General features: G+C 55.7%; 55 protein-coding genes and 1 tRNA gene (1 of these 56 cut by a window edge). 24 read left to right on the top strand and 32 right to left on the bottom strand.

Going from position 1 to position 57,499, the window contains the following annotated elements; genetic code table 11:
* The 5 genes from ACR3EJ_RS17880 to speB all read left to right on the top strand — a co-directional run.
* Positions 1-115: the end of a DUF1513 domain-containing protein gene (locus ACR3EJ_RS17880; RefSeq protein ID WP_170543147.1), read on the top strand. 971 nt of this gene lie to the left of the window's left edge; the window shows 115 of its 1,086 coding nt (coding positions 972-1,086); its start codon lies beyond the left edge, outside the window; it ends in the stop codon at positions 113-115.
* 102 nt (positions 116-217) lie between these two features.
* Entirely contained in the window at positions 218-2,107 is a 1,890-nt protein-coding gene (speA, locus tag ACR3EJ_RS17885; protein ID WP_170543145.1) for a biosynthetic arginine decarboxylase, read from the top strand.
* A gap of 22 nt (positions 2,108-2,129) precedes the next feature.
* Positions 2,130-3,353: a saccharopine dehydrogenase family protein gene (locus ACR3EJ_RS17890; protein WP_170543143.1), complete on the top strand. Its 1,224-nt coding sequence runs from the start codon at positions 2,130-2,132 to the stop codon at positions 3,351-3,353.
* 106 nt (positions 3,354-3,459) lie between these two features.
* The gene (gene nspC, locus ACR3EJ_RS17895; RefSeq protein WP_170543141.1) at positions 3,460-4,629 is read left to right on the top strand and encodes a carboxynorspermidine decarboxylase; all 1,170 of its coding nucleotides are present in this window, start codon (positions 3,460-3,462) and stop codon (positions 4,627-4,629) included.
* Positions 4,626-5,468 carry an agmatinase gene (gene speB, locus ACR3EJ_RS17900; RefSeq protein ID WP_170543139.1) on the top strand — a complete coding sequence of 281 codons (843 nt, stop codon included), beginning with the start codon at positions 4,626-4,628 and terminating at the stop codon, positions 5,466-5,468. Before nspC ends, speB begins: the two co-directional genes overlap by 4 nt.
* On the opposite strand, the gene ACR3EJ_RS17905 is transcribed toward speB, so the two are convergent.
* From ACR3EJ_RS17905 to gntH, 12 genes are all read right to left on the bottom strand, one after another.
* Entirely contained in the window at positions 5,465-6,055 is a 591-nt protein-coding gene (locus ACR3EJ_RS17905) for an HD domain-containing protein (protein WP_170543137.1), read from the bottom strand. The two genes, speB and ACR3EJ_RS17905, sit on opposite strands and share 4 nt — an antisense overlap.
* Positions 6,056-6,140: 85 nt before the next feature.
* On the bottom strand, positions 6,141-7,274 hold the full coding sequence (lptF, locus tag ACR3EJ_RS17910; RefSeq protein ID WP_170543135.1) for an LPS export ABC transporter permease LptF: 1,134 nt from the start codon (positions 7,272-7,274) through the stop codon (positions 6,141-6,143).
* 72 nt (positions 7,275-7,346) lie between these two features.
* Entirely contained in the window at positions 7,347-8,762 is a 1,416-nt protein-coding gene (gene qhpG, locus ACR3EJ_RS17915; protein ID WP_170543133.1) for a flavin-dependent monooxygenase QhpG, read from the bottom strand.
* 4 nt (positions 8,763-8,766) lie between these two features.
* Positions 8,767-10,077, bottom strand: a complete 1,311-nt coding sequence (locus ACR3EJ_RS17920) for a radical SAM/SPASM domain-containing protein (protein ID WP_170543131.1) — start codon at positions 10,075-10,077, stop codon at positions 8,767-8,769.
* The gene (locus ACR3EJ_RS17925) at positions 10,074-11,834 is read right to left on the bottom strand and encodes a ferritin-like domain-containing protein (RefSeq protein WP_170543129.1); all 1,761 of its coding nucleotides are present in this window, start codon (positions 11,832-11,834) and stop codon (positions 10,074-10,076) included. Before ACR3EJ_RS17925 ends, ACR3EJ_RS17920 begins: the two co-directional genes overlap by 4 nt.
* A complete protein-coding gene (locus ACR3EJ_RS17930) occupies positions 11,827-13,500 on the bottom strand; it encodes a hypothetical protein (protein ID WP_170543127.1) in 1,674 nt (557 codons plus the stop codon). The genes ACR3EJ_RS17925 and ACR3EJ_RS17930 overlap by 8 nt, the downstream gene beginning before the upstream one ends.
* A 39-nt stretch (positions 13,501-13,539) precedes the next feature.
* Positions 13,540-15,105 (bottom strand): FAD-binding oxidoreductase, encoded by a 1,566-nt coding sequence (locus ACR3EJ_RS17935; RefSeq protein ID WP_170543125.1) that lies wholly within the window; start codon positions 15,103-15,105, stop codon positions 13,540-13,542.
* A 123-nt stretch (positions 15,106-15,228) separates the two neighbouring features.
* Positions 15,229-18,534 carry an adenylate/guanylate cyclase domain-containing protein gene (locus ACR3EJ_RS17940; RefSeq protein ID WP_480423209.1) on the bottom strand — a complete coding sequence of 1,102 codons (3,306 nt, stop codon included), beginning with the start codon at positions 18,532-18,534 and terminating at the stop codon, positions 15,229-15,231.
* A gap of 940 nt (positions 18,535-19,474) precedes the next feature.
* The gene (locus tag ACR3EJ_RS17945) at positions 19,475-20,734 is read right to left on the bottom strand and encodes a HupE/UreJ family protein (RefSeq protein WP_170543122.1); all 1,260 of its coding nucleotides are present in this window, start codon (positions 20,732-20,734) and stop codon (positions 19,475-19,477) included.
* Positions 20,735-20,738: 4 nt separating this feature from the next.
* A complete protein-coding gene (locus ACR3EJ_RS17950) occupies positions 20,739-22,508 on the bottom strand; it encodes a hypothetical protein (RefSeq protein WP_170543121.1) in 1,770 nt (589 codons plus the stop codon).
* Complete coding sequence (locus tag ACR3EJ_RS17955; RefSeq protein WP_260024736.1) at positions 22,459-23,268, bottom strand: OprO/OprP family phosphate-selective porin; 810 nt, start codon at positions 23,266-23,268, stop codon at positions 22,459-22,461. Before ACR3EJ_RS17955 ends, ACR3EJ_RS17950 begins: the two co-directional genes overlap by 50 nt.
* Before the next feature lie 64 nt (positions 23,269-23,332).
* Positions 23,333-24,667, bottom strand: a complete 1,335-nt coding sequence (gene gntH, locus ACR3EJ_RS17960) for a guanitoxin biosynthesis MBL fold metallo-hydrolase GntH (protein ID WP_170543119.1) — start codon at positions 24,665-24,667, stop codon at positions 23,333-23,335.
* 164 nt (positions 24,668-24,831) lie between these two features.
* Here gntH and ACR3EJ_RS17965 point away from each other — a divergent pair, with 164 nt between their 5' ends.
* Positions 24,832-26,166 carry a tetratricopeptide repeat protein gene (locus ACR3EJ_RS17965; RefSeq protein ID WP_170543117.1) on the top strand — a complete coding sequence of 445 codons (1,335 nt, stop codon included), beginning with the start codon at positions 24,832-24,834 and terminating at the stop codon, positions 26,164-26,166.
* A gap of 951 nt (positions 26,167-27,117) precedes the next feature.
* Here ACR3EJ_RS17965 and ACR3EJ_RS17970 read toward each other — a convergent pair.
* Positions 27,118-27,354, bottom strand: coding sequence for a hypothetical protein (locus tag ACR3EJ_RS17970; RefSeq protein WP_170543115.1), 237 nt, complete (start codon positions 27,352-27,354; stop codon positions 27,118-27,120).
* On the opposite strand from ACR3EJ_RS17970, the gene ACR3EJ_RS17975 reads away from it, so the two are divergent.
* Together ACR3EJ_RS17975 and ACR3EJ_RS17980 are read left to right on the top strand one after the other, a co-directional pair.
* Positions 27,346-27,978: a hypothetical protein gene (locus ACR3EJ_RS17975; protein ID WP_170543112.1), complete on the top strand. Its 633-nt coding sequence runs from the start codon at positions 27,346-27,348 to the stop codon at positions 27,976-27,978. The two genes, ACR3EJ_RS17970 and ACR3EJ_RS17975, sit on opposite strands and share 9 nt — an antisense overlap.
* 39 nt (positions 27,979-28,017) lie before the next feature.
* Positions 28,018-28,161, top strand: coding sequence for a hypothetical protein (locus ACR3EJ_RS17980; RefSeq protein ID WP_170543110.1), 144 nt, complete (start codon positions 28,018-28,020; stop codon positions 28,159-28,161).
* 220 nt (positions 28,162-28,381) lie between these two features.
* On the opposite strand, the gene ACR3EJ_RS17985 is transcribed toward ACR3EJ_RS17980, so the two are convergent.
* Positions 28,382-28,457, bottom strand: a tRNA-Trp gene (locus ACR3EJ_RS17985).
* 132 nt (positions 28,458-28,589) lie between these two features.
* On the opposite strand from ACR3EJ_RS17985, the gene ACR3EJ_RS17990 reads away from it, so the two are divergent.
* A complete protein-coding gene (locus ACR3EJ_RS17990) occupies positions 28,590-29,294 on the top strand; it encodes a DUF374 domain-containing protein (RefSeq protein ID WP_170543108.1) in 705 nt (234 codons plus the stop codon).
* Positions 29,295-29,360: 66 nt separating this feature from the next.
* On the opposite strand, the gene ACR3EJ_RS17995 is transcribed toward ACR3EJ_RS17990, so the two are convergent.
* Positions 29,361-29,567 carry a hypothetical protein gene (locus ACR3EJ_RS17995; RefSeq protein WP_170543107.1) on the bottom strand — a complete coding sequence of 69 codons (207 nt, stop codon included), beginning with the start codon at positions 29,565-29,567 and terminating at the stop codon, positions 29,361-29,363.
* A 370-nt stretch (positions 29,568-29,937) separates the two neighbouring features.
* Between ACR3EJ_RS17995 and ACR3EJ_RS18000 the strand changes: the two genes are divergently transcribed.
* Positions 29,938-30,279, top strand: coding sequence for a RidA family protein (locus ACR3EJ_RS18000; protein ID WP_170543105.1), 342 nt, complete (start codon positions 29,938-29,940; stop codon positions 30,277-30,279).
* A gap of 148 nt (positions 30,280-30,427) precedes the next feature.
* Here the strand turns inward: ACR3EJ_RS18000 and ACR3EJ_RS18005 are convergent, their stop codons facing one another.
* From ACR3EJ_RS18005 to parC, 4 genes are all read right to left on the bottom strand, one after another.
* A complete protein-coding gene (locus ACR3EJ_RS18005) occupies positions 30,428-31,348 on the bottom strand; it encodes a hypothetical protein (protein WP_170543103.1) in 921 nt (306 codons plus the stop codon).
* Between the two features lie 8 nt (positions 31,349-31,356).
* Complete coding sequence (tuf, locus tag ACR3EJ_RS18010) at positions 31,357-32,532, bottom strand: elongation factor Tu (RefSeq protein WP_010441214.1); 1,176 nt, start codon at positions 32,530-32,532, stop codon at positions 31,357-31,359.
* Positions 32,533-32,646: 114 nt separating this feature from the next.
* Positions 32,647-33,240 carry a hypothetical protein gene (locus tag ACR3EJ_RS18015; protein WP_170543101.1) on the bottom strand — a complete coding sequence of 198 codons (594 nt, stop codon included), beginning with the start codon at positions 33,238-33,240 and terminating at the stop codon, positions 32,647-32,649.
* Positions 33,241-33,338: 98 nt separating this feature from the next.
* Positions 33,339-35,687, bottom strand: a complete 2,349-nt coding sequence (gene parC, locus ACR3EJ_RS18020) for a DNA topoisomerase IV subunit A (protein ID WP_170543099.1) — start codon at positions 35,685-35,687, stop codon at positions 33,339-33,341.
* A 201-nt stretch (positions 35,688-35,888) separates the two neighbouring features.
* Between parC and ACR3EJ_RS18025 the strand changes: the two genes are divergently transcribed.
* The 6 genes from ACR3EJ_RS18025 to ACR3EJ_RS18050 all read left to right on the top strand — a co-directional run bounded on the left by ACR3EJ_RS18025 (position 35,889) and on the right by ACR3EJ_RS18050 (position 40,132).
* The gene (locus ACR3EJ_RS18025) at positions 35,889-36,506 is read left to right on the top strand and encodes an SH3 domain-containing protein (RefSeq protein WP_260024729.1); all 618 of its coding nucleotides are present in this window, start codon (positions 35,889-35,891) and stop codon (positions 36,504-36,506) included.
* A gap of 69 nt (positions 36,507-36,575) precedes the next feature.
* Positions 36,576-37,403, top strand: coding sequence for an SDR family NAD(P)-dependent oxidoreductase (locus ACR3EJ_RS18030; RefSeq protein WP_170543097.1), 828 nt, complete (start codon positions 36,576-36,578; stop codon positions 37,401-37,403).
* Between the two features lie 80 nt (positions 37,404-37,483).
* On the top strand, positions 37,484-37,684 hold the full coding sequence (locus ACR3EJ_RS18035; RefSeq protein ID WP_010437734.1) for a twin transmembrane helix small protein: 201 nt from the start codon (positions 37,484-37,486) through the stop codon (positions 37,682-37,684).
* A 3-nt stretch (positions 37,685-37,687) separates the two neighbouring features.
* Complete coding sequence (locus ACR3EJ_RS18040) at positions 37,688-38,260, top strand: cob(I)yrinic acid a,c-diamide adenosyltransferase (RefSeq protein WP_170543095.1); 573 nt, start codon at positions 37,688-37,690, stop codon at positions 38,258-38,260.
* Between the two features lie 184 nt (positions 38,261-38,444).
* Entirely contained in the window at positions 38,445-39,203 is a 759-nt protein-coding gene (locus ACR3EJ_RS18045) for an electron transfer flavoprotein subunit beta/FixA family protein (RefSeq protein ID WP_170543093.1), read from the top strand.
* Complete coding sequence (locus ACR3EJ_RS18050; protein WP_170543091.1) at positions 39,203-40,132, top strand: electron transfer flavoprotein subunit alpha/FixB family protein; 930 nt, start codon at positions 39,203-39,205, stop codon at positions 40,130-40,132. Before ACR3EJ_RS18045 ends, ACR3EJ_RS18050 begins: the two co-directional genes overlap by 1 nt.
* A 59-nt stretch (positions 40,133-40,191) precedes the next feature.
* Here the strand turns inward: ACR3EJ_RS18050 and ACR3EJ_RS18055 are convergent, their stop codons facing one another.
* Positions 40,192-41,010 (bottom strand): DUF6473 family protein, encoded by an 819-nt coding sequence (locus ACR3EJ_RS18055; RefSeq protein WP_480423216.1) that lies wholly within the window; start codon positions 41,008-41,010, stop codon positions 40,192-40,194.
* 163 nt (positions 41,011-41,173) lie between these two features.
* On the opposite strand from ACR3EJ_RS18055, the gene ACR3EJ_RS18060 reads away from it, so the two are divergent.
* Positions 41,174-42,049, top strand: a complete 876-nt coding sequence (locus ACR3EJ_RS18060) for a 3-hydroxybutyryl-CoA dehydrogenase (RefSeq protein ID WP_010437724.1) — start codon at positions 41,174-41,176, stop codon at positions 42,047-42,049.
* Positions 42,050-42,128: 79 nt separating this feature from the next.
* Here the strand turns inward: ACR3EJ_RS18060 and ACR3EJ_RS18065 are convergent, their stop codons facing one another.
* Genes ACR3EJ_RS18065 through ACR3EJ_RS18095 form a run of 7 tightly spaced genes read right to left on the bottom strand, consistent with a single transcriptional unit; the run spans position 42,129 to position 47,537 of the window.
* On the bottom strand, positions 42,129-43,019 hold the full coding sequence (locus ACR3EJ_RS18065; protein WP_170543089.1) for a lysophospholipid acyltransferase family protein: 891 nt from the start codon (positions 43,017-43,019) through the stop codon (positions 42,129-42,131).
* A 42-nt stretch (positions 43,020-43,061) separates the two neighbouring features.
* Positions 43,062-43,331 carry an HPr family phosphocarrier protein gene (locus ACR3EJ_RS18070; protein ID WP_010437721.1) on the bottom strand — a complete coding sequence of 90 codons (270 nt, stop codon included), beginning with the start codon at positions 43,329-43,331 and terminating at the stop codon, positions 43,062-43,064.
* A 16-nt stretch (positions 43,332-43,347) separates the two neighbouring features.
* Positions 43,348-43,740: a PTS sugar transporter subunit IIA gene (locus ACR3EJ_RS18075; protein ID WP_010437720.1), complete on the bottom strand. Its 393-nt coding sequence runs from the start codon at positions 43,738-43,740 to the stop codon at positions 43,348-43,350.
* Positions 43,737-44,618, bottom strand: coding sequence for an RNase adapter RapZ (rapZ, locus tag ACR3EJ_RS18080; protein ID WP_170543087.1), 882 nt, complete (start codon positions 44,616-44,618; stop codon positions 43,737-43,739). Before rapZ ends, ACR3EJ_RS18075 begins: the two co-directional genes overlap by 4 nt.
* Positions 44,615-45,085 (bottom strand): HPr kinase/phosphorylase, encoded by a 471-nt coding sequence (locus ACR3EJ_RS18085; RefSeq protein WP_170543085.1) that lies wholly within the window; start codon positions 45,083-45,085, stop codon positions 44,615-44,617. Before ACR3EJ_RS18085 ends, rapZ begins: the two co-directional genes overlap by 4 nt.
* A 3-nt stretch (positions 45,086-45,088) precedes the next feature.
* Positions 45,089-46,798: a sensor histidine kinase gene (locus ACR3EJ_RS18090; protein WP_170543083.1), complete on the bottom strand. Its 1,710-nt coding sequence runs from the start codon at positions 46,796-46,798 to the stop codon at positions 45,089-45,091.
* A gap of 34 nt (positions 46,799-46,832) precedes the next feature.
* Positions 46,833-47,537, bottom strand: coding sequence for a response regulator transcription factor (locus tag ACR3EJ_RS18095; RefSeq protein ID WP_170543081.1), 705 nt, complete (start codon positions 47,535-47,537; stop codon positions 46,833-46,835).
* Positions 47,538-47,881: 344 nt separating this feature from the next.
* Between ACR3EJ_RS18095 and ACR3EJ_RS18100 the strand changes: the two genes are divergently transcribed.
* The 3 genes from ACR3EJ_RS18100 to ACR3EJ_RS18110 all read left to right on the top strand — a co-directional run bounded on the left by ACR3EJ_RS18100 (position 47,882) and on the right by ACR3EJ_RS18110 (position 50,669).
* On the top strand, positions 47,882-49,480 hold the full coding sequence (locus ACR3EJ_RS18100) for a phosphoenolpyruvate carboxykinase (RefSeq protein ID WP_170543079.1): 1,599 nt from the start codon (positions 47,882-47,884) through the stop codon (positions 49,478-49,480).
* Positions 49,481-49,803: 323 nt separating this feature from the next.
* On the top strand, positions 49,804-50,094 hold the full coding sequence (locus ACR3EJ_RS18105; RefSeq protein ID WP_010437712.1) for a hypothetical protein: 291 nt from the start codon (positions 49,804-49,806) through the stop codon (positions 50,092-50,094).
* Between the two features lie 32 nt (positions 50,095-50,126).
* The gene (locus ACR3EJ_RS18110; protein ID WP_480423220.1) at positions 50,127-50,669 is read left to right on the top strand and encodes a hypothetical protein; all 543 of its coding nucleotides are present in this window, start codon (positions 50,127-50,129) and stop codon (positions 50,667-50,669) included.
* Here the strand turns inward: ACR3EJ_RS18110 and ACR3EJ_RS18115 are convergent.
* Complete coding sequence (locus ACR3EJ_RS18115) at positions 50,666-51,430, bottom strand: sulfite exporter TauE/SafE family protein (RefSeq protein WP_170543077.1); 765 nt, start codon at positions 51,428-51,430, stop codon at positions 50,666-50,668. The two genes, ACR3EJ_RS18110 and ACR3EJ_RS18115, sit on opposite strands and share 4 nt — an antisense overlap.
* 144 nt (positions 51,431-51,574) lie before the next feature.
* Between ACR3EJ_RS18115 and ACR3EJ_RS18120 the strand changes: the two genes are divergently transcribed.
* The 3 genes from ACR3EJ_RS18120 to ACR3EJ_RS18130 all read left to right on the top strand — a co-directional run bounded on the left by ACR3EJ_RS18120 (position 51,575) and on the right by ACR3EJ_RS18130 (position 54,430).
* Positions 51,575-53,266 (top strand): acyl-CoA dehydrogenase family protein, encoded by a 1,692-nt coding sequence (locus tag ACR3EJ_RS18120; RefSeq protein WP_170543075.1) that lies wholly within the window; start codon positions 51,575-51,577, stop codon positions 53,264-53,266.
* 216 nt (positions 53,267-53,482) lie between these two features.
* Entirely contained in the window at positions 53,483-54,028 is a 546-nt protein-coding gene (locus ACR3EJ_RS18125; protein ID WP_170543073.1) for a hypothetical protein, read from the top strand.
* Between the two features lie 12 nt (positions 54,029-54,040).
* Positions 54,041-54,430: an META domain-containing protein gene (locus ACR3EJ_RS18130; RefSeq protein WP_170543071.1), complete on the top strand. Its 390-nt coding sequence runs from the start codon at positions 54,041-54,043 to the stop codon at positions 54,428-54,430.
* Here the strand turns inward: ACR3EJ_RS18130 and recO are convergent.
* A complete protein-coding gene (gene recO, locus ACR3EJ_RS18135) occupies positions 54,414-55,139 on the bottom strand; it encodes a DNA repair protein RecO (RefSeq protein WP_170543069.1) in 726 nt (241 codons plus the stop codon). The genes ACR3EJ_RS18130 and recO overlap by 17 nt on opposite strands.
* 163 nt (positions 55,140-55,302) lie before the next feature.
* Here recO and ACR3EJ_RS18140 point away from each other — a divergent pair, with 163 nt between their 5' ends.
* Positions 55,303-55,692 (top strand): VOC family protein, encoded by a 390-nt coding sequence (locus ACR3EJ_RS18140; protein WP_010437704.1) that lies wholly within the window; start codon positions 55,303-55,305, stop codon positions 55,690-55,692.
* A gap of 31 nt (positions 55,693-55,723) precedes the next feature.
* On the opposite strand, the gene ACR3EJ_RS18145 is transcribed toward ACR3EJ_RS18140, so the two are convergent.
* From ACR3EJ_RS18145 to era, 3 genes are all read right to left on the bottom strand, one after another.
* Positions 55,724-56,047 (bottom strand): SemiSWEET transporter, encoded by a 324-nt coding sequence (locus ACR3EJ_RS18145; RefSeq protein ID WP_170475855.1) that lies wholly within the window; start codon positions 56,045-56,047, stop codon positions 55,724-55,726.
* A gap of 111 nt (positions 56,048-56,158) precedes the next feature.
* The gene (locus tag ACR3EJ_RS18150) at positions 56,159-56,488 is read right to left on the bottom strand and encodes a DUF1491 family protein (protein WP_010437702.1); all 330 of its coding nucleotides are present in this window, start codon (positions 56,486-56,488) and stop codon (positions 56,159-56,161) included.
* Positions 56,485-57,393, bottom strand: a complete 909-nt coding sequence (gene era, locus ACR3EJ_RS18155) for a GTPase Era (protein ID WP_170543067.1) — start codon at positions 57,391-57,393, stop codon at positions 56,485-56,487. The genes ACR3EJ_RS18150 and era overlap by 4 nt, the downstream gene beginning before the upstream one ends.
* Positions 57,394-57,499: the final 106 nt, after the last annotated feature.

Consider the following 57,499-nt stretch of genomic DNA (forward strand, 5'->3'; position numbering starts at 1 on the left):
ATTCACCACCGGTACCGGTGCCTTTGGGTCTCTGAATGCCGCGCACGCCAAAATCTCGTCTCGGCAGGATTGCCAATGGGATAACCATTTGATCCCAATCCAAACAACCGATTAATACGCAGCGAGATTCCGATTCGCAGTTTATGCTTGGACGAATCGAACCGCTACCGTATTGGCAGGCGCGAAACCTGCACCCTGATTCCAAGGATAAACCTGATTGAAACAACCGCCCATCGCACCGCATTCCATCTACGGGGTTGAGAAATGGGGCAAAGGCCTCATTGAGGTGACGGATCAGGGCGAGATCGGTCTACGTAATCCGATGGTTCCTGATGCCACTGCGATTAGCCTACCGGGTATCCTAAGTGACTTGGATGATCGGGGCATCAAGGCGCCGATGGTGCTACGTGTGGCGTCTTATCTGGAACATGAGATCGCGCATTTGAATGAAAGTTTCCGCGACGCAATCAAGCGCGTGGACTACAAAGGCCAATATCGAGGCGTTTTCCCGATCAAGGTGAACCAGCAGGCTCAGGTCGTCGATCGTATCGTCGAGTTCGGCAAGAAATACAACTATGGGCTTGAGGCCGGTTCCAAACCCGAACTGGTCGTCGCGCTAGCCCACCGCTTGGCCTCTGAAGCGTTAATTGTCTGCAATGGCGTCAAGGACGCCGAGTTCATCCAGCTTGCGATCCTCAGCCGCAAGATCGGTTTCAATACGGTCATAGTTCTGGAAAGCCCAAAAGAGGCGGACACGGTTATCCAGGTCTATAACGAGCTTGGCATCGAGCCCTTGATCGGCGTACGGGTCAAGCTGACCAATCAGATCAGCGGTAAATGGGAAGAAAGTTCGGGCGACCGATCCGCCTTTGGGATGAACACTGACCAATTGGTTGCCACAGTGGATAAACTGCGCGACGCCGGCCTGCTGCATTGCCTGAAGCTGCAGCACTCACATCTGGGCTCACAGGTACAGGACGTCAACGACGTGCGCCGCGCTGTAGGCGAGGCGTGTCGCTACTATACCGAACTCATGCGCGAAGGCGTACCGCTCACTCATTTGGACCTGGGCGGCGGTATGGGTGTGGACTATACCGGCGAAAAGAAAGCCGCAGAGAATTCAATCAATTACACGGTTGAAGAATACTGCGCAAACGTGGTCGAAACTGTGGCCTATGCCATGGACGAAGCTGAAATCGATCATCCTACGCTTATCACTGAAAGCGGGCGGGCAGTCGTGGCCACATCTTCGATGCTGGTCTTTAATGTTCTGGAGAGTACGCTTTACGACGCCCCGACCGGTCCCGAAGTCGAAGCTGATGATCATCATATGGTCTCGGATCTCGCTGCAGTTCATGGCTATCTAAGCAGCGATCGGCTGCAGGAATGCTGGAACGACGCCACCTTCTACCGCAACGAGCTGCGCGCGCTCTTCCGGCGAGGCTATGTCGACCTGCGCCAGATGGCCCGTGCTGAACGGATCTACCTGTCGCTTATGGCACGCCTCAAGTCTCTGGCTGCAAATGATGATCTGGAGTCGGATGTGGACGACCAATTAGAGAAAGTGGCCGATATCTACCACTGCAACTTTTCACTGTTCCAATCCCTTCCTGACGTTTGGGCCATCGATCAGCTTCACCCCATCGTCCCGCTACAAGGCCTGAACCAAACGCCTGATCGCCGCGCCGTTCTGTCAGACATCACCTGCGACAGCGACGGCAAGATCGACCGGTTCATTCTGGCCGACGGTGTCTCACCCAGTTTGCCGGTGCATTCCCTGCCCGAAGATGATGAGTACTTCATGGGTGTCTTCTTCGTTGGCGCTTATCAGGAAACCTTGGGCGATCTGCACAACTTATTCGGCGATACCAACGTCGTCACCATCGATCTGCGTGCTGACGGAGGCTTTGATCTGCTGCACGAACAAGAGGGCGACACGATCAGCCAGGTCCTGTCTTACGTGGAATTCGACCCACAGGATTGCGTCGCCGCCTTCCGCAAAATGGTGGACGAGGCGATCTCGACCGGTACTCTGAAAGCCAAGGACCGCAAAACCCTGATGAGCGCCTATCGCGACTCGATCAACGGCTACACCTATTACGAATAACCCCTTGAGAGGAGACGACCCCATGGGTTCTTTGAGTGGAAAAACACTGGTTGTCGGCGCGGGCGGCGTATCTCACGCCGCAGTGCACAAGATGGCGATGAATTCGGACATTTTTACCGAAATCACCCTGGCCAGCCGCACAAAATCGAAATGCGACGCCATCGCCAAGGCGGTGAAAGAACGTGTGGGCGTGGACATCAAAACCGCCGAGCTGGACGCCTACAAGGTCGAAGACACGGTCAAGCTGATCAAGAGAACCGGTGCCGAAATCCTTGTAAACCTCGCCCTGCCCTATCAGGATCTGGTGCTTATGGACGCGTGCCTTGAGGCGGGCATCCATTATCTCGACACCGCAAATTATGAGCCCGAGGATGAGGCCAAGTTCGAATACCACTGGCAGTGGGCCTATCAGGATAAGTTCAAAGAGGCCGGTCTGACAGCGATCCTCGGCTCTGGCTTCGATCCGGGCGTGACCAGCGTATTCGCCACTTGGCTGAAGAAACATAAGCTGGACACCATTCGTCAGATCGATGTGCTGGACGCTAATGGCGGCTCGAACGATCAGGAATTCGCCACTAACTTCAACCCCGAAATCAACCTGCGCGAAGTGCTGGCCGAAGTACGTCACTGGGAGAACGGCGAATGGAAACATTCCCCCGCCATGACCCATAAGGTCGAGTTCGACTTTCCTGCCATCGGCCCCAAGAACATGTACCTGATGTATCACGAGGAACTGGAATCACTCTCGACCCACTTCCCCGAAATCGAACGCGCCCGCTTCTGGATGACCTTCGGCGATGCCTACATTACCCACGCCAAAGTGCTGGAGAATGTCGGCATGACCCGCATTGATCCGGTGATGCATGACGGCAAGGAAATCATCCCGATCCAGTTCCTGAAAACTCTGCTGCCTGATCCCGGTGACCTGGGTGCTGAAACCAAAGGCAAAGCCTGCATCGGGGACATCGCCACAGGCCAGGCCAAAGACGGCTCGGGTGAGAAAACCTATTACATCTACAACATCTGCGACCACGAGGAATGCTATGCCGAGGTCGGCAGCCAAGCCGTCAGCTACACCACCGGCGTACCCGCGATGATCGGTGCCGCACAAGTGCTGAAAGGCAACTGGGTGCAGCCCGGCGTCTGGAACATGGAACAGCTCGACCCGGACAACTTCATGGACATGCTGAACGAACACGGCCTGCCGTGGCAGGTCCACGAGCTCGACGGCCCGGTCGAGTTCTGATCCCTCAGGATCGGTCTGAGCGACCGTCCTGCTTCATCTGGCCAAAAATATCCCAGGGGTACGGGGGCAGAGCCCCCGGCCTGTCTACCCAACGGAGACGCCGGTTATGTCCGACATGATGACCACGCAGGCCGGCGACGCCGGAGCCTTCCGCAAATTCGATCTCAGCCGGGTTCCCACGCCGTGCTTTGTGGTCGACGAAATAGCCGTCGAGCGGAATCTGAGCATGCTCGCCGAGATCGGCAACCACTCAGGCGCGCATGTCCTGAGCGCGCTCAAAGCCTTCTCAATGTTCTCGCTCGCCCCATTGGTCCGCCAATACCTCGGCGGCACCTGCGCGAGCGGTATCTATGAGGCACGTTTGGGTCGTGAAGAATATGGCGGCGAGGTCGCGACCTTCTGCGCCGGGTACAAAGACGCAGACATAGATGAAATTCTCACTCTGTCCGACCATATCATCTTTAACTCTCCGGCTCAGAAGGATCGCTTCCTCTTCAAAGCCCAGGCAGCAGGCGTACAGGTTGGCCTGCGTATCAACCCCGAGCACTCCGAGGGTGAGATCCCCAAATACGACCCCTGTGCGCCTTGCTCACGTCTCGGCACGCCTGTCAGCCAACTGACCGCAGACGCCCTGACCGGCGTCGATGGGTTGCACATGCACACACTTTGCGAACAGGGGTTCGAGCCCCTGCAACGAACTTGGGACGCTGTGGAACCCAAATTCGCCCCCTTCATGGACCAGCTCAAGTGGCTGAACTTCGGCGGCGGCCATCATATCACCCGCGATGACTATGACCGCGACGGGCTGGTGGCCTTCATCAAAGCCATCCGCGCAAAACACAACGTCGACGTCTATCTCGAACCCGGGGAGGCGGTGGCGTTGGACGCGGGCATTCTGATCGGAGAAATCCTCGACCTACCAACAAATGGCATGAACCTCGCAATCACCGATATTTCGGCCACCTGCCACATGCCCGACGTGATCGAAGCGCCGTATCGCCCCGCCCTGATGGACGAGGCCGCGTCAGGCCATACCTACCGTCTGGGCGGTCCGTCCTGCCTCGCGGGTGACGTGATTGGCGATTACACTTGGGATCAGCCTCTGGAGATCGGCCAGCGCTTTGCTTTCCTCGATCAGGCGCATTACTCGATGGTCAAGACCAACACCTTCAACGGTGTTCCCCTGCCCACCATCGCCTTATGGAACAGCGAAACAGACGAACTGAAAATAATCAAACAGTTCGGCTTTGACGACTTTAAGGACCGCCTTTCATGAGCATTTTTCTTGATAGTGAACTGACCACATCCGAGCGCACCGAGGACGCCCGCTTCCGCGTGATCCCGGTGCCTCTGGAGCGCACGGTCTCTTACGGATCCGGCACCGCAAAAGGGCCTGAGGCGATCATTGAGGCCAGCAACGAGTTGGAGCGCATCACCGGCCACGCAGAACCTTGCGTAGACGGCATTTTCACCGAAAAACCCATCGATTGCGACGCCGCCCTACCTGACATAATGGAACGCCTCGCCCAACGCACCGAAGCTGCCATCCGTGCGGGCAAAGTGCCCGTGACCTTAGGTGGAGAACATTCGCTCAGTTTTGGCGCAGTGATGGGTGTCGCCCGTGCGCTCAACAAACCCATCGGCATCGTCCAGGTCGACGCCCATGCCGATCTGCGCAACGCGTATCAGGGGGAAAAGCACTCCCACGCCTCGGTCATGCACCTTTTGGCCGAAGAAGGCATCCGGCTGGCGCAATTCGGCGTTCGTGCCTTCTCGACCGAAGAAGCGCAGAGCCGTCTGAAGAACCGCGTTTTCCATGTGGACGCCGAAGAATTGGTGACTGGTAATATCCATTCGGTCGACCTGCCCGAGGATTTTCCCGAACTGATTTATGTCAGCTTTGACGTGGACGGGCTGGATCCATCACAAATGCCTGCGACCGGCACGCCCGTACCCGGAGGGCTGGGATACTATCAGGCGCTGCACCTGGTCGAGCACGCCCTGAAGGGCCGGAAATGTGTGGGCTTCGATGTGGTCGAGTTGGCCCCAGACGGCAATGCCGCCTGGGACTTTACCGCCGCTCAGATCGTCTATCGACTGATGGCCGCCTGTTAACCTTCAGACGTCTCGTTCAACTCCATATGCCCCTCGCCCTTGTTTAAGACGCGGCGTAGCATGGGTTCAAAGAACTCCAGCGGCTTTGTTGGATAATCAGGGTCAAACGCTTTCTGATCGTATTCGTGGCAGAAATATCGGCAGTCCTCCCAATACGGGCTGTCGCGATACTTGTCGCGCGCATTCCGGTCACCACCGAGATGGTGATTATAATAATATCCCTGGAACACACAGTGGTGCTTGAGGATCCAATGGGTTCTCTCGCTTACATATGGCTTCATCATCGCAGCTGATAACTCACCGTGATTATAAGGCGACAGGATATCACCCGTGTCATGGATCAAAGCTGCTACAACCAACTCTTCATCGGCACCATCCTCATAAGCGCGTGTCGCGGCTTGCAGGCTGTGTTGGTAACGATTCACCGGATAAGGCGTCCAGTCTTCGTCTAGCGATCGGATGGCATCGAGAATACGATCTGGCAGAGCCGCGTTATAGGCCTCTTCATACTCCATGACCGCATCCCAATCGGCCTTCGTTGCCTCTTCAAAACTGGTCCAGGTGGGTTTGTGGGTTTTGTCCAGCATGGCGCGCTCCTGTGGCTGCTTTCGCGCCTAGATTAGACAGACCGATCAACAACGCAAAAGAATTCGACGCGACAAACGCCAAGTATCATACAGAGGAAATGGCGCCGTTGCCGGATGATTTACGGAACAAGGGGCGTCCGGCAATAGTCAGGAACAAGCCTGACAATGTGACGCCCAGTATCGCCGGAAGGTAAAGCAAAATCCACAAACGTGGATCTCCGATCACAACAGGTGAAACAAACCCCCTTACGCCTTCCAACAATACGAGAATCGTGAAGGCTCCGAGTATCTGGGGCCACAAGCCAAAACGCGAAAAACTGCCGAGCATGAGCGCCGAATAGCCGACCAAGGCAACCGCAATACAAATGGCGATCCATGAGAATCGCTGATGCAGTTCATCAACCAGATGCCCGACGCTGTGGTCATCTTTCACGGCAACAGCTTCCCGATCCCAGATCAGCTCGATCGTAGGTATCGCCTCAAGGCTCCGGTGGCCCATTTCCGAGTTCAGTGTCAGCTCTGAAATGTCGTAGGATGCATCTTCGAACAACGTTGATGACAACGTGTTGCCAGCCTCATCAAATCGCAGCGCAACCCCGTCTAGCATAACCAGATGAATGCCTGAGGTCTGGTTGACCAGATAAGCTGTGGTGCTGGAATAGCTGACGGGATTTATCGCTTCTCGCCGGTCCGAAACAAAGACCTCGCGCAGCGTACCGTCCAGATCGATGCTGCCAATGTAAATTGTTACACCGTCTGCCGGGTGCAGGAATTCGCCTTCATTCAGCAGCTGAGCGGTCACATCACCAGAGACTTCATCCTGTCTTTTTTCCAGCTGATCAACCGATGCAGGCCGAAGAAACACACTGATGACCGCCATTATCAACCCAGCGCTCAGCCCGAACATCAAAACCGCGCGCGCCAGACGCCAAGGGCTCGATCCGGTCGCCAGCATCACCGTCATCTCACTTTCCCGGCTCAAGCGGTTGGTCGCGTAAACAGCGGCAGCAAACACCGCCATCGGCATAACCGTCCGGATCAGTGTCGGTAGGGTTAGCGCGGTGAATTCCAGAAACACCATTGCAGACTGGCCGCCGCTGATCACGCGGTCAAACAGACTGACCGAACGTGTGATCCAGAAGACACCGACAAGGACCAGTGTGAAAAAGCCAAACAGCACCAGCAATTGCCGCAGGAAATACCCATCAAAACGCGACATGCGACCTCTTGTTACTTGGCGGTTGGCGTTGCGGCGAAGCTTATGCCATTCGGATGGCAGAGGGAACCGTGATTAAGCCCGATCAGTTGCCGGGATCAGTATGCGATGGTGCCAAAGCCAGTCCAGAATGCGAGCCGCTCGTTCGGCATCGAGTATATCTGACCAACATGTAACGATCTTGCTCGCGTTTTGTGGCCAATGTAAGCGCTGCAACAGAAGGCCAAGCGAAGCACCCTCGAGATTTGCGACAGGCCGCTGCAGATTTGGGTGCTTCAAAACAAGTCCCGGCTCAATATGCGCGGCGACCTGAACCCCAGACGTAATCAGCCGTGTTTTCGACGACAGGGTCAGGGGCAAATCATTGCGCAACTTCTCTGGGTTAGGGTCGGTTCGAGGCGATTTGAGCCAGTCCAACGGATGTGCCCGCTCGGCCCAGAACGGCGAAGGACTGACCGCATGCTGCCTCGCATAGAAATCCGCCGACAGCGCGGCGTGGGTCTGTACACGCTCAAACTGGCGGTCTGCGTAGAAGGTCAAAGCCAGTTCGCTGTGTTCGGGCGTATCCAGCAGCGTGTTTATCACTGCTGCGGCCTGCACTGCCTGCCCCATGGCCAATTGCACCCCTTGCGATGACAAAGCGTCGACCGAGAAACTGGCTTCCCCGACCCGCAGAAGATCTCGCGCCGGAGGTGTGACCTCGGTTCGGCTGGTTGCGTCCACCCTCCGGACTGGCCCGATCCGGCGCTGTTCCAGACATGGGGATAACAAGGTCGATTGCGCCAGCAGGTTCAGGTAAAGATCGCGCCGGTCCGCAGGTGAAAGCCCTGTGCAGCTCTCGGGTTCAACAATAACCATTGCATTGACCACCCCACCCGGCAACAGCGCACCCCAGTACCAGTGCGACTTGCCTGCTTCGACCCGCGCTTGTGGGCCGAAGCCTGGGGGAACCTGCCAATAAGCATAGAGCGCCAATAGAGGCTGAGAGGCCGGGCGAAACCTGCGGCCCAGCCCGGCTTGTCGGCCTGCGGCATCCAGAAGGATCCGAGCCTGAACCTGCAATGCTTCCGTATCGGTGCGGACCGGTATTTCCCAGCCTGATCTATCGCGCATCGGGCGGTATGCCCGTGCGGGCTGGATGATCTCAACTCCCGCCGCCCGCGCGGCCCGCAGCAGTACCGCATCAAACTGGCCTCGATCCACTAATAGACCGGGGTAATCGCCGTCAGCACCGCGACGCTCGAACGTTCCGGCCCAATGCAGGATCGATCCGCTTGCGCGCAGAAACCCGGCTTGCGCCACGGTTTCTTCGACGCCCAGAAGGTTCAGGATCGGCCAGATTGATGGTGGCAGAGATTCTCCGACATGCTGGCGCGGAAAAGTTTGTCTTTCGATCAGGCAGACGCGGCGACCCAGTTGAGCTAACCTCAGCGCCGCCGCACTGCCTGCTGGGCCGCCACCGATTACGCAGATTTCAGTCTTGATGACCATCCTATCAGGCAGAGGCCGCCTGCGTAGGCACGCCAAAATAATCGGGCCTCGCTTCGGACAAGCGGACATAGGCCTGAAGGCAATAATGCAGCCAGCCGCGAATGTAGTCGCAGGCAGGGCGTCCGCGGTGGATGACCTCGTGATGACACCCACCGCCACATAGATACCGCGCCCAGCACGTATTGCAGGGTGACTGGGTGTGCACGTGACGGTCCGCCAACCAGTTTTCGCGTCGCAAGTCGGGGCCGTCATAAACATCGCCCATAGCTCCGGCTTCGTCCTCGACAAAGCGATGGCAGGCAAACAGGCCGCCATCGGCGGACACGCCGAAATATCCGCCCCCTGCCCCGCAAGCATAGGGGCGGTGCGTGCCGCGATGAATTTCCTGCATCGCCGCTGCCATATTCGAGAACGGATAGCGCCTCCCTTCGATTACCGCAGCCTCGAACACTTCACCGCAACGGATCATCTGAGTCAGCATCTCGTCCAGATCATTGCGATCCAGCTCATGTTGACCATTGGGCGAGGTCAGCATCGGCGAGAACCCGATGGAGTGGAAACCCATCCCCACGAACTGCTCCAGCGTCTCTGGCAGGTTCAAATTCTGCGGCGTGACCGTCACCCGGGCACCGACCTGCATCCGGTGCTGTGCGGCCAGAAGGGGTTCGACCCGTTTCAGGATCGTGTCAAAACTGCCCCGCCCTCCTCGATTTGGGCGCAGTTTGTCATGAGCCTTGCCCACGCCATCCAGACTGATGGTGATAGCAAATCCATGTGCCTCAAAGAACGCCGCGTCTTCTGGGCGTAGCAAGGTCCCATTGGTGGTGATCGAAAAACCGACACTCAACCCGTTGGCCTGCGCCTGTTCGACGGCATATTCCGTAGCACGCTGCACCAGATCGCGGTTGATCAGAGGTTCTCCACCCAAATAGGCGAGGTTGATCCGCACACCGGGTTCGGACTCGGCCACCAGCCGATCGACCGAGGCTTTGGCGACCTCCCACTCCATATTCCGCGCGGGGCCGCCAAATTCGCCACCCGCCGCATAGCAATAGGTGCAGGCCAGATTGCATTTCTGCGCCACGGCCAGCGACAGCGAACGCGCGGGCATGTCTAGTGGCGGTGTATCGTCGATGAACGGCGTGCCATCCAACCCCATGGACCTGATAAAATCACTTTGGTCAGGCTGGCTCATCACCACGAACCGGCCCGCCGTGCCCTCGGGGACGTCGAAGACGCGCGAGCCATCGACGACGAGCATGTGATCTCCATGCCCTGTTTCGAAGAAATGCACCTGCGCGGCGGGTGGGATCACGCCTTGCCCTCCGTCCAGAAGGGAATGCCGATGCCTTTGGCGGCCAGCGCTTCGCCTTCGACCCGGAACAGCTTCATGTCATCGCGCACCTGCTGGATAAAGGTCTGGGACTCTTCGAATTTGCCATCCGCTTCAAGCGTATAGGCATTGGCCAACCCATCCTTGACCTTAGCGTAGAGTTCCAACGCTGTTTTGGCCTGCTCTTCGGTCCCGACCTTAATCGGGCGCAAGTAAGCAGGAGTACCTTCGCCGGTATCGTACTTGGCCAGAACATCCTTCATCTGGCTAAAGCGCAGGAAATGCTCGTCCCCGTCGGTGTCGATCCGCACCGCCAGCGCATAGAGGCGGCGTTCGGGGAATAAGTCCTCCTGCTCCAGCGTTGCAACACATTGCGCATAAGCGCGGTCGATAAAGCCGCCGGGGCGCTCGATCTCGATGAAATCCGCAAGCGCCTCAGCCGTCAAAGGACGCAGCGCGCGCGGCTGCGTCTTGCCCTTGCCGGCTGGCAGGGTTTCAGACGGGGTCAGGATCGGTTCATACCCTTCTGGCTCAAGCTCCCACAGCAGTTGGTTCGCCCAGCGCATATGGGTCATCTCGCCAATCGCGACCTCCAGCACCGAACGCCGAGCAAAGATCAGGTCGTCCTTCAGCGTCGGCCATTTCTGGGTGTCCGCCGTTTCGGGATCCGCCAACGAGAAATAGGCATAGAGATATTGCAGGCTCAGCGTCATCTCCATCGCGGCCAAACGGGTCTTGAGGTCATTGATCATGTCCTCAGGCGTCTCGTAGGGACAAACACCCGGCATTTCGGGATCAACCTCATAAACCTCGCCCGTTTCGCGGCCTTCGACGACGATGGGCAGCTCGCTCCACATCTGATTTACCTGATAGTGGTCGATCTGATAGGGGCGGTTCTGTTCCACCGTATTCAGCGCCGCAACATTGCCGGATGGAGATTTGTCCGAGCGCAGCCAATCCAGATAGGTTTCGGCTTCGATCGGGTTCTTCGACTGGCCCGATGGCAGCCGGTCGTCATGTGCTACCTCGGCCATCACCACATCGGGGTGGTTTGAGGGCCAGTAGTGGCAGCCGCAATCGCGGAAGTCATGGGACCACGGATTGCACAGGCTCTGCGTCAATTCACCGGGGTCATAGGCTTCGCTGAAGACCCCCGCCTCGGTTCTATACTGGCGCCGAAATCCGTGCAGGACCACCTGCTCAGTATCCACGATGCCTTCGTGATTGCGCCGCTCCAGAGCAATACTGACCGGTTTGTCATCGCCATGTTCCAGACTGCGGATAAACCGCCAGATCATCAGCCCGTCATAGGGCGTGCCGTCTTCCTCCTTGAAAGTGATGCGCTTGCCGCTTTGTTCGACCCATGACAGGAACCAGCGCCCTTGGCTGAGCTTTGCGCCCACGTCGCCGCTGTAGGCCTCCAGCAAGGTCTGCACCCATTCTTCGGGGCTGTTGTCAGGCAGCATCGGGTCGTAGAAATAATCGACAAAGACCAGATGGAAGCCCTGTGAATTCTTCGGCGCCTCGGGCACGGGGTTCAGCGGCACGCGCGCGGCGTTGAACACCAGACCGGGGAAAAAGCGCCGATCAAGGTTGCGTACATCCATTTCCAGACCGGGAAAGCAATTGCCCACCGATCCATCCAGTCGCGTGTTGTCAGGGTTGCCCGGTACCTTATAGGCCGCGCGGGCGGTCAGGTTGCGGGGTTTGACTCGGATTTGGCCGGGTTGATCAGACATTCTGAGCCTCCGATTCCTGTGCAACCAGATATTCGATGAACGAGATCACCAGATGATACTGCCTGCGCGACAGCGACAGCGGGTAATAGTTGGAATCACGCATATAAGGCGGCATCCGCGCGTCATGCATCGAGTCGCGGATGATCCGGGGATCGCGGAACTCCGGGTTCGGGGCCTGATCGGGGTTCGGGTCAGCCTCAAGCTCGGTCAGGATGCCATAGGGCGGGCGCAGCAGCGTTTTAACGAAATCCGGGCGACGGCGCAGGAAATCCAGCAGATTCGCCTCGTCGATCAGTTGCTCATGCACAAACTTCGTCGCCACCGTATAGGGCAGCCGGTCATTGGGCACGGAGTTCGAGAAAACTGAGATCGGCTGCGGCCGGATCAGTTCGTCGATCTTGTCCGGCGGCCTTGCATCCTCCTCCGTCATGGATTTCGCATCAGTTGACGGCAGGCCGGGCGTCGCCAGCATCCCGGTTTTCGCCTGCAGTTTGGCATTATCCTTCAGACCTTGCGCCCGGATATCGTCGAGGTTGATCAGGCTGTTAGTCTCGAAGGCACGGCGGAAGATATCAACCACCTCGTCCTTGGCCTGTGTGTAGTTGTCTTCTGTGACCGAAATCAGCGACAGATCGCGATCGGCCAGATCGTCCTCAAGACTGTAGAAGGGCCGCGCATCAGGCGCAAAATCAGGCGGGCCGGTCATGATCGTCGCGCGCGCGGTCAGACGCTCGCCGCGTACGGCCAGCGTCGCCTCAATTACACCATCGCTGGTGTCATCGGCCACACCCCAGGACTGGTCATTGCCGACGCGGGCGCCATCATAGCTGTCATGCGGCTCGGGATCGTCCGAGGTGCCGGACATCATGATCCATTTCGACCAAGGGGTGTCGGGGTTCAGGATACGGTTCTGTTCGGGCACGATTTCGTGGATACGACCATATACTGATTTCGGTGGGTCGTTCTGGTATCCCGGCACGGCCAAGGTTGCCGGGCCGTAGGCGGCATCGGGCGGGCCATAGACTTCGCCCTTCGGAGGCATAAAGCGCAGGCGCAGGATACTGCGGTCTACGAACTCCCCTTCGACCGGTTCGTCATGACCCTGCACCGGATGCATCACGCGGATCGAGCCCAACGGGATCGGGTTGTGCTCGTAGACCATCGGCTGCTGTTCCGAGGTGTAGGGGCTAAAAGCCAGCAGGGGTTTCGGGGCGAAATCCTGCCCCGCAATCTCGACCCGAGCGCGAAATCCGCAGGCCGCATCCCCGGTCCGACGCTCGGCCTTAGTATTTCCGACGGTGACCGAATAACGCACATTCTGCAGCGACAGCCCCTGATCGTCGAGCAGATCCAGCGTCAACGGCGTCTCATATTCCTCGCCCGTCTCGGCGTCATGCATCCGCGCCCACAGTTCAAAGAACGGAGCAACCGGGCGCAGCGCGCCGCCTTCGTCGCGAAAGCGGATCATATCGGGGTCGGGAAGATAGGCCGAAACGCTGCCATCTTCGGCTTCGCGCAGGGTTATGTTCGAGCGGATGACCGTCTTGTTGTTGCCATGGGCGTCTATGTCCTGCTGCCACTCATAGCTTTCCAGCGGTGTTTCACCCGGTCCCAGGCGAGCAACGGCCATGGGTGGCAGAAAGAAAATCTCTCGGATCGTGTCCATGCTGGGCCCTCCCCCGTTTGGCCTTGGCTGCCCCCTCTTTCAGGGGTTCGAATAGTCTTGGTATGTGATCTTCGGATCATCAAAGATAGGTTTCGATGTGTCGCGGACGATGTCGGACGGCGCATCGTCGGGCACCGGAGAAATGCTCTGCTGATAGTGGAAGAAATTGCCCGGATCGAATTTCCGCTTCACGAACAGCAACGAGTTGAAATATTCGCCCCAATATTGCCAGCGATAGTTCTTTTGCGTCCGACGGGGGTAGTTCTGATAGACCCGGTCAATGAAATAACCTTCCTCGGTCATCAGCTTCATGAAGCCGTCGAGCCAAGGTACCACCACCTCTTTTTCCTCTTGCGACAGCCAGAACACATCAACATAGAAGTTCAGCGACACATCACGGTGAATAAAGGCATTGCCCTCTTTGCCCAGTGGCATCCGGTTGATCGCGCCGCCATAGGGTTCGATCGCAACCGCGCCATAGGCGTTGGGCGTGCTGTCGAGGTAATCCACGACGCGCTGCCATTCAGCCACACTGAGCTGACGCTTGACATACCCGGCCTGTTTGTCCTCGCGGGCCTGATCGGGCACAACGGGGATGTCGTACTTGTCGTCATAAAGCCACGAATTGATGTCCTGATAGGTGCCGTAGTTCTGATCGTCAGAGCCCATCTGCCCGCCGATTTCTTCGCTGAGCAACGGTTGGATAAATGCGTTGCCCTCTTCGGCCGTCCCATCATAAAGCGCCGACACCAGCAGCACTTTCTTATCGCCCTGAAAAGCAAGGAAAATATAAGCTCCGAACCGATCATCATCGCAGGTACTCATATAATTGGCCTGAAGGAACTCCAACGCCTTTGCGGCTTTGTCCAGCGGCCATGTGACATGGCAGCCCCAGACCATATACAGCGGGTGTAGCTGGTATCGGATCTCCAACAACACACCAAAGTTGTTACCTGTTCCGCCCCGGATGGCCCAGAACAGGTCGGGGTTCGTGTTTTTGTCCGCGATCACTATGCTGCCATCCCACAACATCACGGTTACGCCCAGGACATTGTCGCAGGCCATCCCGTAGCGGCGAGAAGTAAAGCCATAACCGCCACCCATCATGAAGCCTGCGACGCAGACATCCTGACAGGCCCCGCCCGGCACATGCAGGTGATAGGAATTCAACTCAGAGTTCAGCATCTTGAACGGCGTACCCGGACCGACATAAGCCATCGGCACCTCAGGATCGACGGTGACATACCGCATTTTGCTGGTGTCCAACACCATCTGGTTGTTGACCGAATACCCCGCCGTGCTGTGGCGACCAGACCGTGCCACAACCCACAAGTCGTGCTCACGCGCGAAAGCAAGACTGGCGCGCACATCCTGAATGGTCTCGCAATAGACGATAATCTCGGGGTAGTCCTGAAAGGCCGGATTCCAGACCTGCCGGTCATTGTTGTAGTCGGGGTCGGTGGGCAGAGTGACCGTTCCGATCAGTTTCTTTTCAAACGCGCGTATCTGCTCGGGCGTGATCGAGTGATATTGCTGCAGCGCCAGATCAGTGCGGCTTTGCGCCACAATATCCTTGGCCAGAAGCGTTTTGCTGATCTTCTTCATCGGGTCTCCTCACACCAAATGAATTGGTAGCGTGGAAACGCATATCCCCACGCCACAACTATGAATTTTCGGTATCATCCCATATCTGCCGCTGTCCAAGCTGGCAGCAATGGCCCCTGTCGGTCAAGTGGTCGTTTCCAATAACCCTCGTGCCTCTTCCAGATCCGCCAGATAAGCGTTCGATTCGAATTGAGACAAAGCGGTGTTAAGTGCATCGCCCGCAGGCTTTCCATGGTCGAGCCGCCAACGTGTCAGCGCAACCGCTGCACGCAGTTCGTACAAGTGTGCCCCTTGCCGTCGCGCCGTTTCGATCGACCGTAACAGCAAAGGCTCTGGGTCGCCCCCGGTGCCGGCAACAAAACTGGCTTCGATTCGCAGCTGTTCAGCTTCGGCCCATTTCTCTTCGGTTTCAGCCAGCATTTGCGCCGCGTGCGACAATGTCTGCTTAGCCGCTTTATGATCACCCGCGTTTATAAGAAGCTCGGCAATCAGAGAGGGGAAGAAACATTTGTAGTTCCCGGCCCCGACTGCCCACCAGTCCTCTGATGCTTGGCGTAGATCATCGATATGCGCAATATCCGAGGATTCGGTCGCGTTGGCCCAGCTTTCCCACAATCGTGCGATGGTGGCCATGAATGGCAGCGAATGCTCTTCAGCAACTTTGGACAACGCTTCGACATCCTGCTGCAACGCGGGTATGTCGCGTGCCAGCAGATGAACCTTACACATATAGACCAATATCTGCGCTACACTGTGGGCGTGCTTTAATTCCTTCGCCCAGCCCAAAGCCGTGCGTTGAATCTGCAAGGCTTCTTGGTGCCGCCCCATGAGGCAATAACACGTCCCCAGGAAGGCCGAAGTAATGGCGGCATGATCAGTCCCATAGACATAGGCCAACTGACTGTGTTGATCAAAATCATATAGCGACCAGGCCTGTTCGAGATGGGTTTTTGCCTTAGGCAGATTACCCAAATGCAACTGCACAGCACCCATTGCGCGATGGCCCACCATTCGGTGTTCAGTCCTGCCGCTTTCCGCCGCCAGATCAAGAATTTGCGACGATACATCTTGCGCCAACCGATATTCAGCCCGCACCAGATGGAAGGCATACAGCCCGTTAAGGACCGGAAACAGCCTGTCGGTCTCATCCGCTCGATGGCAGAGGTCTCGCAACCGCCCATACGCTTCGCCTGTGGCATCCCCTGAGATACCGCTGGTTGACCGCAGCACTCCGGCGCGCAGGATTTGAATATCAATCTCTTGCAGATCTCGATCTTTGCTTTTGGGAAGATCTGCCAGTTGATCCAGAGCTTTTGACAGATGCGTCAATGCCTCGGTTTGGGCCGAACGTTCAATCGCCCGCCGCCCGGCGCTTTGCCAATGCATCACCGCCTCATCCGCACGGTGCGCTAACGTGTAGTGCTGCGCCAGTAGCTCGGGTTGAGTCTGGGCAAGCTGCGGCTGGTTTTCAAGCAGCGCACCTGCCGCCCGGTCGTGCAGCACCTGCCGTTCCGTGCGCAGCAAGCTGTCATAAGCCATATCGCGTATTAATGCGTGGCGGAAGATGAACTCATCTTCTGCCTCATCCGGAGCCTGCAAAATGATACCGGCAGAGGAAAGCTGTTCCAGCCCAGCCTCCAAGACCGTTGGTGACAAAATTGAGACCGAGGCCAGCAACGCGATTGAAAACTGTCGACCAAAGACAGCACCAGTTTGTGCAACCTCTTTGGCGGTTCCCAGCCTGTCCAAGCGCTCCATCAAAGAATCCTTGAGCGTATTCGGCACAGAAAGCGCTGGCAGTGGACCGCGCAAGGCATAACCCTGGTCGGTCAGTCTTAGTTGTCCGGATTCCAGCAGGCCGCGCGTTACTTCCTGAACGAAAAGCGGAATGCCATCGGTTTTGGCCGCGATCAGATCGCAGACTTCGGCTGGAATAGAATTCCCTCCTGCCACTTCCGCCACGATCTCGGCAATGTCCCGGTTTTCCAGACGCTTCAGCGGCAAGTGCAACGTATTGTTATGGTGCCCCCAGCCTGGATCAAATCCGGGGCGAGCGGTAATAACAATCAAAACCGGCAAATCCCGAATGCGCTCGATCACTCGGTCGGTCAGCGACAATGTGGTCGGATCGACCCAATGGGCATCCTCAAACAACAGTAAGACAGGTTTCTCACGGGCCAACGCTGCTAGTTGCTCGGTCACTGCGTCGAGCGTCTGTTCAAGTTTCGCCTGTGGCGGCAGATCAAGCGGACCTAATGAAGCGTCCGCTTCGACACTCAACAAATCGGCGATCAGGCGCACATGCGCGCGCGGATGATGTCGCAGGAGGTAGGAGAGTTTCCCGAGCTTCTCGTCGTCGCTGTCGGTTGGCGTGAACCCCGCTGAGCGCTCCAAATGCTGAATGATCGGATAAAGCGCCGAGTTGGCGTGAAATGGTGAGCACTGAAAGTTGAGCCGAAGGGCGCCTTGATCCTCCAGCTCTTGGCTTAACCCCTCGATCAAACGTGATTTGCCAATTCCGGCCTCACCAGAAACCAACACAGACTGACCGGCACCCTGACAGGCCTCTCGCCACTTTTCGATTAGTTTACGAAACTCGACCTGTCGCCCGACAAGTCTCCCGGCCCCGGCATCCGGCATAATGTCAAATCTACGCTCGATCCGAGCCTGTCCTGTAACTGTCCAGGCCTGGACCTGCTCCGAAAATCCTTTCAGTGCGAATGAGCCCCGATCCTCCAACTCAAATGCATTGCCAATCAATCGCCGGGTCGAAGGGCTGATGATCAGGGTATTTGGCTCGGCCAACGCCTGCAATCGAGCGGCCAGATTGGGTGTGCGCCCCATAACCACGTCATGTTCTTTCAGCCCTTCGCCGTGTATCTCGCCCACAACGACAAGGCCCGTCGACACCCCGATCCGCGCGCTCAGTTTTTCCTGACCTTCGATGCGGGCCAGCCCGCCCAGAATATCCAGTCCGGCATGAACAGCCCGTGACGCTGCATCTTCAAGCGCGTGAGGGTAGCCGAAATAGATCATCGCCCCATCGCCCATGAAGCTTGCAACATGGCCACCAAACCGAGCTACTGAGGTTGAGCAGATTTCTTTGAACCGTCGCAGCAGCTCACCCAGATCTTCCGGGTCCAGACGTTCTGACAGGGCAGTCGATCCAACGAGGTCAACAAACATGACAGTCAGTTGCCGTCGCTCAGCCACAATCTTCCCATGGCCATGAATAGGTGCCGGATTCGCCTCGCGCGCCTGACCCAAAGCTGCCGTCAGTCGGCGCCTCGGACCCAACGGTAGCCCCATATCTATCAGGTCGTGTTCAGAGAGATGTACAAGATCAGCCAGAGAGACCTCGTTGGCAGCAAACACAGGGGCGTACTTGGTCAGCCCGAGCCCTTCAAGAAATACGTCGATCTCTGCCATTATCCCCATTTGCCCCAGATTGGCTCCGGGCTCCCCTACCCGGTCAGGCTTATTGCCAGCAGCACAAAAGTCGAGCGACCTTAGCACGTTAGGCGGACAACCCTGATGGCCTCTCCGCAAGCCTAGTTCAAGCTTTTTCTTTCTCGCCCTAAACGTCAAGAGAATTGAGTCTGACGTACGCACCAAATGCACGCGTCTATCGCAGCGACATCATGATTTGAGAGAGTGGCAGGGGCAGCAGGGTTCAAACCCGCGACCTACGGTTTTGGAGACCGTCGCCACAACCTATCCCCAAGTACTTACCCATATTAAGCATCTGTTTTTCAACGACTTTACGTACTTTTAAATATCCCGCAATCGGCGCACATACACAATTTTCCGCACAAGAAACGCACAAAATGATGACACGACTTAATGAGAAGAAGGCTAGTGAACTTAAGCCCGCCAAAACCGGATATGAAGTTCGCGACGAAATCGTTCGAGACCTGGTATTGAGAGTCGGGAAAAGGCTCAGTCACGTGACAGGGTACTCTCCATAAACGAATGGCAATCCATTTGGACTGCATCCTTCCAGCTAGAATATCCGTTCGGGCCGTTCATTAGGACGCTTATGCTAACTGCTCAAAAATTGAACAACGTCGCCCAAATGCGATGGGATGAGATTCAAGATGATTTTTTGGACTATTCCTCGCGAAAAGATGAAAGCAACCAAAACCTCCGAAGCAAAAGCCCACGAAGTACCGTTTTCGAAAGCTGTTTCGGACTTGATAGCCAAACAACCAAACAGAAGGCCGTTTTCTTTTGTCGAGTAGCAACCAAAACCGGACATTTAATCCAAGACTTTGCAATTTGAGTGACACGCAAAGAACTGACCGCACATCGGCAAAATCCGCGTGTCAGATTGCCAACGGCTGCGTGCTCTATGTCAACAACGCAATTGTCAAAGAAAAAACTCTGCCCGTTCCACTACCCAAATCATTGCGACCAGACTTGCGCACGCTGCAATCGCGGCGCGAGAGCCGACCCAGATACGACCAGGTTGTTTGCGCAACAACAACACAAGGGGCCAGACCAACAAAACGATCATGACTTGTCCAGCCTCTACTCCAACATTGAAGGCCAGCAAGCTGTGCCAAACGTTTGGTGCATCAACTCGAAGAATTTGGTGCAACATGAAGGAGAAGCCAAACCCGTGCAGTAACCCAATGCCCGACGTGATGGCAAAGGCCTTCAGGTCGCCGTGTCCTTTCTCTGGTGGCCAAACCGCCATTGCGGCTGCGTAGATTATTGAAAGTGCTATTGCCAATTCGACAGTTGGGATAAACCACGCTCCGCTCGGCGCGAAGCCAAAAAAACCCAAAATCAGTGTTACCGTGTGGCCCAAGGTAAAGCCTGTGACGCGAGCGAGTAGGCTGTGCAAGTTTAACGCACCGATGATCATGCAAAGCACAAAAAGAACATGATCGGGACCTTCCAAAATATGCCGAATTCCCTCAACAAAGAAAGTCGAAGCGGCTGCGGTCGCTGATCCGGAAACATCAACCGGGGTATGCATCAAGCCCCGCGCACGAAATGTCCGAACATCCTGCCCGTTATAATCGAGGATCAGGTTCGCCGTTTCTTCTTGTCCAGGAAGCCCCGGATCAGAAGTGTAGGATAAACTGTATGCTCCAATCTCTCCCGTCACAAAGCGTAGATGAACGTCAACCATCACCTCGCCAACATAAATCTCTTCGGCTGTTAGAAAAACATCTCTTGGCAAAAGCGCCGCGCGTGCCTCATTAAGCGTAGCAAATCCGGGCTCTTGCCCCAATGGATGCAGTCTTATCGAGACGATTACTGATGTTTGTCGGTGACCATCGATAGACAGTACAAGGCTGTTTCCAGCAATACGAGCCAAGCCGATTGGGTCTTTGTGAAATGCGGCCTGATCCAAGTAGTGCATGAGCACGCCATCTTCGATCTGATTGTATGTGTACGGAGCGGGTGCAGGCAAACCGTCCGGGCCTTCGGGACCGACGAGCTCCGCAACCAAATAAGGCATCGGAAGGCGCAAATAGACATCTAGGCCATCTTCCGAATGGGCAACATGATGGATACGGACATTCTGGTTTAGATTGAAATGCGCCTCTGCTCTGCCTGAACACAAAAAGATCATGGCAAACAGGAACGTTGTATATAACAACCTCACGATAGCCACTGAATTACCCTCCTGTTTTGGCGCTAATAATCGTCAGGTCATCGAGCATCCAATGGTCGCCATGCCGCGAAACATCTAGCAAGCCACGATAAGAAACCGCTTGCCTATGTAGATGCCCCCAATGACCTCCGCTTACACGGGCAGTCCAATTGGCGAGGGCCTGATGCTGATTTCTGTCTTCGCCAGGCGTGAAGCTCTCGACATTCAGGTCTGAAATCGCTTCGACGCGAGCCATAGCACCAGAGGGCAAGGTAACTGACAAGCCACGACGCATTTCTGCTTGAACCTTGTCGCGATTAATTGCTTCGACATATGGCTCCATCGCACCTAAGGCATTATCATCTCGCGTCTCAAGCATCGTAGTTCCGATGTTGGTCACTAGCCCTTCTATGATTTGACGCGTCGCGATGTCATCCGGCTCGGGCGCTGTCGACGGGTTGTTCAGCCAATACGTGACAATCGCAGCGGCACCGAATGCCCCGGTCAGGCCAAGCAAGATCAGACGCTGACTATTTGCACGCTGCAACGAGTAATAGGCGCATATCAAACACAGGAAACCTAAGCCGAACGCAAACGAGGGCACCTGTGTTACACCCGCGACTTTGACGACAACCGGGCTCGTCTTTGGGTTTGTCCAAGTTTTCAAGTGATTATTCCAACTTACAACTGGATCGGATTCATAAATCTGCGAGGGGACTGCCCCTGCCGGATCGGAGATGGTGATCGGAATAATATCCAGACCATCTGGAAAAAGTTCCCATGCCAGATCAACTCGGTTCGGCAAGGTCTCAACCGGATAAGAAAGGACAACGCCCAGTAACAGCGTCTTTCGGTTTGCCTCCGCCTCATCCGGAAGAACACGCAAGCCTTCGGCCCCAACTTCGATACGTGAGACCTGTACCGTTTCCGGTTTCATCGGCTTGCCGTCTACAGCTAGCGGGTTTCTATTCGCAAGAAAGTCCGATACGCCAGACTTGATCCTGGCGACATCATCTGGAGTTAATCGCTCTGCGCTTCCCAAGCCCAGATCGGCCCAAGTTTCGAAATCTTTCAAACGCAATATGATCTCGTGCCGGACGACACGCGGCTCCATGGCTAGGAACGACATCATAGGGGATTTGTGGTGACGGGTGAGATTGGGGTTTTCAAACCTTGTAAACCACGGATCGTTCCAATCTGGACGCATGGTCTCAGCCTGAGAAAGGTAACGATAGTCTGTCACCGGAACACCCATGTGCTCGGCCACAACGCCAAGTGAAGCCAAGGGAATCCCATCTGAATTCAGCGGGGGAATGAACGTGATCCGTTCAGGCTTGCCATTGAACGGAAACTCCATATCCACGTAAACGACATTTTCGCTGCGCGGTCGCGGTCGATACTGAGCGCTCGCTGCTGTTTGCCGGGTAATTCTAGGGCGCACATCAATCGTATTCGTTGTGCTGGCCAGTTCCTCTTCATCTGCCCAGACTTGAAGGTTTTGACCCGTACGCTCAGCCAGCGACGCACCTGAACCATCATCAGGAATGACGAAAATGGGATAGTCGCCCAAATCGACCTCAAGGATAACGCGAACATGATCAGGCTGTACCGAAAGCTCAACAAAGTTTGGGGCGGTTTCTCCGCCGTAGGGGGACACGAGATCAGCAATCGATTGGTTAGCGCCAATCGCCCAACTTGCGAGCGCCGCGCCCACCCAAACCCATGTCTTGCTGCAATCGCCGACCTTAGAAATGAAACGCGACGGCAGCATAGATACCATTCTGGTCAACATCATAGGCAAACTCCCCACCCGAGCGGTCAGTGGAGTAATCAATTCCATAGAACTGATAGCCAAACCGCAGGGACGTGTTCTCCCAGCCTTTCCAGTCAAAGCCAGCCAGAAGCAGGTATTGCAGGTCATCGCCATTCACGCCGAACCCACTCAGTTCGGCACGGCTGGCGAAGCTCCATTTGTCGTTGATTTCCATCGCATAGCGGAGCGCGATCATCGGCTCGAACCAATCCTCTGTTCCGCCCAGCGTCATACCTGGGCCGGGGCCCGAAAGGTCGATCTCTTGTTTAAGGCGGTTCCACTGTACGCCAATTGCAGCGTCTGCTGCATAGCGTCGACCCGAAGCATTGACCCCGTTCGCAAATCGGTAGGCTCCCTGAACATTTACAAAGGTCTGCCGGACATCAACATCGACGTCTACTCGTCCGCCTGGCAGGGTTCCGTCTTCGCCAAGCCTTACATAGTACACTTCCGAGATGATCCCGAAGTCGCCGTTCCAGCCTTCGTAACGTACCGAAGCTGCGCCCTGTAGCACGTCCAGTACTTCGCTCAGACTCAGATCCAGATCGACGCTTGTTCCATCTATAGTTGATGTGCCCGTAGTGCTGAGCGGAAGGAACAGATAAGGGGTGATCGAGTGCCGCCAACCACCTTCATCATCTTCAGAACGTGCAAGAGACTGGGCGTTGGCGGCATGAGATATCGCGACAAGCAACCAACCAACACAGACCAAATAGCGAGAAATCAATGAGGTATATCGCATAGAGAGCTCCGATCAGATTTGAAAGAACCGGCGCATGTTAAAGTCGCGCCGGTCAAATTTGATATTAGTTGTCAGCAGGATAGGTAAATTCTTTACCCAGTACTTCTGAAGCTTCCTCATAGATTGGACGCAGTACATCGTCCACGTCCCAAGTCCCTTCCGCAATAAACTCAGAGTAGTTCATTGCTTCTATGGGAACGCCACTAACTTCAGAAAAGGCTGCGCGATCTTCATCTAGCTTAGGAGCAATTGCGGGCGATGCCAAGGGCGGTGACCAAGTATGGTGATCTACTATGGCGAGCCGCTCTTTGATGTCGTCTTTCGTGACGTTCCAAACCATGTAGTCTTCGGCGAGGCTCAGCGGTCCATCGTAGGTGGATCGAATACGATCATAGACCTCAGCGGTTGTGTCGTGATCCTTGAAGAAATGATAGGCGACCGCATGGCGGGGTTGGATCGAGCTCATGATCTTGCCGAAAGCCTCTGGCGCCGTGTGGATTTGCGTACCTACTTGCAACGCGGCCTCGGGGGTGAAGCCCATTTTTTCAACTAGGCTAGGCACTGCAATAAAGCACTCATGGATCACGAAGTCAGCGTCCCTAGCGTACTCGTCAAACCACTTGTTGGGATAGGTGTCCGAACTGAACACGAACTTCAGGTCGTTCCATTCAAGAGCATAGCTTACTGGGCCGTCTATCGAGTGAATTGCAGGGAAAGAGCGAATTACGACCCCGTTCTCCTCGTACACAACTTGGTTTTCAGCCATGTAGTCGAACTCATTGACCTCAATCACAATACCTCTGGTGTCGGTCTGGCCAACACGACCAGTAATATCCCACAACAGCATTTTTTGCATCGCGTCCATCGCCGCCGCAGTTCCAAGTTCTGGGGTAGGCCCGCTGGGCCCCCAAATACGCAGCGGAACATTTCGTCCCATAATCATCCCGCCAACATACAAGTCGATCAAGTCGCCGAAATGGTCGGTATGCAGATGCCCAATGAACACCTTGTCGAGGTAGTTGTATGGGATCTGCATTGATGAAATCCGCTCTGCCGAGCCGGAGCCAATGTCGAACAAGAACTTGTCTCCGTTGCCCAGTTCCACAAGGAAACACGCAGCAGCCTGAGCAGCTCGCGTTGTAGGCATTCCAGTTCCACACGCGATGACCCGCATCTCGTCTTCGGCGAGATCTTCAGTATTGGGGTAGTACACATCGCGTGGACGATCACGCACCATTGTCGGAGAAACTTCCTCCGTTTCCTGCGCGTATGCTGCCGAAGGAGCGACTACATCTATTAACGCATCAGTAATCGCTTGAGGAGAAACAGCCCAAGCGCCAAATATCACACCAATTGCGAAGTGCTTGCTAAGTCTTCTGTAGTTCATACGTTGGGCCATGTGTAATCCTCCAGTCGCTTAATAGATTGGCAAGCTGGCACTGCGGAGTTTCGCGCTCCGGCTCGCTGTTTTGGTTACAAGGTTATGGTTTAAGAGACATTCACGTAAGTGACTCACGGTGAATACAGGGTGACTCACGGGCCATTAAATGCAAAAATACGAATGTGGTACGACAATTTGAAAACATCTCGGGCGGTCAGAAGCGCGCTGCCCTCGGCAGGTTGCTTGCCGACGCTCATCTGGATGGATCCGATAGGCTTCAGGCGTTCCTGACGTACATCGTCGAGGAAGAGCTCGCTGGTCGGGGAGACCAAATTCGAAGCAAGACTATCGCTCAAGATGTATATGACCGCGATACTTCAGAGGGGACCGATCCGGAAAACATCGTTCGCGTCGATGCACGGCGGCTTCGTCAGTTCTTGGAACTGCATTACGAGGGTATCGGAAAAGATGATCCGGTACGACTGTGTATCGATAGCGGTGGATATAGGCCACGGTTCGAAACTGTCTCAGAAACCAGCGCGGTATCAATCTCAACAAAAGCCAAACGCTTTGGACTGCCCATAGGGGCGTTCACCATTGGGGCCGTCGTTGGTGCGTTAGTCGCAGTCGGTCTTGCCCAAGATGGACAGGAAACTGCTTCTGCCGAAGTGGGTGGCATAGCTGTAAATGACTCGAACGCGTACATGCAGCGCGTGGCAATTTACGAAAAATCCCCAGCTGCATTACAAGCATTCAATTTGGCGGAACAAGCGCGGACAATGATATTTCCGATCTTCGACCGACAACGCCAGCTACTGGTTCTATCCGTATTCGAAGGCGTGATTGAGATCGATCCAGAATATTTCGGTGGTTATGCTGGTGCTGCGCAGGCACTCGCGTCCCTTGCGGTGATAACTCCGCCGTCTGACGCCAAGACCGAATATGCTGATGCCGCCATGAAGCTGGCGAACCAAGCGGTTAGCCTTGCCCCAGACCAAGCCTGGAGCCAGTCTGCAAAAAGCTGGGCCTTTTTCGCCAATCGCGACTATGACGCCGCGCTGCAACTCAGTAGGCGCGCATCAAAACTTGATCCAAATGATGGTGCTGTACTCGACTTTCTTGGTGCTGTGGCGATGTTCTCGGGCGAATTCGAGGAAGCAATTGCAACGGCTGACAGACTCTCTCTGCTTGGTTCCAGTAACCAACGATTTGCTAACAGAAATATCTCGGGCGCGACTTACTTTCATCTTGGTGAACATGAAAAGACCGTAGAGCGCTTTGAGGAGGCTAAGCAACTTGGCGATCCACTCAGCGCTCCTTCACTAGCTTATGTAACGGCAGCGTTGTCAGCCATGGGGCAAGATTATGCGGCTAAAGCCAAACTGGCTGAACTTGAGCGTGCGTGGCCGGATGCGCCAATAGGTGCAATGCTCAAAAGCATCCACAAAGATGTCGAGAACGCAGAAGCCGTGCTACGCGAGTTACGAAAACAAGGCTGGGTAAGCCCAGCACGATAGGGTGATGCATAACAGCGGGTAGCAGTGCCAAGGTCAAATTAATCGCTACTGGCACGGGCAATCATGTCGAAACGCACATCACTAGCGCGGAACCGAGATCGATAACGGAAGCCCAGATAAGGTAGGTTCTGCGCGACTTTGCAAAGTCTGCTTTCTGCGCATTTCTGACGTCTACAGCCGAGAGGCACGACAGGGCTAAGGGCAGTCAGCTTCTTTTTTACGGTTCCTTGTATCTACCCGCCCATTTAATTGGCGATTAAAACAAGGAGACCTGCAAAATAACTTATCTGAAACTATCGGAAATCGAAGATTCCATTGCGCATTTGGACCAACGCTCTAGCCGATGGTGGAAAGCAGCTCAGGCCCTCACAGGGCGTCGAATGGTCGAACTCTTGGAGGAAATGGGAGACCGTTGGAATCCCAACGACTCAGGAATGGGCAGTGATGGTATCGACATTGAGCAAATTACTGCTGATTCCATGAAGCCGTGAAATTGCATCCCCAAACGGCTACAATATGAAACGTCTTTCTTTGCTTGGGCGAACGCTGCCCACGCTTTCATCATCCCAAGCGCAGCCGTACGATACACCTGATTGCTAACTGGAACCTTGTGGCCCATTGAGGCCCGCAGAGCTTCCCCCAGATGCCTGTTAATGAGGTTTGTTAACACAAACCCCATCCCGAACAGCCCCATGAATAATCGGCTCATCTCTTGCCCCGCAAAAGCTCAACAGAGTGGGCAAAAATAGCAAGCAAAGCTCCCTGATGGCGCACCACTTTTGCCAATTCCGTAGCGATCAATTCTTGCTGCGCGTGTTGCTCACGAAAGTACGTCTCAAAAGCTCTCTTAATTTCAAAGTACTCTTCGGTCTCAATCGTAGAATTGTTTTCATATTGGGCCTCCTGGCCTGCTTTTGAGGAGTGCAGAAGGAGACGCAGCGCATCCCATCGTTAATATTTCCGAAACCCTGCATGATACTCAGGATCAGACCTCGGCAGATTAATAACCTCACCGTACTTCTTCAGAGCACGGGCAAACACAGCACCTTGAGCCTTCACGACAATCTCCGCTGCGCCCTTTTGATCTTCCGGCTCCTTGATAGCCAGACTGGGAAGACCTACAAGCTTTTCAGGTCCAAATGCAAAGTCGAGGCCGTCAGCCGACGCATGGAGCTTGAGATGGGCCATAAGATCACGTCTGGCGCTCACATCCAGTTTTCAGAAATGCGCCTACGCGAGCAAGGTCTCGACGAGCTGGCAGACAGGCTGGCCGCAGCTTTGGGGGAAGACAAACCCCGCGCCGCTTACAGCCATGACGAATACCAGCAAGCGAAGCGAAACGACTTTGACCTGCCTGCCCTTCGCCAAAGCCTGAAGCAGCTGGCCGAGCTGGACCGTTCAGATCAGCCGAAAGCACTAGCCGAACTGATCGACCGTCAGGGCTTGGAGCTGGCCGACGCTGTTCAGGATGGCCGAGGCCGTTGCCGGATCAACATCGAGCTCGGCGGCGATCTGAAGCCCCACAACGCAAACCGCTCTTTGCGAGTTAAAGCCGCAGACGTGGTCAAATTCATTGAGAAAACAAGGGAGATACGGCATGATCTCAGATCCGACAAGGAACCATATCTCGCAATCGAGCGAGGCCCCGCTTCTGGATCTACTCTTGGTGATCATCTCGGGACAGGAACAGATTCACCAGAGCAACCAAGAAATGATCCGTCGCCAAAACGCACTGTTGAAGGTGCTGGTGGCGATAGCCAAGAGTTAACAAGTGAAGCGGTTGAGCTCGCGGTTGCCGCTAAATACCTCTAATCAGAAACCGGACAGTTCGCAGCCAACAGGAGTAGCGATTTGACTGCTGCCGATCTGGATGCACCGCCCGATATCAATGATCCCTACATATTGAAGAAGCTGGCGGCAATTCTGAAGCGACAGATGTCCAAGGCCAACGCTGTTATGTCGCTCGCGTTTCGTTTTGCTGCCGCTGATAGGTGAGAAATCTTGGATGTATGCCAAGATACCAGTGCTCACGCACTAGGTGATTCTATATGTGTTCATATTCAACTATCACCCAAGAAAATCGAACCCAAGCTGCAAACCGTTTCATGCGGATAGACGCAATGGAATCAGGTTCTGTTTTTTTGAATAACGCACAAAAAACCGCACAAAAATTTTGGGTAGGCAAATACAAATACGCCTAAGTGTTTGATTTTTATGGCAGGGGCAGCAGGGTTCGAACCCGCGACCTACGGTTTTGGAGACCGTCGCTCTACCAACTGAGCTATACCCCTAGGCTGGGCCATCAGATATGCCAGAGGCGCAGCGGACTCAAGAGGATTTTTGAGTTTTTGCCTCCTACAAAAAAGTTGCACCCCGCGCGCAGTTCTTTAAGACAAGGTTCGGCTAGCAAAAGGAGCGCAGCCTTGAGCATCCGCAAGAAAATCGCCGACAGCGAAGCCGTTCTAAACTGGGTCGCGCGGCGAATTGCCAGCTATATCAAGTTGGTCAATCGCAACACAAACTGGCGGCGCATAGGATACGAAGAACTAGATCAACTGGCCGAACAGGGCGAACCCGTCATCGTGGTTCTCTGGCACCAGCGTCTGGCTCAGTCGCCTTACTTCTTTCCCTTGGACAAGGGCCGCATCTGCTCGATCACCTCTGCTGCCCGCGCAGGCAGTATGGTGGGCCGTGTGCAGAAATTGTTTGGTATGGACACGATCGCGATGTCCAGCCGCAAACGCCACGTCGCCTTGTCCCGCGAGGTGCTCGGAAAAATGAAACAGGGCATCTCAATCGGAATCGCCGCCGATGGCCCGCGCGGTCCTGAACGGGTATCTTCAACTGTACCGCTGGTGTGGGCGCGGACGTCGGGCAAACGTGTCTTTGGGATCACCTATTCCGCCAGGCACGGGCGCGAAGCAGGAACCTGGGATCGTCTGCTGATGCCCCGCCCCTGGCGCAACGAAGGTGTCTTCCTCTGCCGCGAGTGGACCGACCCAGTTCCGCGAAAGGCAACCGAAGAACAAATAGAAACACTGCGGTTAAGCCTCGAGCAGCATATGAACGACATCACTGCCGAAGCCGACCGCATGATGGGGCGGAAGCCTTGGACTAAAGGTGCTTGATAGCTCTCCAACGCAAAAATGCCCGACCGGATCCGCCCGCACCCGACTATTCCTAATACATGCGAATCATGATTTGTATCTAGCACTGACCCGTTGTGCGCTTTCTGATACGTTAGCAAGCTTGATGTCGAACCGTTTTCGCTCACGACAAAAATCGCTGACATTGCAATCAACTTCGTGGTCATTTCCGCCTAGAACCGCGTCTCGCATATCCTCCAGATCCTTGCTGTGAAGGATTTGAGTTCCATAGTTGATGAATTCAAAACTAAACATGATTTCCCCCTGATCTCAGCGGTTCGCCGCTTCCGCGTTCCACGTCACTCACTGCATTTCAAAGGTGGGTTTTTAGTTTTTGATTGGGATGAACGTCTGATTAAGAAAAGCCCCATTCGTGTTGCTTTTCACCTCTGAATTGTGGGCCTAAGATTATTCGATGAAGACTCTTCTCATCATCCCCGATGCATTCGAGGAGTTTGGTGTGGCTTCAATGATCCAGAGTCCTTCTTCAGAACATATGTTCACGCCAAACTCGATCACCTCTAATTCAATTTCGCTGAAGCCCACTCAATGGAAATCTGTTTGCCAAGCAAGGCATCTTGTGACCAAGAACAACCATACCAAATCTAAGACAACGAGAATGCCCATGATTGAACGCATTGATACCGGCGAACGGTCCTCGAAAATCGTGAAGCACAACGGCGTGGCCTATCTGACTGGACAAGTTGCCGAGGGTGAGACGATTCAGGAGCAGGTTCAGATTTGCCTCAACAAAATAGATGCCCTACTCGTACAGGCGGGATCGTCACGAGAAAAAATGCTGCGCGTCACGATATGGCTGGCTGATATTAAGGATTTCGCTGGTTTGAACGAGGTTTGGAACGCTTGGGTTCCAACAGGCCACGCCCCTGCACGCGCTTGTGGTGAAGCCAAACTGGCACGCCCAGAACTGAAGGTAGAATTCATAGTGGACGCTGCCTGCGACTAAGTTCGCTGCAATCAAAAGGGGCCGCCCTTGTTCTTGGGTGGCCTTCTAAGTTTCGACGATGTGCCGGACTTGAGCCCGACCTACACCCTTGACCCGATGATTTCCAAAACAGCGTCGGTGCCGAGAATGCGGTCACCTTTTTTCTTAGTCAGGAATTTGGTCGCGGCTTTGGAATTGGTGTGGAGAGATTTACATGCGAGAGAGCTTTCGCATCAGAGACAACGCCTTTGGCCGAATAATACCGAATGAGATCGCCGTAGCTTTCGAATTCTGAACCGCTGGATTGAAAGACGAGATCCGCCAGATGCATCCTCCCCCGCACACGCAAGCGTCTGGGACGATGGTAGTGCAGCAGCCGAGTTCCCTCATCAGGTAGATCCGGGGTGTCGTTCCAGATACGACTAACTGAATTCAACGCGTCCCGACCATAACGGGCAATTGCTACTGGCAATGAAATCTGATCGAGCCAGGGTCTGCGTCCCCTCAATCCTGTCATCTTATCAATCTGTTGTGCAGTATCCAACCACAAGTCACCGAATGAACCAGTTGGAAAGAGTACCATCCCGGCATTGAAGAATGGATGTGAAAACTGTCCTAGTAGCAACTGAACCTTTGCTTCAGGTTTGGGCAGTCCAAATAACGCATAGACCTGACGCCAAACACGCGGGCGGTTTGTCCAAGCATTTCGCGTTTCCGGGCAGACCGATACTTTCTGCGGATAGGCTATCTCGGCAAACGATGTATTTTGCGTCAGAAACGTGTCGGTATCGAGAAACAGAGAGAAGTCAGCGTCTCTTTCCAGGGCAGCCCCTGCTATCTTGTTTCCCGCAGGATAGCCATCGCTAAACGGATTTTCGAGCACTCTGAGTTCAACATCTCTTGACGCCAACATTGTTCTCGTTTCCGGCTGCAACTCATCAATTCGATCAGACCGGCAATGTGCGTGCAGCGAATGATAGTCTTCGCAGAAAAGCTTGAGGGAATTGACTAACAAATGAGCCTGGACCTCAAGAGGTCCAGGCTCGACATTAAAGAAAACCGCAATTTTTTTTGTGGTTTTCTCAGGCATGAACAGCCTTACTCGATGATTTTCGACACGACGCCAGCGCCGACGGTGCGGCCGCCTTCACGGATGGCGAAACGCAGGCCGTCTTCCATCGCGATCGGGGCGATCAGCTCGACGGTGAAACCGACGTTGTCGCCAGGCATAACCATCTCGGTGCCAGCCGCAAGGGTCACGGTGCCGGTCACGTCAGTGGTCCGGAAGTAGAACTGCGGGCGGTAGTTCGCGAAGAACGGGGTGTGACGACCGCCTTCTTCCTTGGTCAGGATGTAGGCTTCGGCTTCGAACTTGGTGTGCGGTGTAACCGAACCCGGCTTACACAGAACCTGGCCACGCTCAACGCCGTCACGGTCGATACCGCGCAGCAGAGCGCCGATGTTGTCGCCCGCTTCACCGCGATCCAGCAGCTTGCGGAACATTTCAACACCAGTACAGGTGGTTTTCTGAGTGTCGCGGATGCCGACGATTTCGATCTCGTCGCCAACATTGATCACGCCACGCTCAACACGACCGGTCACAACGGTACCACGGCCCGAGATCGAGAACACGTCTTCGACCGGCATCAGGAACGGCTTGTCAACTTCACGCTCAGGGGTGTCGATGTAGTCATCAACAGCCGCCATCAGTTCCTTGATCTTCTCTTCGCCGATTTCCGGGTTGTTGCCTTCCATCGCGGCCAGAGCCGAACCTGCGATGATCGGAATATCGTCGCCGGGGTATTCATAGCTGGACAGCAGTTCGCGAACTTCCATCTCAACCAGTTCCAGCAGCTCTTCGTCGTCAACCTGGTCAACTTTGTTCATGAACACGACCATCTTCGGGATGCCAACCTGGCGGCCCAGCAGGATGTGCTCGCGGGTCTGCGGCATCGGGCCGTCAGCTGCGTTCACAACCAGGATCGCGCCGTCCATCTGGGCAGCACCGGTGATCATGTTCTTGACGTAGTCAGCGTGGCCGGGGCAGTCGACGTGCGCGTAGTGGCGGTTGTCAGTTTCGTATTCCACGTGGGCGGTCGAGATGGTGATGCCACGTGCTTTTTCTTCAGGCGCACCGTCAATCTGGTCATACGCTTTGAAGTCACCGAAATACTTGGTGATTGCTGCGGTCAGCGTGGTCTTGCCGTGGTCAACGTGGCCAATCGTACCAATGTTGACGTGCGGCTTATTACGCTCAAACTTTTCCTTTGCCATTCCTCAGGCGCCCTTTTGCAATTTTGGGGGACCCGTGGTCCCGCGGTTACATCTGCGCGCGCGAGATATTTGGTTCAGGGGGGAAAATCAAGCACATCCTGATGGAAAAGCCGCTCAGGACGCCGGATTTTGCGCCACAACCTCGGTTTCCAGCGGCTGAATAAGGTCGGGGCGGCGATCAAACCAGCCATTGTCTTTATGTTCTTCGGCCAACCACTCTTCGACCCGGTCGGCAACCTTCAGGGAAAGCCCGCTCATTTGCTCTTCTTTTGTGCGTTCGTGACCGGACCCTTTGAGGGCGCTACCTCCGGTCGTGTCTTCCAAAACCTGAAACTGCTTTCCTTTGGCCAGAAACTCTTTGTTTTTTACGTCATACACATTCACCAGAACGATAGCCGTGCTCTTGGGATTGTAGATCACCGGGATACCGGGCGGGGCAAGCATGTAGCCTTCAAGGCTGATGCCAATATCATATTCCTGAGCGCCTTCGTAGCGGCCCAATCGAATATCTACTGCATTCTGAATTGCAGCAGTCCATTCGTCGGGCGTAGCATCCCGCGAAACCGGCCCCTGCACAGCTTTGTCAGCAAAGGCATAGTTAACGCGCATTTTGAATTCACCCAGCGACTCGGGCTCTTCGTAAACTTGTGTCTGGGTGCAGGCGCCCATCAGGGCCAACCCGGTGATCAGTGTCAGGATGCGCAACATGTCTCTCGTCTCGATAGGCCTGTTTTTATTGGATGTAGCGCACCGATACCGCTTGTGCCAAGCGGTATCGGCAGAAATTCACCAAACTGTTGGTCTGGTCACGAGAATTTATAGTCGCGCGGGAAGCCGTAGGGCGCTTTTTTCCCAACGCCTGCACGCTTAGCCAGCCATTGGGACATATCCGCCTCATGCCGGGTCTTGTCGCCACCCATGGACCATTTCAAGCCGTCGTCCCAGTTGAAAGTCGTCACGTCGGACAAGCCGCCATCCAGTTCCAAGGTCCCCTGTCGCCCACGGGCCATATTGTACTTTTGCAGGCGCACACCTTTGCCCCGGGTCATCTCGGGCAGTTCTTCCGTCGGGAACACCAAGAACTTGCCGTTCTGAGACACCACGGCGACGTGATCGCCAGCGACCGGCTTACAGATCATGGCGGTTTCGTCGCCTTTGACGTTCAGCACCTGTTTGCCGTTACGTGTCTGCGCCAGCACATCATCTTCGGGCACCATGAAGCCGTTACCCGCATCCGAAGCCACCAGCAGCTTGCGCCCTGGATTGTGGATCAGGATGTCGATGATCTGCGCCTCGTTCGGCAGGTCGACCATCAGACGGAGCGGCTCTCCCATGCCGCGACCGCCGGGCAGGTTGGCAGCGCTGACAGTGTAGAAACGGCCGTTAGAGGCAAAGACCAGCAACCGGTCCGTTGTTTCCGCGTGGAAGATGAACCGCGGGCCGTCACCGTCCTTGAATTTCAATTCGCGATTCAGATCGATGTGGCCGGTCATGGCGCGTATCCAGCCCATCTGCGAACAGACGACCGTGATCGGCTCCTTGTCGATCATCGCCTCAAGCGGCACTTCCTCGACCTGCCCAGCTTCGGCAAATTGAGTCCGGCGCGCACCACCTTCGTAGTCTTTGCCAAAGGTCTTCTTGGTCTCTTTGAGCTGCTCGGCGATCTTGGCCCATTGCAAGGCGGGATCGGCAAGCAAGTCTTCGAGGTTTGCGCGTTCCAACATCAGCTCATCGCGTTCGCGGACCAACTCCATCTCTTCCAGACGGCGCAAGCTGCGCAAGCGCATGTTGAGGATTGCGTCGACCTGAACTTCGGACAACTCGCCCTCGCCTGGTTTGGGCGAGACATAATCGGTCTCATCAGTCGCGCGAACATGATCAATGCCCCAATCTTCGCGCATCAGCGCGGCCTTGGGGTCGTCGTCGTAACGAATGATGTCGATCACGCGGTCGAGGTTCAGGAAGGCGACAATAAAGCCCTCCAAGACCTCCAAACGATGGTCAATCTTGCCTAGTCGGTGGCGTGAGCGACGCAGCAGTACCTCTTGCCTGTGATCGAGGAAAGCGCGCAGCACTTCCTTCATCGAGCAGACCTTGGGCGTGACGCCGTCAATCAGCACGTTCATGTTCAGGCTGAACCGCACCTCAAGGTCCGAGTTGCGGTAGAGCATGCCCATCAGCACCTCCGGGTCCACGTTCTTGGAGCGCGGCTCAAGAATCAGGCGGATATCGTCAGCAGATTCGTCGCGCACATCGGCAAGGATCGGGATTTTCTTGGTCTGGATCAGTTCGGCGATCTTTTCGATCAGCTTGGATTTCTGAACCTGATAGGGAATCTCGGTGACAACGATCTGCCACTGACCACGGCCCAGATCTTCGACTTCGAACTTGCAGCGAAGACGGAAGGAACCACGCCCGGTGCGATAGGCCTGCGCGATATTTTCTGGTGGCTCGACGATCACGCCACCGGTCGGGAAATCCGGACCGGGGACGTAATTCAACAACGTGTCGTCGCGCGCATCCGGTGTTTTGATCAGATGCAGACAGGCGTCGCACAACTCCGAGATATTATGCGGCGGGATATTCGTCGCCATCCCAACCGCGATACCGCTTGCGCCATTGGCCAGCAAGTTCGGGAACTGCGCGGGCAACACTACCGGCTCGGTCAGCGTGCCATCATAGTTGTCGCGGAAATCAACAGCGTCCTCGTTCAGACCCTCAAGCAATGCCTCCGCGACTATGGTCATTCGCGCCTCGGTGTATCGCGAGGCCGCCGGATTATCGCCGTCGATATTGCCGAAATTCCCCTGCCCGTCGACCAGCGGATAACGGACGTTGAAATCCTGCGCCAAACGCGCCATCGCGTCGTAAATCGCAGCATCCCCGTGTGGGTGATAGTTACCCATCACGTCGCCCGAGATTTTCGCAGACTTACGGAAACCACCCGTCGCGCTGAGTCGCAGCTCGCGCATCGCGTAGAGGATTCGCCGGTGAACCGGCTTCAGACCATCGCGCGCATCCGGCAAAGCGCGGTGCATGATGGTGGACAGCGCATAGGTCAGATAGCGCTCACCAATCGCGCGGCGCAGCGGTTCGGCTATCTCGCCCCCGTTGTCAGGGGCCTCCATATTGGGGTCGTCAATCGTATCATTCATACATGATGTGATACGACGCAAGCGCGCGCGGGTAAAGCAATCGGCGCATATTTTGCTGGGGACAAGTCGCGCTTTTTGCAACAGGGGGAGACAAGTCCCGGATTTCCCCCATCTTTCGACTCAAACCCGGTTCTATGGTATGCTTTCGATCATTAAGATTGCTGCCTTTATATTGATGTTACGATTGCCAGGGGGTGCGCTATGACGCGCGTAATTGTTATCACTTTCGCCATGCTCGGTTGGAGCTTCTACGTCATGAGTGGAGGCCCGGATTTCGAGCCGCGCGGGACACGCGCTGAACAACCTGTGCCTATAGCCTCAGCCCCAGCGCCCAAACCCACTCCTGCGCCAACATCGCGTGCAGAAGAACTTGTGACCAATGTCGCAACCCGCCCTGTTGCCGCACGCGCCGAACCTGAACCTTTGGCCGAGGAGGAGACAGCTGTTGTTCTTTCGCAAGTCGCGGCCAATACATTACCTCAGTTTTCCGCATTTGACCAAGATGGTGCCAGCTTCACGCTCGCTTCGCTTGAGGATGGCGCGGCCGGGCTGTTGCAGGTTGAAACCGAGGTTCAGGACGATATCACGCCCACATCTCAGGTGATTGAACCCGAAAAGGACATTCGGGAGATATCAGGCACACGCGTAAACATGCGCGACGGGCCTGGTACGATCTACCCCATCATAGCAAAGGCCAATATTGGCCAACGGGTTGAAGTCCTAAGCGATTCAGGCACGGGATGGCTGCGCCTGAGGCTGCTTCCCGGGCAAAGCGTGGGTTGGATTTCTGCATCACTGGTCCGGAAGCCAACAAACTGACGCAACTGTGTCATTGTCCTGACCTGAAGCTCGCAATACCAAGGGGCGAGGTTCAGTTTCGGAAGTGACATGCAAAAGACCATTCTTATTACTGGCTGCTCGTCCGGAATCGGTCTGGACGCGGCACACGGAATGCGCGCGCGGGGCTGGCGGGTCTTCGCATCCTGCCGCCAACAGCGTGATTGTGACCGGCTGCGGGCGCAAGGATTCGACAGCCCACTGATCGACTATACCGACACCGGCAGCATCACATCCGGTTTGAACCAGGTGCTTGAAGCAACCGGAGGTACGCTGGATGCACTGTTCAACAACGGAGCCCACGGTCTTCCCGGAGCGGTCGAAGACGTCCCGATCGAAGGTATGCGCCTGATTTTCGAGACCAACGTATTTGGCTGGCACGAGTTGACCCGACAGGTGATTCCGGTGATGCGGGCACAAGGCCATGGACGGATCGTACAGAATTCATCGGTACTGGGGTTGGTCGCATTTCCATGGCGTGGCGCATATGTTGCAACCAAATATGCCATAGAAGGCCTGACCGACACTTTGCGGTTGGAGCTTCGGGATACTGATATCAAGGTTATCCTGATCGAACCGGGTCCGGTGACCTCGAAAATCCGAGTGAACTCAATCCCGGTGTTCGAACGCTTCATAGATTGGAAAAACTCTGCCCTGCGCCAGAAATACGAGGATTCGTTGCTGAAACGCCTCTACGAATCATCCGGAAACGACAGGTTCGAACTGCCTGCTTCTGCCGTTACGGCCAAACTGGCTCATGCGGTCGAATCCAAACGCCCACGCGCTCGCTACTATGTGACAACGCCGACTTACATCGCTGGATATCTGCGACGCATTCTGCCGACCCGAACCATCGACCGCATTCTCTCGGACATCTGAGGCGAAATTACCCGTTCGCTTTTGCCTCTATCAACGCTAGATGAGGGTTCATCGCGAGAACAAACAAGGATGGTGATCTTATGGACCTGTTGATGGTCGTATTGCTTCTGGCCATGGCGGCGGTGGTCGCCGTGCTGGTGATGGGCATTGCCAACTTTGGAAAACCCGGCAAAGACGCAGCCATGAAAAGCAACAAGATGATGCGCCTGCGTATCCTATTTCAGTTCATTGCAGTGGTGCTAATCGTGCTCTACGTCTACCTGCGCGGACAGGGAGTTTAAGGCATGGTTGTTCTCAACAAGATTTACACGCGCACAGGCGATGACGGCAAAACCGCCCTGGGCAATGGTGAGCGCGTCGCGAAATACTCCGGGCGTGTCGCGGCCTATGGCACAGTGGACGAATTGAATTCCTTTGTCGGCGTCGCCCGAACCGAGGCTGAAGGAGAGGTCGAAGCCGCCCTGTCCCGCATCCAGAACGACCTGTTTGATCTGGGGGCTGATTTCTGCCGCCCCAATATGGACAAGGATGCCGAAGCCGACTACCCGCCTCTCCGCATCGTCCCCGCCCAGATTGATCGGCTTGAGGCAGAGATCGACGCAATGAACGAAACGCTCCAGCCGCTGCGCAGCTTCATCCTGCCGGGCGGTTCACGTCTGGCGGCGCATCTGCATGTCTGTCGGACGGTCTCGCGCCGGGCAGAACGTCTGGCGGTTGAGCTGACAAATATGGAACCGGTCAATGAAACGGCGGTGAAATATCTCAACCGTCTTAGCGACTGGTTCTTTGTCGCCGCGCGCTGCGCCAATAATGGCGGACGCGATGATGTGCTCTGGGTTCCGGGCGCGAACCGCTGATCGCGCCCGTCATGGAGAAATAAAAATTCGTTTCTTGTCGAAAAAATGACAAAACGCGACGTCTCGAAAGCATGACGTGACGATTTTGCTCTGTTGCAGCGCATCACGACCCGCTATCTAAACCGCGAGAGCATTGGTGGAGTCGCTGCGCGGCTTGCCGTTTTTGTAAGGAGCATACGCAAAAATGAAGGTACTTGTGCCTGTCAAGCGCGTGATCGACTACAACGTGAAAGTTCGTGTTAAGGCGGACGGGAGCGGAGTTGATCTCGCCAATGTAAAAATGTCGATGAACCCCTTCGACGAAATCGCAGTGGAAGAGGCAATTCGCCTGAAAGAAGCGGGCAAGGCTGACGAAGTTGTTGCCGTTTCAATCGGTGTGAAACAGTCGCAGGAAACTCTGCGGACGGCCCTGGCCATGGGTGCAGACCGTGCGATCCTGGTTGTTGCAGCTGATGACGTACACACCGACATCGAGCCTCTGGCCGTGGCGAAAATACTCGCCAAAGTGGTCGAGGAAGAGCAGCCGGGCATCGTTCTGGCGGGCAAGCAGGCGATCGACAACGACATGAACGCCACCGGCCAAATGCTGTCGGCCCTGCTGGGCTGGTCGCAAGGCACTTTCGCATCCGAGCTGGATATCGAAGGCGACAGCGCCAAGATCACCCGCGAAGTGGATGGTGGTCTGCAGACTATCAGCGTCAAGATGCCAACCATCGTCACCGTTGACCTGCGTCTGAACGAGCCGCGCTATGCGTCGCTGCCGAACATCATGAAGGCGAAGAAAAAGCCGCTGGATGAGAAAACCGCCGCCGACTACGGCGTCGATGTCACTCCGCGTCTTGAAGTCGTCAAAACCGACGAGCCGCCGGCGCGCGCCGCTGGTATCGTCGTGGGCTCGGTCGACGAGCTGGTTGAGAAACTCAAAGAAGCGGGGGCTGTGTAATGGCTGTACTTCTGCTTGCCGAAGTCAACAACGGCGAACTGAGCTTTGACGCGACCGCCAAAACCGTCGCAGCCACCAAGTCGCTGGGCGAAATCACCGTTCTGGCCGCAGGTGGCTCGGCCGCTGCCGCTGGTGAAGCTGCTGCCAAGATCGATGGTGTCTCTAAGGTTCTGGTCGCCGAAGATGCCTCGCTGGGCCACCGCCTCGCGGAATCGACCGCAGCGCTGATCGTGTCGCTGGCTGATGGCTATGAGCACATCGTTGCACCTGCCACCACCGACGCAAAAAACGTCATGCCTCGCGTTGCCGCCCTGCTGGACGTGATGGTGATCTCGGATGCCTCTGGTGTGGTTGACGGTTCGACCTTCGAGCGCCCGATCTACGCAGGCAACGCGATCCAGACCGTGAAAACGAACGACGCCAAGAAAGTTGTCACCATCCGTACCGCGTCTTTCGACGCGGCTGGCGAAGGTGGTTCTGCGGCAGTTGAGACCATCTCGGTTGGTGATAACCCTGGCCTGTCTGAATGGGTTGAAGACAAGGTAGCCGAAAGCGATCGTCCTGAGCTGACTTCGGCAGGCGTTGTTGTCTCAGGCGGCCGTGGTGTTGGCTCGGAAGAAGATTTCAAGCTGATCGAGGTGCTGGCGGACAAGCTGGGCGCTGCTGTTGGCGCGTCGCGCGCAGCAGTCGACTCGGGCTATGCGCCGAACGACTGGCAGGTGGGTCAAACCGGTAAGGTTGTTGCCCCCGATCTTTACGTCGCCGTCGGTATTTCTGGTGCGATTCAGCACCTGGCTGGCATGAAGGACTCCAAGGTCATTGTTGCGATCAACAAGGACGAAGAGGCGCCAATCTTCCAGGTCGCCGATTTCGGGCTGGTTGCCGACCTGTTCCAGGCCGTGCCAGAGCTGACCGAGAAACTCGGCTGATACCAGGCGAGGATTTTCTTCAAAATTTCTATGAGGCCCGCGATTGGCGGGCCTTTTCTCTAAATACCCAAGTCTCTGATCGCACGGGTCAAAGCGTCTGCGATTCTGCGACGTGTGGCAGGGCCGATCATATGTTCAGCAATTGGCTGCTGCAGAGTGCCAAATAACATATCCTCAAGCTCATCAGATGCGCCTGATACCTGCACATGCAGAGTAATGAGGCCAGCGCTTTGAGGCACCAACGCTTCGACACTTGATATATCCAACGCGACGGGATCATCCGATACCGAGCCCAGCGCGTGATGATCTGCTCTCAATTCGAGCAACATAACCGGAGGCTTAAACTTGCGCAGAAAAGTACCGAGCCTTTCAACCCAAGCTTTGCGCAGCTCTTGCTCAACCATCTCAAAGCGCGCATCTGTATGCGCCTTCAAACGGCTCAACAGATGACGAACAAAGTGAACATTGGTGAAGTCCATCTCGGGATACAACCCCACCAATTCCGACGTTGGTGCAACGAAACGATCATTACGACGAGGATGAACTCGATAGAACCGGTTGGTCTGGCCCAGCAAACCAGGCAACTGCAAAACACAAAGCTCTGACCGGTTCGCGAGTTCGAGCAGCCCGGCATCTCGTGTCAACGAATCGAGGCCACAAAACAGACTACCAAAGTTGAGACACCGGCGCTGTAGGCGGTGCTCGAGTATTGAGGGATACGGTGCCTCAACAAAACGACCAAATGTCTCCTCGCCCCCGAAGCACGCCACGTAAGGCCTCTCCAAAGCTCTTTGCGGACCTCGGTAGAGCAATTTCGAGGCCCCATAGGTGCACGTTGTTTCAACGGAACCATCCGCGTTGATTGATTGATAGCTCATCACACTCACCCAAATTTTCACCCAACTGCCATTTTGCCGCCGCAAGTCTTGCGAAAATCCTAATGCGCGCATTTGAAGCGAATTTGATCGGGCCGATCCCCTTGCCGCCCGCGCGGAAGTGCCGATAATGTCGCCCGTATCCTGCGAACAAGGACATCAGAATATGGACGTAAAATCAGTCGGAGTGATCGGCGCTGGACAAATGGGCAACGGGATCGCTCATGTGATGGCGCTGGCAGAGTATGATGTTCTTCTGAACGATATCAGCCAGGATGCCCTAGATGGTGCAATCTCGACAATCGAAACCAATCTGGTGCGGCAAGCGTCGCGCGGCAAGATATCAGACGAGGCGGTAAAAGCCGCCTTGGGGCGGATCACCACGACCCTAAACCTACCGGATCTGGGGCAGACCGACCTTGTGATCGAAGCTGCAACCGAGCGGGAAACGGTGAAGCAGGCGATCTTTGAGGATCTGCTGCCTCATTTGCAGCCTCACACAATACTGACCTCGAATACATCGTCGATTTCCATCACCCGGTTGGCCAGCCGTACGGATCGGCCTGAACGCTTCATGGGGTTTCATTTCATGAACCCGGTGCCAGTGATGCAATTAGTCGAATTGATCCGGGGTATTGCCACGGATGAGGCAACGTTCAATGCCTGCAAGGCTGTTGTGGACCGATTGGGAAAGACCTCAGCCAGCGCCGAAGATTTTCCGGCCTTTATCGTCAATCGGATCCTGATGCCGATGATCAATGAGGCGGTCTACACGCTTTATGAAGGCGTCGGCAGCGTTCAGTCCATCGACCAATCCATGAAGCTGGGCGCCAATCACCCTATGGGGCCGCTGGAGCTGGCGGATTTCATTGGCCTAGATACCTGTCTTGCGATCATGAATGTACTGCACGATGGTCTGGCTGATACCAAGTATCGTCCATGCCCGCTGCTGACGAAATATGTCGAGGCTGGTTGGCTGGGGCGCAAGACCGAACGAGGGTTCTACGATTACCGCGGTGAAGTTCCGGTTCCGACGCGATAGTGCATAAGAGAGCCAGCCCTCTCTTGAGCCTGCGGCTCAATTCACTCCCGAGATATTTATGGCCAGATGAAGAGACGGATCAGTGTTTGCCAAGGGCAAGCGTGTGATCGCGGAGCCAAGCCATGAAACCACGTGGGTCGCGTTCCAGAAGCGCCATATCTTCTTCTGAAACCGGGTCGCCTATAACCGGAGACTGCGGCTTGTTGCAGGAGCGGACAATTTCGTGCAGCAAAAGACCTTGGCGAAGTATAGGCGAAAGCCGATTGGCGATCTGGTACCAACGCGAGTTGCTGCCGGGGAAGAAGATCGGCACCACTTTTGCGCCCGAGCGGCGGATCATCTTGGCAGTAAAGACGTTCCACTCCCGCTCGATCGCAGGGCCAAACCAATCATCCGATGACATCACAACGCCTGAAGGGAACAGGGCGACTACGCCGCCATCGGCCAGGTGCTTCATCGTCTTGCTGCGCATTTCAAGCATCTTCGCCTGCGCTTCGGGGTCGTGCGGAAACGGCACCGGGATCATGAACGAGGTTGCTGCCTCATCCAAACCGGTCAGAACCGAACGGGTCAGAATACGATAATCACTACGAACCTGACCTATGAGTTCGGCAAGGATCATACCATCAACCATGCCGTGCGGGTGGTTGGCGACAACCACAACCGGACCCTCTTTTGGGATACGGGCGATCTGTTTGGCGGGGGTGGTGAGGTTGATGCCCATAATCTTGAGCGCACCGCCCCAGAATTTCTGGCCGCGGTAATGTTCGTTCTGCTTTTCGAACTTGTTGACCATGCGCAGAATGGTCAGCTTGCCGGTACACCATTCGATCGCGCGAATGGCGGTGGACGTCCAGGCATCGTCAAACGAGTTGGCGTAGGTCAGCGTTCTGCGGTCGTAGATTTCACCCTGGTCGGTGTCTTGGTCTGCGACTGGGCCGGTCTTTGTTTCGTGCGTGGTTTCCGCCAATTGCCTGGTCTTTCCGTCCTTGATATCGTCGCAGTTACGCTATCAGAACCCTTCGCCGAACTTGTCGTTCACCAGGGTTTCCAACGCTTCTGCCAACGCCTCAGCATCCGGGCCGGACGTCTCGACGTCAATAGTAGTTCCGCGCGACGCTGCCAACATCAAAAGGCCCATGATACTGTCACCCGAGGCAGAAAGCCCGTCGCGCGACACCTCGGCACGTGCGTCGAAGCCTTCTACCACCTCAACCAGCTTGGCTGAAGCGCGGGCATGTAGGCCTTTTTCATTTATTATTTTCAAACTCTTGGTCGTCATATGATTGTATCCGGTATCAATCCAGCGTCACATTTTGCGCATTGATGTATTTTCGACCAGCTTCCAGTGCTAAACGCACGGCTTCGGCCAGCGGCAGATGGCGACTTTTGGCCAGTTTAATGAGCATCGGCAGGTTAGCTCCGTAAAGGATTCGCCGATCCTGCGGTGCACACGCACGCAAGCTGAGATTCGAGGGGCTGCCGCCATACAGGTCGGTCACAACGACAACGCCATCGCCCATATCGACCTTGTCAGCAGCACGACATATCTCAGCTTGTTTTGCCTCGCGATCATGATCAGCTTCGATCGGGATAGCCACCAACCCGGGCTGTTTTCCAACTACATGTTGTGTGGCCGCAAGATATTCGCGCGCCAAACCGCCATGTGCAACAATTACGATCCCGATCACTTCGGCCTCACATTCAATGCGCGTCGTTCCATTTCGCGGTGCCTAATTGCCACCTGCTGGCCCCCTTCCGCAAGGGCCTTTGCAACCGCTTCGGCCACAGCGACTGAGCGATGTTGCCCTCCGGTGCACCCGAAGGCGATTGAGAGGTGTGCCTTACCTTCTTCACGGAACGCTGGAAGCAATTCGATCAACAGATCGACAACCCGATCAAAGAATGCCTCAAAGTTCGGATCTGACCGAACATAGGCTGCCACATCCGAATTTCGCCCATCGGCATCACGCAGTTCAGGCCGCCAATAGGGATTGGCCAAAAACCTGCAATCAAACACCATATCCAAACCACGCGGCAATCCCCGTTTGTACGAGAAGGATTCGATCGAAACCGCCAGATGACGCCCCCCCTTAGGGGCGAACCAGCGCTCGACTTCCTCGCGCAACTGGTGAACATTCAGCGTTCGGGTATCGATCAGCGTATCGGCAACCTCGCGAATGGGGGCCAGCAGTTCTTTTTCCTGCCGGATGCCCGTTTCCGGACTGGCATCCGCAGCGACCGGGTGGCGGCGGCGTGTTTCCGAGAACCGGCGCAGCAGCACTTCGTCGCTGCAATCCAGATAGAGAATCGTGAGGTCGACATCTTCCATCCTGCCCAGTTTGGCGGCAAGTTCGATGAAGCCAATGGTCGAAAAATCACGATTACGCGTATCGATACCCAAGGCCATTGGGCGCGTCGGCTCTGAGCTGTCCACCAGACGAACCAGCAAACCCATTGGTAGATTATAAATCGCTTCAAATCCAAGATCTTCCAGTACGTGGATCGCGGTCGAACGCCCGGCCCCAGAGGGGCCCGTAACCAATACGACGCGCGTTTGTGCTGTCATGAATTCGGCCATTCCGGGGCCACGCGCCCCATTCTCACAAGTTGCATTAGTCCTGCGGCCAAATTGGGCACCCCAGCGCCCCGAAGCAAGGGAACAGCTCGCTTCAGCACGTAAACGTCAAAAGGCTCGGGCAAACGCGCCGAAACTGTTTGATCCAGATCCACGATATACGCCAACGGGACGGGGCCCACGCTAGCGGCCCGTAACAACCCAATACCACGCGCCTCGATCAAACCTTTGATTGGCGCGACTGCATTTGCCATAACCTGATCGTTCTGCACAAACATATCGACCTGGTCATCTCCAACCAGCTGAGCACCCAGCGCCATCATCTGCAATGCCAGCCCAGATTTTCCTGCACCCGAAGCACCAACGATCAACACCCCAGCACCTTGCACCGCCACGCAAGTGGCGTGAATGCAAGCCGTCCTTTGATCTGCGATATCCTGGAGCGGGATCGCGTTCATGGTCTAGACAGGAAGCCCGACCACAAACCGTGCGCCCAGCGGGTCCGAAGTGATATCGGCTTCGGTCGGGCGAATGTTTTCGGCCCAGATTACTCCACCATGCGCCTCGACGATCTGCTTCGAAATTGCCAAGCCGAGGCCCGAGTTGTTGCCGAAATGCTCTTCGGGGCGTTGTGAATAAAAACGTTTGAATATCTTGGTCAGAGCCTGATCAGGGATGCCCGGGCCGGTATCTTCAACGACAACCAGCACACGATTGTCGCGACGGCGGACCCAGACGCGAATGGCGTCATTGTCTTCGCAGAAGGAAATCGCGTTGGTGATCAGATTGACAAAAACCTGTGCCAATCGCGCCTCGAGCCCGTTGACCACGATAGGCCCTGCCGGAAAATCAGTGATGTAGTCGATCCCCTTCGAACGGGCGTCTTCACCCAGAAATTGGCTGATATTACCAAGTAGATTGAGCAGATCAAAGGGCTGCTCTTCTTCTTTTACAAGCTCCGCATCCAGCCGGGACGCGTTCGAGATGTCACTGACAAGACGGTCCAGTCGCCGCACGTCATGTTCGATAACACCCAGCAATTTTTCGCGCTGGTCATCACGTTTAACCATGCGCATGGTTCCGACAGCAGATTGCAAACTGGCGAGAGGGTTTTTGATTTCATGCGCTACATCTGCCGCAAATTGTTCATTTGCGTCGATGCGGTTGTAAAGCGCGGTGACCATCCCGCGCAAAGCTTTGCTTAAGCGACCGATCTCATCCGGTCGGGCGCTGAGATCGGGGATCCGGATACGGCCCGGATTTACCCCCGCGCCCCGATCCTTGCCCATCTCGGCAGCGGCGGCCAGATCTGCCAGCGGGTTCGCAATGGTTGAGGCCAGAACAAGGCTCAGACCGATTGAGACCAGCAATGCAACGACAAACATCTGAAGGATGCGCTCTTGCTCTTTTCGGGCCAGCGCATCGATCTCACCTGCAGGGCCTGCCATGGCGACAGCACCAACCGGTGCCTCTTCGACAAGAATTGGCGCCACGGCCACAATAACCGTCTTGCCCATATCGTCCTGAACAGCCTGTACTTGCAGGCGACCATCCAACGCCTGCGGGATCAATTGTTGCACACGTTGCGCCAGTGTCGGCGCTTCAACATCTGTCCTGCTGCTAAAAATGGCGGACAAACCATTCCAAACCACATTAAGCGCATCGCTGATCAAAGTGCTGCCCGAGACTGTGTCAGCTTCCTGTTGCAACAGGCTTGGCAGTTCTGAACCTGGCGACACCCCGCGTGTCCAACCGATCAGAGTTCCTGTATTATCATATACAAAAACTTCACCACCCTCGGGAAGGCTAAGCCCGGACAGGGTATCTCGCACGTCCAGCGTTGCGGCACCATTTCCCGAAGGTTGTCGCAGTTGGGTTTCAAATACGTTACTGACGAGCTGTGCATCCCCAACCAAATCGACCGCCGTCTGCTGAACACGCTCTTTGCGCGTGTCGTCCAGATACAGCAAACCCGCCACCAGAATGACCAGGGCGATCAGGTTGAACGTAATGATCCTGCGTGCCAGAGGCGAATAGCGCAACGTAAGCAGGTTTCGCCGCGATCGCTTGGCTTGCAGTTCCGCAGACTCGGAATCTTGGGGAATGACCCAGTCATCCCCCAATACGACATCCGCGTCGCGTTCTTGGTTGGCTTGTTCAGTATCGCGCACGAGACCCCTTCGCCTTCTTCACAAACGGCCGCGCCTATTCTTCGTTGTAACGATATCCGATACCATACAGCGTTTCGATCGCCGAAAAATCCGGATCAGCGGCCCGCATCTTCTTGCGCAGGCGTTTGATATGGCTGTCGATGGTCCTGTCATCCACATAGACCTGATCATCATAAGCGACATCCATCAACTGATCACGGCTTTTTACAAATCCCGGACGTTGTGCCAGTGCCTGCAGCAACAGGAATTCCGTTACAGTCAGAGAGACATCATTGCCTTTCCAGCTTACCGCATGGCGCAGCGGGTCCATCCGCAGCTCACCGCGTTCCATTACCTTGGTGTCCCCGGTCGAAACGCTGGTTGCATCCCCTTCTACCGCTTCCTGACGACGCAGCAGCGCCCGGATGCGCTCGACCAGAAGGCGTTGCGAGAACGGTTTCTTAACATAGTCATCTGCGCCCATCCGAAGGCCCAGAACCTCGTCGATTTCATCATCTTTTGAGGTCAGGAAGATAACCGGCATCTGCGTTTTCTGCCGGAGCCTCTGTAGCAGATCCATGCCGTCCATCCGCGGCATCTTGATATCCAGAACGGCCATATCCGGAAGTTTCTTATTGAACGCATCCAGCGCTGCCTGCCCATCATTATATGTTTCGACCTCAAAACCTTCGGCTTCGAGGGTCATGGATACTGACGTCAGGATATTTCTGTCGTCATCCACAAGTGCAATCTTTGACATCGGGTTCACCCCTATTCCTGCTCACTCGCGCAATAATACGCTTTTTTGTAAGACATTGTTGGCGGTTTTGAGCAACCGAATCAACTCGTAACCTCGAATCATGCCATTCTTGCGGCAGGTATGCGGCAAATTTGCCTTGCTGCGCCCAAATAGCTGCCTTGATTTACAGCAGACAAATCGTGATGGCGCTAAACCTCAACTTGGTTGCGCTAACTCCTGCCAACCCTCCTGTTCATGTCCCAAAATACCGTGATAAGAGGCGCTTGACCGCCGGCTTTTTCCGGTATCCGCCCCAATGGCGCACCCGGCCCCAAGCCTTCGCGCCGCCACAGGAGAAGACACACATGACATCTGGACGGGTTAACCCGCAATTCCGCCTCGAAGATCAGGGCATCGAGGGTCTGGGCAATGTCTATTACAACTTCATGGAACCGGCGCTGATCGAAGAAGCGCTCAAGCGCGGCGAAGGCACCCTTGGCAATGGCGGCGCATTTCTGGTCACCACCGGCAAGTTCACTGGCCGCTCGCCAAAGGACAAGCATGTCGTCAAGACCGACAGTGTTGCCGACAGCATCTGGTGGGAAAACAACGCAGCGATGAGCCCGGAAGGCTTCGATGCGCTGTACGAAGATATGCTGGCCCATATGAAAGGCCGCGATTACTTTGTGCAGGACCTCGTGGGCGGTGCCGATCCCAGCTATTCGATCAATGTGCGTATGGTCACTGAGTTGGCTTGGCACAATCTGTTCATCCGCCACCTGCTGCGCCGCCCGGATCGTGAGGATCTGGATGAGTTCATTGCCGATTTCACTGTCATCAATTGCCCCAGCTTTCAGGCCGACCCGGCCAAGCACAACTGCCGCAGCGAGACGGTGATTGCGATGAACTTCGATCGCAAGCTGATCCTGATCGGCGGCACCGAATATGCTGGCGAGAACAAGAAGTCGGTCTTCACCCTACTGAACTACATGCTGCCCGAAAAAGGCGTGATGCCGATGCACTGCTCTGCCAACCATGCGGTCGGCAACCCGGTCGACACCGCCGTGTTCTTCGGCCTGTCCGGCACCGGCAAGACCACCCTCTCCGCCGACCCGTCGCGCACATTGATCGGCGATGACGAACACGGCTGGTCGGATCGAGGCACCTTCAACTTCGAAGGCGGTTGCTATGCCAAGACGATCAACCTGAACGCCGAGGCCGAGCCCGAGATTTACGCGACCACCTCGAAATTCGGCACCGTGATCGAGAATATGGTCTTCGATGCTGAGACCAAAGAACTCGATTTCAACGACGATTCTTTGACCGCAAACATGCGCTGCGCTTATCCGTTGGAGTACATTTCAAACGCCTCCAGCAACGCCCTAGGTGGACATCCCAAAAACATCATCATGCTGACCTGCGATGCGTTTGGTGTTCTGCCACCGATCGCTCGGCTGACCCCTGCGCAGGCAATGTACCACTTCCTTTCTGGCTTTACCTCGAAGGTGGCCGGAACAGAGCGCGGCATCACCGAGCCTCAGCCGACCTTCTCTACCTGCTTTGGTGCGCCCTTCATGCCGCGCCGCCCCGAAGCCTATGGCAACTTGCTGCGCGACAAGATTGCCCAGCACGGGGCAACCTGCTGGTTGGTCAACACCGGTTGGACAGGTGGTGCCTATGGCGTTGGCAGTCGGATGCCGATCAAGGCCACTCGCGCCCTGCTGACGGCAGCACTTGAGGGATCGCTGACTGACGCCGAGTTCCGCAAAGACGCCAATTTCGGATTTGACGTACCTGTCTCAGTACCGGGAGTGCCCGAAGTGCTACTGGACCCGCGTCGCACCTGGGACGATCAGAAAGCGTTCGACAAGCAAGCGGAAAAGCTGGTGCAGATGTTTGCCGAAAATTTCGAACAATATCTGCCCTTCATTGATGAAGATATCAAAGCCGTTGCAATCGGCTGATTAGAAATGGGGGCCCTAGCCGCCCCCATTTCACTTTGGATTACGCAGCGGCAGCCCAATCTAACAAACAAGTTCATTGCGAGAACGCGTCATTTGCGCTATCGCAAAATACCGATGAAGAGATGGTACCGATGTTTTCTGCGGCGGCGACCATTGAAATTGGACAGTTGGGCGACCCGGGCGATTCCACTCTCAACACGCTTCGGGCCGCACTTGAAAGTGGCGATTACTTCCACAGGGGATGGTGTTGGATAGATGTGTTTCAAAGGTCCTAGCCTTTCGACGTGCCTCGGTCTGACACGGTAGTAGATAATAGGCAAGTTATGACTGAAATTTCAAAACTCACCGAACTGCGCAAACTGATGCAGAGCATGGAACGCACCTTGGGGCTAGAAGAATTGTCCCCGGTCGAGCGGGACATCTATTACGCCGCGGAAGAGTTGTCGAAAAGCAATACCGAAGTGCGCACCTTCGGCCTGATCGAGCATACGCTGGTCAAAAGCGTTTCTCGTCCGACATTTTTCCGCGCCCTCAAGTCTTTGGTTCAAAAGGGCTATCTTTCGCAAAGCGGAAGCGCCAATCGTGGGCGGTATTTGGTTCATGCACCCAGGTGATTGCTGCCTGAAATCTGAAAACGGCTGATCCCGTGAACAGATGGGCCTCTGACACCTTCTTTGCCTCTTTGGCCTATGTTGCCGCATCACTCGTTACATTCGAGGTTCTGATGCCGCTTCAGAACGAGTTTTTTCCCGCATACCCCAGCCACGCCAGCCTGTTATTCCTGCCGCATGGCGTGCGGGTTCTGGCCGCATGGTTATTGGGATGGCGGGCAATTTTTGCACTTTTGCCCGGCGTCTTTGTTGTCTTTGCAATGGTTGGCGGGTGGGACGTTTTCCTGCCCAGCAGATTGCTGGCGATTGCCATCGCCGTAACAATCGTGCCCGCTGTGTTTTACGCCTGCAAAGCGGCGGGATGGGATCTTTTTCCACGCGCTGATCGCACTCCCTGCTGGCCCTGCGTGATGGGAGTTGGGATTGTCACTTCGGTTTTGGTCTCAATCCTGACTAACACTGCCTTTGGCAGTACAACTGCCGAATACGTCGCGTTTCTGATTGGCGACGTCTCAGGCTTGTTCTTTTTGATGTTGGGTCTCTATTTCGCGTTCCGTTTTGCTGAAAGGCGTGGTTAACCCAACAGTCCGCGCCTGAGCAAATTCAGTCCGGCGATCAACAGAACCAACAGCGTAAGTTTGCGAAACTGGGTCTGATCAATCCGGTCCTGAAGGAACAGACCTCCTCGCATGCCTACAAGGGCCGGAAGAACCAGCATGGCAGAGAACAATGCCGTTTCACCCCTCAAAACACCTGAACCAAAATGCGCGGCCACCAGGGCCACTGCCCCTAGGCCATAAATCACGCCCTGAACACGCATCTGATCTTTCTTGGGTGTATTCAACGCCGTCAGATAGGCCACAGTTGGTGGCCCCCATACGCCAGAGATACCCCCGACCGCCCCTGCTACAGCGCCCACCATCGCCTCGATCCCGACAGAGGGTGCCTTCAACGTTAGTCTGAGCCCAAGTATCTGAATCAGGGCAAAGAAGGTTATCGGCACGCCGAGCACCAGTAGGAAATCCTGAGGTGTCAAAATATTTATCAATTGAGCACTCGCCAGCAGGCAGATTAACCCAACTGCCAGAAATACACGGAATTTACGAACCGATACCGCTGCGGCGGCCACGCCTTCCCGCAAGGCCTGTACACCATTAGTAACAAGGGTCGGCAGGATCAGGCCTGCCAACGCAAATTCGGGGGGCAGCATCATACTCAGCCCGGATATCAGCACCATTGGCATAGCAAATCCCACCATGCCTTTGACCCACCCCGCTACAAAAGCGACGATCAACGCTAGGTACATTTCCTGCGGTGAAATGAGCGAAAACAGATCCATCTGCCCTTCATATCAGGCCGAGATTTTTCTGCATTGCAAAAGTGATATGGTAATAATTGAACTTTTTATGTGCTATTTGTGTATTTTTGTTGCGCTGCACGTGCAGCATGATATGACCAGACGACCCAGTAAAGGACGTGATTCATGGCCCATGATGGACAGGACTTGACGAACATGATGCAGCAAGCGGTATTACCTGATCTTCTGACATTGACTGCAGCGGCCTTACCGGCGGTCGAAACTGTGTTCGACAAGGCCCGTGCATCGGTGCGTGCCATGGTCACTAGCGATGACCGCATCTCGGGCGCGTTGATCGAAGCAAACCAGACAGCCGCTCATGGTTTGGCATGGCTGGCAACTTACCGGCAATCTTTGCAGCAGATGCAACGCTGGGCCGAGGCACTTCAAGCTGAAGGTAAGTTCAGCGAGATGGAGCAGTTGCTGCACCAGATCGCCTTTGGCGAATACCTGCATCAGATCGCGGGTGGCATTCCGATGAATCAGGGTGAGGTAGTGCGTTTGCAGGACCTTGGTCTTGGCTGGGATGCCTTGTCCGGGTTCCAGTGCCGTGAAGTGCAAACCCTGATGGCACACGCCAATTCTCAGGCCGCGCGCACCCGTCTGGTTGAGCTTATGCAGGATCAATCCGGTGCAACCATGTTTGGCGCTTCGGGTCTGGACGAAGAGTTGGAGATGATCCGTGATCAGTTCCGCCGTTATGCGCAGGAAAAGGTCGAGCCCAACGCCCATGAATGGCACCTGAAAGACGAATTGATCCCAATTGAGATCATCGAAGAACTGGCCGAAATGGGCGTGTTCGGCCTGACCATCCCCGAGGAATTCGGCGGCTTCGGCCTGTCCAAAGCGTCGATGTGCGTGGTCTCGGAAGAGCTTTCGCGCGGTTATATCGGCGTGGGCTCATTGGGCACGCGGTCCGAGATAGCGGCTGAACTGATCATCGCGGGCGGCACAGATGAGCAAAAAGCTAACTGGCTGCCGAAACTTGCCAGTGCTGAGATCCTGCCGACCGCCGTTTTCACTGAGCCCAACACAGGATCGGATCTGGGCAGCCTGCGCACACGTGCCGTTAAAGGTGAAGATGGCAACTATAAGATAACAGGCAATAAAACATGGATCACCCACGCCGCCCGCACGCATGTGATGACTCTACTGGCGCGTACAAACCCTGATAGCTCCGATCACCGTGGTCTGTCCATGTTTCTGGCTGAAAAGACCCCCGGAACCGATGAGAACCCCTTCCCCACACCCGGTATGACAGGCGGCGAGATCGAAGTGCTGGGCTATCGTGGCATGAAAGAATACGAGCTGGGCTTTGACGGCTTTGAAGTGAAGGGGGAGAACCTGTTAGGTGGCGAAGAAGGCAAAGGTTTCAAACAGTTGATGGAGACCTTCGAGAGCGCCCGCATCCAGACCGCCGCCCGCGCCATCGGCGTCGCGCAGAGCGCTTTGGACATCGCCATGCAATACGCGCAGGATCGCAAGCAGTTCGGCAAGGCGCTGATCAACTTCCCCCGCGTCTCGGGCAAGCTGGCAATGATGGCGGTTGAGATCATGATCGCGCGGCAGCTCACCTATTTCTCTGCGTGGGAAAAAGATCACGGCCAGCGCTGCGACCTCGAGGCCGGGATGGCCAAACTGCTGGGGGCCCGGGTTGCCTGGGCTGCGGCGGATAATGGATTGCAGATTCATGGCGGCAACGGATTTGCTTTGGAATACAAGATCAGTCGCGTGCTTTGTGACGCGCGCATCCTAAATATCTTTGAAGGCGCCGCAGAAATACAGGCGCAAGTCATCGCGCGTCGATTGCTGGGCTGACGCCCGGTTCGATGCGGTTTCCCCAACTTAACCCGGCCTTGTGCCGGGTTTTCTTTATCTTCCGTGTTGTACAGGCGCCAAGGCGCAAATGTTCCGAGTTGTACTACCTGGCTTTGTGATCGTCTGGGCAAAACTTCCCCCTCGGATCGGGGGCCGGAATCAGTTAAAGGGCGGTGAACGGAACCGGCACCTATGTCGGCCAGAGGAGACTCGAGCGTGAAGATCATCATTTCAATTTTGGCCACCTGCCTGGCCCTTGCCGGGTGCGCCTCGGCCCCGACAACGACGGGCTCGAATGACGTCTACAAACTGACGCTGGCCATTCAGCAGCTTGGTCCCGAGGTTGATCCACGCGAAGCCCGCCGCGCCGCCGAGATATCCTATGCCTATTCCAGCCAATTGAAGCAGGACTGGAACGTCACCGATCCGGCGATCATCCACAACGCAAAGGTCATAAATGGGTTTCGTGAGAAGGGCCTATGTAATGACTGGGCGCAAGCCATGACCACCCGACTGAAACAAGAAAGTTTCCGTACGCTGGATTTGCACTGGGTTACCTCCCCGCCGACGGCGTTTCGGATCATTCATCATTCGGCCCTGATTAGCGCCAAGGGTGCTCCCATGGACGAGGGCATCATTCTGGACCCATGGCGCAACAGCGGGGTGTTGTTCTGGGCACCCGTGCGCGAGGATACCAAGTACAACTGGCGGCCCCGTCTTGAAGTGCGCGAAGAATTGATCAGCGGCGTGAACCCCTACTGATAGGATATTGCGATGTTACGTCTGGCCCTGCTTCTGCCTCTGGCCTTGTTTCAATGCAACGAGGATGAAACCGTTGCCGCCTATGGCGCGGCGGATCAGACATGGGCATTGCAAGAAATTGACGGAGAGCCGTTCGAAGCCAGCGCATTGCTGCGCTTTCCCGAAGAGGGGCGTATCGAAGGCAATGCCCCCTGCAACACTTATTCGGGCAAGCTGAATGCCCCCTACCCTTGGTTCGAGATCGCCGATCTGGCTGCCACCCGCGCAGCCTGTGCCGGGCTTGAGGCCGAAGGTTTTTACTTCGCTGCACTGATGGCGATGACACAATCCGAAGTATCCGGCGATGTGCTGATCCTGCGCAACGAGGACGGGCACGAGATGGTATTCAAAGCCGTCGAGTAAACTGCGCCACAAAGCGTGCACGGGCATCAGGTAGCGGCGTATGGCCCAGAGCCGGGGCCAGGTGGTTTTCCAGAAAATACCCGGTAGTGCGCAGAGCCTGCGCGACCTCGGCATCCGGCGCAGCCCCTTCGCCACGCAGACAGGGGGGCAGTGGCAACAGTTTGTCGGCCCACTCCCCTGCCCCAGCTGCACTGACCGCGCGACCGGTTTTGGGCGAGATATAAATCAGCCCCTCACGCACGCCGGTCACAGCACAGGCCGACAGATCGAGGCCAAAGCCCAGCTCTTCTAGAAGCGCCAGTTCCCAGCGCAGATAGGCAAGTGGCCAAACTTCATCCTGTCCCAACAAATCCATCAACTGTTCGGTTTGCTTATAAATCGAGGGGTGTGGCTCGCGCTCGGGAAGGCAGAAGGACAATAACGCCACCACCGCGTTCAGTCCGGCCAGTGCCAACCGACCTGAAAATGCAGCGGCGGCACGGGAACGCAGGGGTTCGACCTGAAAAGTGCCCAGATGCTCTTCAAGCCGCGCACGCCAAAGTACGTCCAACTGCGCCCCCGGTTGCAAGATCGGCGCGATCTTGCGGCTAGTGCCCCCGCGCACAATACCTGCATGGCGGCCATGAGTTTCGGTAAAAACCTCGATAATGGCCGCCGTCTCACCATGGCGGCGAGAGGTCAGAAGTATGCCGTGATCACGCCAGTCCAATTTCGGCCTCGTTAGGTCACCAGATATGCCTGCAGGAAATCTTATGGCCGTTGCAGGTTCAAGGTACAAATAAGTCTGGTCGGATCAGTAGGAAAAACCGGTTGCGTGAGGTGGGTTCAGAGACTAATGTTCGCTATATGTTCTTATTGCTGGGATTTAAGAAATGTCTCTGAACTATGTCATGATCGGCTCAAATGATGTTGCCAAAGCACGCAGCTACTACGACGCGGTTGTCCCTCAGTTAGGTGGGAAAGTAATCGCCGAATACATGCCACATGCAGTTTGCTATGAGCTGCGCGGTGGCGGCAGCATGTGGGTCGCAACGCCCTTCGACAAAGAGGTTGCAACTGTGGGAAACGGCAACATGGTTGGCCTGCTATGTCAAAGCGAAGCGGAAGTACGTGAGGTGCACGCCGCCGCTATTGCAAATGGCGGTACTAACGAGGGCGATCCGGGTGAACGCCCACAATATGGACCGAACTTCTACGGTGCCTATGCCCGCGACCCGGATGGAAACAAAATGAGCTTCGTCTATTTTAGTGAGGCAGACTAATCGCATTGTCGCCCACTGCGTGGCGGGGGTGCTAGAATGTGACCCCGGCATGGATTAGGATGCCGATGACCATCATCAGGTTCAAGATCATGGAAAGGCCGTTGCCCACATAGATGGGCAGCTTGCCGACCACCAGCCCGTAAGCGAACCACAAAAACGACAGCCCCGCATAAAGCGACCACGAGAGCAGCGACTGGCCGGTGGCGTGTTCGGAATGGGTAAAATAAAGCTTGATCAGTTGCGGCAACGTAGCGAAGGGGCCGACCACTCCGATGAAGACCATAAAGCCCTCGAACCGCTGCATCCAATGGCCGAGATTTGACTTTTCCAGTTTCTGGGCAAGTGTTTCAGCCACTCAACTCCCCTCCTGTTCCTGCGGCACCCGATAGGCGGGTCGTTCGTTCAGCCTGTTTCAGAGCAAAATAGTCGCTTTGTGCCGGGCATCCAAGATCAATTGCTGGGCGCGCTAATCCAAACCTTCTTCACCCAGTAAGTGCCTGCCTTGCCGGTCTTCAACCTCGATTACCCAGAGATCAGGGTCAAAACTGCGTTGGCGGGTGATGGCGTTGTCCACCTCGCCCTCGGGGCCGGAAGAGAGTTCCACCCATTTACGCTCACCGCTCATCAGATCAAAACTGCGCTGAAATGCGGTGGCCTGCCCGTCAAGCGTATTCAGCTTGATCAGCACCGCGCCGGCGGTGTCGTCACCATGGGCCACGACAAAGGCTGGTATTTCCTGGAATCGCAGCCGCGCCAGATAGGCATGCACCCAGAATTCCGCCGTCAGTCGGGTCATCCGTTACCGTCTTTGAAATCCAGACCCATTTCCGAATAACGCTCGGATTCTTCCAGCCAGTTGGGCCGGACCTTCACCTGTAGGAACAGGTGGATCTTTCGGTCGAGGAATTCTTCTAGTTCCGCCCGTGCGGCCTGACTGACAGCCTTGATCGTCTCACCGCGTTTGCCCAGCACAATGCCTTTGTGACCGTCGCGCATGACATAGATGACCTGATCAATCTTGGCCGAGCCGTCCTTACGCTCTTCCCAGTTCTCGGTCTCGACAGTCAGCTGATAGGGCAGTTCCTGATGCAGGCGCAGGGTCAGCTTCTCGCGCGTCATCTCAGCGGCGATCATGCGCAGGGGCAAATCAGCGATCTGGTCTTCGGGGTAGAGCCACGGGCCTTCGGGCAGCTTCGAGGCCAGCCACTTGCGCAGATCGTCAACACCGTGGCCTTTCTCAGCCGAGATCATGAAAGTCTCGGCAAAGGGAAAGCGGGCGTTCAAATCACTGGTGAGCGCCAGCAATTTCTCGGAGGGTACTTTGTCGATCTTGTTGATCGCGAGAGCGATGGTGCGGCCCTGCCCGATCTCTTCCAGACCTTCGAGGATGCGTTCGACCCCTTCGGTGATGCCGCGATGCGCCTCGACCATCAGGACGACCACGTCGGCATCTGCCGCCCCGCCCCAGGCTGCGGCGACCATGGCGCGGTCGAGCCGGCGGCGGGGTTTGAAAAGGCCCGGTGTGTCCACAAAGACCAGTTGCGCATCACCCTCCATCGCCACGCCGCGAATGCGTGCGCGGGTGGTCTGCACCTTATGCGTCACTATCGAGACCTTGGCCCCGACCATGCGGTTCAGAAGGGTGGATTTGCCTGCGTTGGGCTCTCCGATCAGGGCGATAAATCCGGCGCGTGTGGTCATGTGTGTTGCGATCCTGTTTGCAAGTGCGCACCCCTATAGCAGAACGCATCTCTGGGCCAGAGGGATTTGTCGCATTGCGGTCATGCGTCAGGGGTGGCACCAAAGC

Source organism: Ruegeria sp. AB11, assembly GCF_056536325.1.

Bases quoted from the DNA above. Each gene is read 5' to 3' on its own strand.
- ACR3EJ_RS17890 (WP_170543143.1), top strand. From the start codon at position 2,130: ATGGGTTCTTTGAGTGGAAAAACACTGGTTGTCGGCGCGGGCGGCGTA.
- nspC (WP_170543141.1), top strand. From the start codon at position 3,460: ATGTCCGACATGATGACCACGCAGGCCGGCGACGCCGGAGCCTTCCGC.
- speB (WP_170543139.1), top strand. From the start codon at position 4,626: ATGAGCATTTTTCTTGATAGTGAACTGACCACATCCGAGCGCACCGAG.
- ACR3EJ_RS17905 (WP_170543137.1), bottom strand. From the start codon at position 6,055: ATGCTGGACAAAACCCACAAACCCACCTGGACCAGTTTTGAAGAGGCA.
- lptF (WP_170543135.1), bottom strand. From the start codon at position 7,274: ATGTCGCGTTTTGATGGGTATTTCCTGCGGCAATTGCTGGTGCTGTTT.
- qhpG (WP_170543133.1), bottom strand. From the start codon at position 8,762: ATGGTCATCAAGACTGAAATCTGCGTAATCGGTGGCGGCCCAGCAGGC.
- ACR3EJ_RS17925 (WP_170543129.1), bottom strand. From the start codon at position 11,834: ATGTCTGATCAACCCGGCCAAATCCGAGTCAAACCCCGCAACCTGACC.
- ACR3EJ_RS17930 (WP_170543127.1), bottom strand. From the start codon at position 13,500: ATGGACACGATCCGAGAGATTTTCTTTCTGCCACCCATGGCCGTTGCT.
- ACR3EJ_RS17935 (WP_170543125.1), bottom strand. From the start codon at position 15,105: ATGAAGAAGATCAGCAAAACGCTTCTGGCCAAGGATATTGTGGCGCAA.
- ACR3EJ_RS17940 (WP_480423209.1), bottom strand. From the start codon at position 18,534: ATGGCAGAGATCGACGTATTTCTTGAAGGGCTCGGGCTGACCAAGTAC.
- ACR3EJ_RS17950 (WP_170543121.1), bottom strand. From the start codon at position 22,508: ATGATGTTGACCAGAATGGTATCTATGCTGCCGTCGCGTTTCATTTCT.
- ACR3EJ_RS17955 (WP_260024736.1), bottom strand. From the start codon at position 23,268: ATGCGATATACCTCATTGATTTCTCGCTATTTGGTCTGTGTTGGTTGG.
- gntH (WP_170543119.1), bottom strand. From the start codon at position 24,667: ATGGCCCAACGTATGAACTACAGAAGACTTAGCAAGCACTTCGCAATT.
- ACR3EJ_RS17975 (WP_170543112.1), top strand. From the start codon at position 27,346: ATGGGCCATAAGATCACGTCTGGCGCTCACATCCAGTTTTCAGAAATG.
- ACR3EJ_RS17970 (WP_170543115.1), bottom strand. From the start codon at position 27,354: ATGGCCCATCTCAAGCTCCATGCGTCGGCTGACGGCCTCGACTTTGCA.
- ACR3EJ_RS17995 (WP_170543107.1), bottom strand. From the start codon at position 29,567: ATGTTTAGTTTTGAATTCATCAACTATGGAACTCAAATCCTTCACAGC.
- ACR3EJ_RS18000 (WP_170543105.1), top strand. From the start codon at position 29,938: ATGATTGAACGCATTGATACCGGCGAACGGTCCTCGAAAATCGTGAAG.
- ACR3EJ_RS18005 (WP_170543103.1), bottom strand. From the start codon at position 31,348: ATGCCTGAGAAAACCACAAAAAAAATTGCGGTTTTCTTTAATGTCGAG.
- tuf (WP_010441214.1), bottom strand. From the start codon at position 32,532: ATGGCAAAGGAAAAGTTTGAGCGTAATAAGCCGCACGTCAACATTGGT.
- ACR3EJ_RS18015 (WP_170543101.1), bottom strand. From the start codon at position 33,240: ATGTTGCGCATCCTGACACTGATCACCGGGTTGGCCCTGATGGGCGCC.
- parC (WP_170543099.1), bottom strand. From the start codon at position 35,687: ATGAATGATACGATTGACGACCCCAATATGGAGGCCCCTGACAACGGG.
- ACR3EJ_RS18025 (WP_260024729.1), top strand. From the start codon at position 35,889: ATGACGCGCGTAATTGTTATCACTTTCGCCATGCTCGGTTGGAGCTTC.
- ACR3EJ_RS18030 (WP_170543097.1), top strand. From the start codon at position 36,576: ATGCAAAAGACCATTCTTATTACTGGCTGCTCGTCCGGAATCGGTCTG.
- ACR3EJ_RS18035 (WP_010437734.1), top strand. From the start codon at position 37,484: ATGGACCTGTTGATGGTCGTATTGCTTCTGGCCATGGCGGCGGTGGTC.
- ACR3EJ_RS18040 (WP_170543095.1), top strand. From the start codon at position 37,688: ATGGTTGTTCTCAACAAGATTTACACGCGCACAGGCGATGACGGCAAA.
- ACR3EJ_RS18045 (WP_170543093.1), top strand. From the start codon at position 38,445: ATGAAGGTACTTGTGCCTGTCAAGCGCGTGATCGACTACAACGTGAAA.
- ACR3EJ_RS18050 (WP_170543091.1), top strand. From the start codon at position 39,203: ATGGCTGTACTTCTGCTTGCCGAAGTCAACAACGGCGAACTGAGCTTT.
- ACR3EJ_RS18055 (WP_480423216.1), bottom strand. From the start codon at position 41,010: ATGAGCTATCAATCAATCAACGCGGATGGTTCCGTTGAAACAACGTGC.
- ACR3EJ_RS18060 (WP_010437724.1), top strand. From the start codon at position 41,174: ATGGACGTAAAATCAGTCGGAGTGATCGGCGCTGGACAAATGGGCAAC.
- ACR3EJ_RS18070 (WP_010437721.1), bottom strand. From the start codon at position 43,331: ATGACGACCAAGAGTTTGAAAATAATAAATGAAAAAGGCCTACATGCC.
- rapZ (WP_170543087.1), bottom strand. From the start codon at position 44,618: ATGACAGCACAAACGCGCGTCGTATTGGTTACGGGCCCCTCTGGGGCC.
- ACR3EJ_RS18085 (WP_170543085.1), bottom strand. From the start codon at position 45,085: ATGAACGCGATCCCGCTCCAGGATATCGCAGATCAAAGGACGGCTTGC.
- ACR3EJ_RS18095 (WP_170543081.1), bottom strand. From the start codon at position 47,537: ATGTCAAAGATTGCACTTGTGGATGACGACAGAAATATCCTGACGTCA.
- ACR3EJ_RS18100 (WP_170543079.1), top strand. From the start codon at position 47,882: ATGACATCTGGACGGGTTAACCCGCAATTCCGCCTCGAAGATCAGGGC.
- ACR3EJ_RS18105 (WP_010437712.1), top strand. From the start codon at position 49,804: ATGACTGAAATTTCAAAACTCACCGAACTGCGCAAACTGATGCAGAGC.
- ACR3EJ_RS18115 (WP_170543077.1), bottom strand. From the start codon at position 51,430: ATGGATCTGTTTTCGCTCATTTCACCGCAGGAAATGTACCTAGCGTTG.
- ACR3EJ_RS18120 (WP_170543075.1), top strand. From the start codon at position 51,575: ATGGCCCATGATGGACAGGACTTGACGAACATGATGCAGCAAGCGGTA.
- ACR3EJ_RS18130 (WP_170543071.1), top strand. From the start codon at position 54,041: ATGTTACGTCTGGCCCTGCTTCTGCCTCTGGCCTTGTTTCAATGCAAC.
- ACR3EJ_RS18140 (WP_010437704.1), top strand. From the start codon at position 55,303: ATGTCTCTGAACTATGTCATGATCGGCTCAAATGATGTTGCCAAAGCA.
- ACR3EJ_RS18150 (WP_010437702.1), bottom strand. From the start codon at position 56,488: ATGACCCGACTGACGGCGGAATTCTGGGTGCATGCCTATCTGGCGCGG.
- era (WP_170543067.1), bottom strand. From the start codon at position 57,393: ATGACCACACGCGCCGGATTTATCGCCCTGATCGGAGAGCCCAACGCA.